The following is a 57,671-nucleotide window of genomic DNA, read 5'->3' as shown; positions in this document are numbered from 1 at the left end:
GCCGCCCCAATCATTGATGCCGGCAGCGACGATCTGCGGCAGCGCGCCCGGGCTCAGATTTGGCGGCGCCTGGATGTTCATCTCCGGCTCGAAGATCAGACGCGTGATGGCGATGGTCCAGAGGTGGTCTTCTTCAGACGGCGCCTCGACGTCAGCCATCTTGGTATCGGCCTTGGGCCGGAAATTCTGGACGATGATCTCCTGGATGTGGCCATGCGCATCGTTCAGCTCGCGCAGCGCCAGCAGCGCGTCGATGCGCTCGGCGCGCGTCTCGCCGATGCCGATCAGGATACCGGAGGTGAAGGGGACCGCCTGCTCGCCGGCGCGACGGATGGTGTCGAGACGCGCTGCCGGCAGCTTGTCGGGCGAGCCGTAATGGGCGCCGCCCTTGGCGCAAAGCCGCTCCGAGGTGCTCTCCAGCATGATGCCCTGCGATATCGAGACCCGGCGCAGCGCGACGAGGTCGGCATCGGTCAGCAATCCCGGATTGGCATGCGGCAGCAGGCCGGTCTCGCGGTAGACCATCTCGGCCATCTCGGCCAGATAGGACAAGGTCGTCTCGTGGCCGAGCGCGGCGAGTTCCTCGCGAGCGATCTTGTAGCGCAGCTCCGGCTTGTCGCCGAGCGTGAACAGCGCCTCCTTGCAGCCGGCCTTCTTGCCGGCCACGGCGATCGCCAGAACCTCCTCGCGCGTCAGGAAGGCGCGTTCGCCCTTCCGCGGCGGATGGGCGAAGGTGCAATAATGGCAAACGTCCCGGCAGAGCTGCGTCAGCGGAATGAAGACTTTTCGCGAATAGGAGACGAGGTCGCCATGGGCGAAGTCGCGCCGCGCCGAGGCAGCGGCCAACAGCGGCGACAGGTCATCCATATCGACCAGCCCGAGCGCCTCGTCGCGGGTCAGCCGGCGGTCGTGGGCAAAATCGGCGAGAAGCGTCTGGATGCTCATGGCAAAAATGCCTCCTTGGATGAACCCGCGGCAACCGGGAGAGAGACGCCGAGAAGACGGCCGAGACAGGCGCGCGTGTGGCTCGCCCGCCCTGCCCCGGCTTCGATGAAGAGATCAGCCGCGACGTCGATGTCGTGGCCGGCGCCCTCGAGCCGCAATGTCTGCGGCGTGATGCCGAGCGCATGCGCGGCGGCGACGTGCCGGGCGAAGCTGTCGGGACCGAAGGCGGGCGGCATCAGCAAGGGCGGCGCGACCGCCAGCATGTTGGTGCCGCCGTCGCGCGTGGCGGGAACCACGACGATCGGGCTCTCGCCCGTCGCGGCGAGCACCGCGTCCAGCTCCGCCACCGTGACGAAAGGAATGTCGCCGGGGACCACAACGGCGCCGGCATGATAGCGGTCATCGAGCCAGCGCATGCCGTGCAGCACCGCCTCGTTGAAGCCAGTTTCCGGCGGATCGGCGATCACGGCCGCGTCATGCTCGGTCGCCAGCGCCGCGACCTCGACGTCGCTGGTGACGACGAGGATACCGGCAAGGCCCTCGACCCGGACCAGCGTGCCGAGCACATCCGACAGCATCGCCCGGGCGAGCTGCTTGCGGTCGGCCGGATCCAGGATGTCGGCGAGACGCGACTTGGCCCGATCGAGCTTTTTGACGGGGACCAGCGCCCAGACGTCCGGACCGGCGAGGATCGGGGTCATCGCGCCACCGCCCGCGTCGGATTTGCCATGGCGGTCCGCAGACTGTCGGCGAAACGGAGCACCTCGCGCGCGAGATGCTCGCGGTCCTCGTCCGTCTTCATCAGCGTCGGCGTGACATGGACGGGGCCGTCGATCGTTCCCCGCTCGCCGGCATCAACGTCGTCGATGACGAGGCCGTCCAGCAGACCTTCATAGTGTTGCGCGATGGCGCGCGACGTCGCCGGCACGCCGAGTTCGGCCATGATCTTGGCCGTCGGCCCCTTTACCGCCGCACCGCCGATGATCGGAGAAACGGCGATCACCGGCGCTGCCGCCTGTTCCAGCAACGCGCGGATGCCAGGCGTCGCCAGGATGGGGTCAATGCTGAGGAACGGATTGGACGGGCAGAGGATGACGGCGCGCAGATCCGGCGCCTGCAGCGCCTCGACAACCGGAGCGGATGGTCGCGCGGAGCTGGCGCCCTCGAAGGCGATGCCATGCACCGTCGGTGCGCAGCGGCGTTCGACGAAATAGCGCTGGAACGGCAACTGCCCTTCCGACGTCGTCAGAGTGGTGCGGATCGGATCGTCGGACATCGGCAGGATCGAAGCCGTGATGCCATGGGCGCGCGCTGCGCCCGCCATGAAGTCCGTCAGCGACCGGCCAGCCCGCAGCTGGTGCGTGCGCTCGACATGCAGCGCCAGATCGCGGTCGCCGAGCTGGAACCAGGCTTCGCCGCCGAGATGGGCCAGCGCCTGCATGAAGTTCCAGCTCTCGTCGGCGCGGCCCCAGCCGAGCTCCTTGTTGGCGATGCCGCCGAGCGTATAGAGCACCGTATCGAGATCCGGCGAGATCGACAGGCCGAGATGCTCGAAATCGTCGCCCGTGTTGACGACGAGCGAAAGGTCGGCGCCGACGAGGCGCGACAGTCCCAGCGCGAGCTTGGCGCCCCCCACTCCGCCGCAAAGGGCGACGACACGGCCCTTCCCGGCCTCCGGCAAAAGCTCCGTCTTCATCGGAACATATCCCTCTCGCGGCTTCGGATCAGCGACTTGGCGGGGTTTTCGGGCGCGGTGAAGCGGACACCGCGGATTAGGACAACGGGGACGCCTTCATCGGCCTGCCCCATCAGCAGCGAGGCGGCGGAGGCCAGCTCATCGGCGACCGCGATCTCGGTGACTTTCAACTTGCGGCCGAACAGGTCCTGGCTGCCGATGCGATCGACCAGCGAGGGTACGCCGGCCGCGCCCAGCGCCACGCCGACGACGCCGTTGCGCCAGGGGCGGCCGAAGCTGTCATTGATGACGACGCCGATCGTGACTCCGGACGCCTCTTCCAGCCGGCGCTTCAGTTCCGCCGCCGACCCGTCCGGGTCGCGCGGGAGGAGCAGCACGCGGCCGCCGCCATCGCCATCGCCATGGCTGATGTTGGATTCGTCGATGCCGGCGTTCGCCATGACGAAGCCGAGCCGATGCGCCGCGACGATCACATGCGGCCCGACCTTGACGATCTCGTCGGACTCGGAGAGCACCACCTCGACATGGCGCGGATCCTTGCCGACCTTCTTCGCCAGCTCCAGCGCCCGCTCGGACGGCTCGACCGTGTCGAGCTCGACATAGAGCCCTTCCGCCTTGGAGACGATCTTCTGGGCGAGAACGAGGATGTCACCCTCGACCAGATCGAGACCATTGTCCCGCAGGGCATCCAGCAGGATGCCGGCCAGATCATCCCCGGGCTCGACGAGCGGAACGCCCCGGAGAGCAAAGAAGGAAACGGACGCGGGCGCCGACATTCATTTCAAGCCCGGACGGCGTCTTCAAGGCCGGTGATGGCGATGCCGGCGCCCGGAACCTTGTAGGTCCGGTTGATCCAGATCAGCACCGAGGTCAGCGCCTCGGCCGCGGCCGAATTGGCAAGGACGCCGCCGCCGACGCCGCGATTGGCGACAGCCCCGGCGAGCTCGATGACGGCGTTGCGGGCTTCCTTGTCGTCGCTGAAGACGAGCACGTCGCAATCGATCTTGCCGCCGGCGTGCAGCTTGGTGGCGCCGACATTGTGGAAGGCGGAGACGACGCGGACATTCTCGCCGAGCAACTGCTGGGCGATCTGCGCTGCGGAACCGGCGCTCGGCAGCTGGACGGTGGAGACTTTCGGCGGCACCAGCGGCACGGCGGCGTCGACGACGATCTTGCCCTGCACGACGTCCTTGATCTCGTTGATCGTCGCGTCGTGGCTGGCGAACGGCACGGCCAGGATAACGATGTCCGCCGCGCGCGCGGCGCCGACATTATCCTCGCCGGTGACGTCGGCGCCGAGTTCCGGCGCGAGGGCTTCGGCCTTCTCACGCGAGCGGGAGCCGATCACGACCTTGTAGCCCGCGGTTGCCCAGCACTTGGCCAGACCCGAACCCAGATCGCCGGTTCCTCCGATGATGCCAATGACCGGCTTCGACGTTTCAGACATAAAATTCCTGCCCTGTAGCTCGCGTGGGGCGCCCGGGACCGGATCGCGCGACAGGCCCCTCGCCTGCTCCGCGCAGCCTCGTGTCGACGGCCGCTACACAAGAGTCGTACTATCAATAGAAAGATAAGACAAGCTGGTTTTGAAGGCGCGGATCGGAGCGGAAAGAGCTCCCGAACCAGCCCCTTCGGAACGAGCGCTTGCGGGGGCAGATGGCCACGCTGCAGGCGGATCGGGCCGCCCAAACGAAAACGACCGGCGCGACACCATCCGTCACGGCCGGTCGTCATCATGCGCGGGCGATGCACGCATCGCCGCTCACGAACCGAATTACAGGCTCAGGCGTGGGCGAGGCCCGCGCCGAGATAGGCCTCGCGGACATGCGGATCGTTGATCAGCTTGTCGCCCGGCCCCGCCAGCGCCATCGTGCCCGCCTCGAGCAGATAGGCGTAGTTGCACATGTCGAGCGCGGCATAGGCGTTCTGCTCGACCATCAGCACGGTGGTGCCGGATTCCCGGATGCCCCGGATAATGCCGAAAGTCTGCTCGACGATATTGGGCGCGAGGCCCAGCGACGGCTCGTCGAACATGATCAGCTTGGGTCGCGACATCATCGCACGACCGATGGCGAGCATCTGCTGCTCGCCGCCCGACAGCGTGCCGGCGACCTGCTTGCGACGCTCGGCAAGGCGCGGGAACAGCCCGAAGATCTTGTCGAGATCGCTGGTGATGCCCTTGCTGTCGGTGCGCAGGTAGCAGCCCATCTCGAGATTTTCGAGAACCGACATCTGGCTGAACACCCGCCGCCCTTCCGGACAATGGGCGATGCCGAGCGACAGGATCTTTCCGGCCGACATACCGGTAATGTCCTGGCCGTTGAAGACGATCTTGCCGGACGCCGCCGGCACGAGGCCGGAGATCGCCCGCAGCGTCGTGCTCTTGCCGGCTCCGTTGGCGCCGACCAGCACGACCAGTTGGCCTGCCGGGACGGTCAGCGAGATGCCCTTGAGCGCGGTGACCTTGCCGTAGCGGCAGACCAGGTTCGAGATCTCAAGCATGTTTCACTCCCTGCCCCAGATAGGCTTGGATGACGTCCGGATCGTTCTGGATCTGCGACGGCGTGCCGTTGGCGATGATGCGGCCGTAGTTGAGAACGACGATGCGGTCGGAGATGCCCATCACCATGGGCATGTCGTGCTCGACCAGCAGGATGGTCTTGCCATTGGCGCGGAGCTTGTTGAGCAGGTCGATGAAACGACCGGTTTCCGACGCGTTCATGCCCGAAACCGGCTCGTCCAGAAGCAGCGCCGACGGATTGGCGGCGAGTGCCAGTGCGACACCGAGCAGACGCTGGTCGCCATAAGGCAGGCTGCCGCCCATCTCGTCGGCCTGGTGATCGATGCCGACGAGACGAAGGATCTCCCAGACCTCCTCCCGCAAGGCGGCCTCGGCCCGGCGCTCGCTTGGAAGCGCGAGAATGGTGCCAAGCAGGCTGGCCTTGGTGCGCCGGTGTAGGCCGATCAGCACGTTCTCGAAGACCGAGATCTTCTCGAACACGCTGGTGCGCTGGAACGTACGGACCAGTCCGAGCGACGTCACCTCATGCGGCTTCAAGCCGTTCAACGACTCGCCGCGGAACGTCACCCTCCCCTTGGTCGGCTTCAGGAAGCCGGTGATGACGTTGAAGGCGGTGGTCTTGCCGGCGCCGTTCGGGCCGATCAGGCTGACCAGTTCGCCCTCGCGGACGTCGAAGTTCATGTCCGAGATGGCGATCAGCCCGCCGAAATGAACCGCGACGTGCTCGACGGCGAGGATCGGCTTCGCCGCAACCGCTGCGCTGCTCATGAGCGTGCTCCCTTGCTGGACTCGAGGACCAGGGCCGACCGCTTGGCGGCCGAGTTGCCGGTCTTGCGGGTGAACCAGCGTTCGACCGCCGGGACGATGCCCTCGGGCAGGACGAAGACGATCAGGATCATCAGCAGGCCATAGAGGATCCACTGCACCTCGGGGCCGACATAGTCGCGCAGGATCACCGGCGCGATGCCGAAGATCAGCCCGCCGACCAGCGGCCCGGCCAGCGTGCCCTTGCCGCCGGTGATCACCATGATCACCATCGTCACCGTGTTCAGGAACATGAAGACCATCGGATCGATGATCTGGATGTAGTGGGCGTAGAGCCCGCCCGCCGTACCTGCCATCGCGCCGGAAATCACCGCGGCGAGAACCAGGTATTTCGTCACGCTGACGCCGACCGACGTCGCCAGGGTCTCGTTCTCGCGAAGCGCGATCATGGCCCGGCCGTAGGGCGAGTTGACGATGCGCTTGATCAGCACATAGGCGAGCACGATGGTGGCGAGGACGACGTAGTAGTTCTGGCCCTTGCCCCACAGCGTCGCGAAGCCGGTCCACTCGAAGCCAAGCGTCAACGGCGGAATGCCCGGCAATGCCAGCGGCCCGTTGGTCAGCTCGACCCAGTTCAGCGAGACGAGGCGCACGACCTCGGCGAAGCTGATGGTGACGATGACGAAATAGGCGCCACGCACCCGGAAGGCGAGCTTGCCGATCAGATAGCCGCAGAGACCGGCGATGATCGTGCCGAGGATCACGCCGACCACGGCGGGCCAGGGTTCATGCGTGATCTGGACGCCGAAGATCGACAGGCTGAAGCCGAGCGACGTCAGCGCGCTGACATAGGCGCCGATGCCGAAGAAGGCGACATGGCCGAGGCTGAGCTGGCCGGTATAGCCGAGCAGCAGGTTCAGGCTCATGGCGGCGATGATGAAGATGCCGGTGACCACCAGCGTGTGCAGGAAATACTGGTCCTGCAGCCACAGCGGCACCGAGGCGAAGAACGCAACGGCGAGATAGGGAAGAAAGCGTTTCATCCGATGCGCTCCGAACGTGCGAACAGGCCCGTGGGCTTGAAGAGGAGGACGACGATGATGATCAGGAAGCCCATGGCGTCGCGATAGCCGGACGAGATGTAGCCGGCACCGATCTCCTCGGCGAAGGCGAGCATGAAGCCGCCGATCGCAGCGCCAGTGATGTTGCCGAGGCCGCCAAGGATGACGATGGCGAAGGCCTTGAGCGAGGCGAGATCGCCCATGGTCGGCGTCACCACGAAGACCGGGCCGAGCAGCGCTCCGGCGGCGGCGCCGAGGCCGGAGCCGAGCGCGAAGGTCGTCGTGTAGATGGCGTTGACGTTGACGCCCATCAGGGCGGCGGTGCCGCCGTCCTGGAATGTCGCCCGCATCGCCTTGCCGAGCTTGGTACGATTGATCAGCACATAGGTCGCGGCGATCAGGAACAACGACACGCCGAGGACCATGACCCGAAGCCAGGAGATCGAGACCGGCCCGATCACCAGCGGCTGTTCTGGCAAGGGCGACGGGATCGACTTGGCGATGCCGCCCCAGGTCAGATGCTCGACATTCTGGAGCACGATCCAGGCACCGATCATCAGCAACATCGTTGTATCGATGTCGGCCCCTCGCTTGGGTCGGAGCAGCGTGAATTCGATCACCGATCCCACCGCCATGCCGGCGACGATGGCGAACGCAATGGAGACGAAGAAATTCAGCCCCAGGATGGTCGCGAAGAAGTACATCATATATGCGCCGAGCGCATATAGCTCTCCATGCGTAAAGTTAACGATACGCATGATCCCGAATATCAGGGTCAAGCCAATGCCGAGCAAAGCATAGGTTCCACCCATGATTAGCGCATTGACTATGTGCTGAGATAGCTGATCCAAGACTGTTCCTCACCCTAATGGCAGACAGACAACGACTTCCTGGCATGCGGATTGCGGGCTTCGACGACGCCAAGGCAGATCGGCGGCACGCGCGGGATACGAGCCGACTCCCGCGGAAAACACGGAGGCCGCCATCCATCACACGAACATGCTCGCAAGCCGGCTTGGCGCACGCGCAGCCTTCGCCCTACAATGAGTCAGTCATTCACCATCGCCCTCCACCGCTGTCAGCAGATCACTCGGACGACGCCCGAAGCAGTTTCTCCCCCCGCTCCAGGGCGACGACTTCCGGCCTCCCGGCGACGCTCGTCACCATAGAAGACTGATGAATCTTTCTATCATCTCATTGTTAGCATGACAATGAGACCATCTCTAAGGTGCCACCGACTTCCACCTGTCGGCAAGCCGATATTTCAGCCAGCCGGCGGCTCAAAAACGGGCAGTCGTCGAGCGTCGCCACTCCGCCCTCGGAGCAGCGCCGGTCCGAACGGCCTCAGGAGTCGGATCGGACTTTCGTTGGTGATTTGACCTTGTCGCGCCAAGGTTTTGGCCGCCCCGCGCCATTCAATCCCCCTGCCAAAAGACCTCGCCAAGGTCTTGTCCTCGATGCCCGTCCCGGGACCTCGCGAACCGGCGACCCACAAAATTCGTGGCAATCCCCCAGGACCCGCCTACGGTGGATACTTTCATCATTCCGGCATTTGATGAAACAGAATTGCATCTGACACCCTGAAATCGCGGAAATATCTCGGGGCCGATGCGATATTCTCTACATGACAGTCGAGAACTCGTCATTGCCTCAGCTTCGGGAGTAAACCAGCTTGCTCATTCTGAACGCGCATCCCGACCATCGAAAGCCGCTCGATCCCGTCGACGCCGAGACGCTGGGCGTCGCTGCCGCACAGGAAGTCGAGCGCTATCTGTCCTTCCGCGACAACCACCGGCCGACACCGCTGGTCGCCCTGCCGCAGCTCGCTCGCGAGCTCGGCGTCGGCGCCGTCCATATCAAGGACGAAGGACTGCGGCTCGGGCTCGGCAGCTTCAAGGCACTCGGCGGCTCCTATGCCGTGATCCGCCTCGTATTGGAGGAAGCCTCGCGCCAGGCCGGGCGGACGGTCGACGTCGCCGAACTCCATAGTCCGGAAGTGCGGGCGGTCGCCGCCGGCATGACGGTCGCCTGCGCCACAGACGGCAACCATGGCCGCTCGGTCGCGCAGGGCGCCCAGCTGGTCGGCGCCCGGGCCGCGATATTCGTCCACTCCGGCGTCAGCGACGAGCGCATCGCCGCCATCGCGCGCTACGGCGCCGAGATGATCCGGGTCGACGGCAATTACGACGACTCCGTAGCCGAGGCGTCGCGCATGGCCGCCGAAAAGGGCTGGACCGTGGTGTCCGATACGTCCTGGCCCGGCTATGAGCGCATTCCGGGGCTGGTCATGCAGGGCTATACCGCGCTGCTGCGCGAGGCCCTGAAGGCTCTGCCCGAACCACCGACCCATGTCTTCGTGCAGGCCGGCGTCGGCGGCGTCGCAGCGGCGGTGTCGGGCTATTTCTCCATCGTCTTCGGCGAAAGCCGGCCGTTCTTTGTCGTCGTCGACCCGGCGCGCGCCGCCTGTCTGTTCGAAAGCGCCCGCGCCGGCCATGCGGTCAAGGTGGACCATGGCGAGGCGACGGTGATGGCGATGCTCGAATGCTACGAGCCGTCCATGGTCGCCTGGCGCATCCTGTCGCGACTGGCGGACGCCTTCATGACCGTGGACGAGGAGGAGGCCGTCGCAGTGATGAACCGCCTCGCGCGTCCGGCCGGCAACGATCCGGCGATCGTCGCGGGCGAGAGCGGCGGTGCCGGGCTTGCCGGATTGGTCAAGGTGGCGGCCGATCCCGCACTGCGCGCCCAGATCGGGCTGGGTCCCGACGCGCGGATCTTCCTCATCAATACCGAGGGAGCCACCGATCCGGAGCTCTACGAGAAGCTGGTGGGCCTGTCGCCCGAGGCCGTTGCCGAGGCCAACGCCGTCCCTGCCTAGCCCGGCTTGCCGCCCATGGCGCCTCGGCGCCATCCGACAGCGCTATCCAGACACACGAAACCCCGGTCGTTTCCGACCGGGGTTTCGCACATCTTCAAGGATGATTGACGAAAAGGCGTCAGGCCTTGTCGACGATATTCTTCACGGCATCCTTCGCCTTACCGACGGCCTGCTGAGCTTCGCCCTTGATTTCCTGGGCCTTGCCCTCGGCGCGAAGACGATCATTGTCTGTCGCCTTGCCGATACCCTGCTTCACATTGCCAACTGCCTCGTTGGCGACGCCCTTGATCTTGTCAGTCGTGCTGCTCATCGTGAAATCCTTCATGTTGAACTTGCAAGGGTCAACCACTGGAAACCGAATTGGTTCCGCAGCAGAACCGATTTGCGGCTGCCGACCGGCCAGAGCTGCCAAGCCGCCCCGCGCGCCCTCCCACGCCACCACGGTTGGAATCGTCGCTGCTTTCTGATAATCGAGCACCGTCCAACTTGGAGTTCAATGCGCAGCGACCCGCATCACTAGAGCGTCTGCTTCGGCAGAACACAGCCCCCGCGGCTGATTGATGGCGCTTGCGCTTGAACCAACCCAAGTTTTCGGAACGATCCTCATGTCTCGATCCCCTGGCTGCGAGATCCGCGCCTATGACGGCGGCGACGCCGACGCCCTTGTCGATATCTGGCTAGCCGCTTCCCGTATCGGCCACCCCTTCTTCAGCGACGCGGAACTGACGACCCAGTCGGCACTCGTGCGCGACATCTACCTGCCGCAGGCAGAAAACTGGGTCGCCTGCTGCGACGGTCGCCCGGCCGGTTTCATCGGCCTGCTCGATCATTTCATCGGCGGGCTTTTCATCGATCCGGCCATGCAGGGGCGCGGCATCGGCAGAGCTCTGGTCGAGCACGCGCTGCGGCGGAAAGGCGAGCTGGAGCTCGACGTCTATGCCGCCAACCCGATGGCGCCCGCCTTCTATGCCCGTCTCGGCTTCCGCGAAACAAGCCGGCGGCCGAATGATGACGGCGGCCTGCCGCTCGAAGTCATCCGGATGCATCGACGCCGCGAGGTCTGACCACAAACTGCCCCCGCGCCGCCAGGCGCGGGGTGCCTCGTCCGCAGGCGACTTCCTTCAGTCCGACTGCAGCAGCTCGAGCTGCAATCTCCGGGAGAGGTTGGCCAACTCGACGCGGCTGGTGATGTCGAGCTTGCTGTAGATGCTGTGCAAGTGCAGCTTGACGGTGCCGGGCGAAATCCCGAGCTGGGAGCCGATTTCCCGGCTACGCAATCCGGAAGCGGCGAGGCGCGAGACTTCGATCTCGCGCGGCGTCAGCGCCTGCAGCACCCAGTCGCGTTCGACGTCGCGCTTGCGGAGCCGATCCATCGCCGCGTTGAGGTTCTGGTCGATGAAATAGGTGCCACCCGCGATCACCGTCCGGATGCAATCCAACAGCACGATCGGCGCCTGCTCCTTGAGAACCACGCCATTGACCCGGTAGCGCGACGTCTCGGCCAGGTCTTCGTCGCTGATGTCCGCAGTCAGGACGACCAGCGCCAGCTCCGGCCGATCCCGGCGAAGGCGCTGAATGAGTTCGAGGCCGCCCATCTCGGGCATCCGCAGGTCGAGCACGACCAGGTCGACCGGCTCCTGCGCGACAATCTCGATCGCCTGCGCGGCGCGCCGGCATGTCGCGACGACGTGCCAGCCCGGCTCGGTCTCGATCATGCGCTGCAGCCCGTCGAGAACAATCAGATGATCGTCGACGATGACGATGCGCAGGCTCACAGCTGCGTCGGAAACTGGATGATGATTCGTGTCCATTGCGCCACCTGATCGATCGTCAGAGTTCCACCGCGCGCCGCGGCGCGTTCCCGCAGGCTGCGCGGGCCGGCATTGCTGCTTTCCAATTCGGCATGTTCGAGCCGGCGGCCAAAGCCAAAGCCGGTTCCGTCGTCGTCGACCGTCAGCACGACCGTGCCCGCATCGAGCCGCAGGCGGGCGCGAACCGACCGCGCCGCGCCATGGCGCGCGGCATTGGCGGTCGCTTCCGAGATCATGCGGGACAGCTCATAAATGGCCGTCGCCGGCAGGCGAGGATCGGGGGGATCCAGATCGAAACGAAAGTCGATGGACCATTGCTGCCGCAGCCGCTCTACCAGGGCATCGAACTGCGCCTTGATCTGGAAGTCGTTGCCATTGCCGAGCGCGTCCCCCGGCTCGAGCGCCCGAATAAAGATCCGCAGATCGCGCTGCTCCTCGGTGAGCATGGCCTGGATGGCCGCCAGACGCTCGTCGAGGAGTTGGATCGCGTCGTTTGCATCGAGCGATCGCAGCGCCTGAAGCTGCAACGCCGTGCCGGCCAGAGACTGGAGCACGCCGTCATGCAGGTCGCGGCCGATCCGGATCCGCTCCTCGACGGCGGCGGCATCGCTCAGCTTGCGAACCAGCGTTGCCTGGTAGAACAGCGATTTCAGCCGATCGGCAATGATCTCCGCAATGGCGACGTCATCGAGCGTCAATGTCCGCGGATCGAGCAGAAACAGCCGGGCTTCGAGGTCGCCGACGGTGAAGGACACGGACACGGCCGATTCGATCTGGAAGTCCGCGATCAGCGCCGGCGATATCAGCGGCCCTTCCCCGCCCGCCTGGCTGAATCGTCCCTCCCCCCTGTGAATCAGCAGGCGGGACGCCGTCGCGTCGGAAATCAGAAGACTCGCATGTTGCAGGCGCTCGGCAGTCAGCGGCATGTAGCGCTGCGGTGGCAATTGCCGGATTTCCGAGACGCCCTGGTCCCAGACTGCCAGATAGGTCCAAGGCTCGTCGGCATCGCTCCAGATCAGGAGCGCGCGCGGCACCCGCATGACATGGGCAGCATAGTCGAGCGCCACCTTGGCCGGCCATTCGCGACCTACCGGAACCGCCGGCGTCTTCTCGACAAGGCGCAGCAGTTCCGTCCGCACCTCCTCCTGATGCGCGCCGAGCCAGACCAGCAGAATCCCCGAGACGACCATGAACAGGATGCGCGATACGTCGGTCGTCGCGCCGACATCGGGATCGACCGGCATGCCGGTATCCGTAGCGACCAGGAACAGGAGCACGCCGACGGAGACAATCGCCGTCCAGAAGGCGCCTTTCCAGCGCCAATGCAGGGTTGCCGCCAGCAGGGTGAACGGCATGAACATGAAGAAGGGGCTCGACGCGCCGTCGGTCAGGAACATGAAAACGGCAAAAGAGGCGACATCAATCACCTGGCGGATCAACGTGCCGCGAACCCGCGAAATCTCGGTCCGCCAGACCAGGACCGCCGCGATGACCGCATAGGACAGATAGGCGAGCAGCAGCACGAACACGAGTTCGGGCGAATCCGGTGGATGGGCTGAATCCAGCCACACGATATAGAAGCTGCCGAACGCCAGCAGAATCCTGCCGATGGCGATGACCCTGTCCGAGCGGGCGCGAAACGTATTGATCCAGGTCGTTCGACCCGTCACCGCATCCTGCTGACTTGCCAGGCGCCAGGTCGCCAGGTTGCCCGGCCAGATCTTGGCAGCGAGAAAGCGGCGCTTCGGCAGACGCCATCCGAGCCGCCTGGACGCCGGCACCTCGTCAGGCGACAAGGCGTCCTGTTGACCGGCGCTCTCGCGTTGCGTCAGCATGGAACCGTCCGGACGCAAGCGGACCCTGCGCGCCGCCCTGAACGCGGCGGGCCTTGACCCAGCGAGGTCCCTCTTGCGTTCAGATGCGTGCGCGTCGCAGGTCATCCTTGTCGGCAATCCCTACAGCCAGCGTACTCTCTGAGCGCTTTAGCCACAATGACGCCGACCGCCTATACATCGTCGGATATATATACCGATCGCTCCCCTCCGTCCTAAGCTCGAAGCCAATATCCTCTGTGATCGGCCGCATGAAAACATGTTGTCGGAATGGCCCTGTTTTCCAGCCGAAAGCATTTCACTCCAGTCCGGAGCGAAACAATGAATAACTGGGCTGTGATCGAGATTTCGCTGGCGACGGAGGGCAACCAACCGACGAAGTTGCTTCGCTATGCCTATCGGGCCAGCCAGACCGGACTGGTGACGCTGGTCCTGAACGGCATCGAGCCGAGCGCCGTCGACCGGATCCTGGACCCGATCGTCGCGCGAATGCCGTTGACGATCCCCGGGGTGGCGTATCTGCCGATCGACGACACCGAACGTGTCGGCGAGGCTGCCCGATCGGCCGGCATCGTGTTCTTCGCCACGCGGCGTTTTCGAAGCGCCGTGCTGGATCTGGGCGTCGATCGCGAACGGATCTGGCCGACGCGCTCGATCCTGACACGGTTGGGCCAGGGTCTTGACGCGCCATTCTACTGGCTGCGCCCGGGTAGCCACCATCAGCTTCATCGACATCTGCCAATCCGCCATGTCGGCCAGCTTCCGGAGACCCACAGAGCATGACCTCGATCGGAACGCAGACCGAAAACGACCAAGTACAGCTACCCCGCCAAAAATCCTATATCGGCAATACCTTGTTGTTTCTGGCGTCGATCATGCTGACCCTGGCCGGGGCGGAACTGGTGCTTCGTGCCCTCCCGCAACTCCAGGTCCAGACCGGCGAAGGCGAGTTCCTGTTCTGCTCCGCGATCAACACGCGCCATATTCCGAATGCGTCGTTCGGGTACACCGAGGCTCCCGGCAACAGCTATTTCGAACGGTACAGCGCGGTTGATCCCTGGGCCTATGTCCACATCAACAAGGAAGGCTTTCGGGACAATTACGACACCCATGGCAAGCCGGTCCTTGTGCTCGGGGATTCAATGACCCGCGGCAGCCTGGTCAACGAGAACGAGACCTTCACCGACCTGATGGACGCCTGGCATCCGGATTGGTCCTTCCGCAACTATGGCGTCGGCGGCTACGGACAGGCGAACTCGATCCGGGTCTACGAGGAGAAGGCGCCACACCTTCAGCACAACCTGGTCATCCAGCAATACTCGCTGAGCACCGACATCGACGACAATGTCGAGCGCGCCGCGCTCAACGGCGATACGGTCGAAATCAAGATCAAGCCGGCCGTCGGGACCGCCAAGAGTTCGGTGAAGCCGCTGGCTCGCATTCACCTGTTCTTCTGGAACCACAGCAAGATCTATCCCTGGGTCTACAACACACTGGTCAGGCCCTATTTCGGCAACTGGGACGCCCGTCGCAACATCGACGGCGCCATCGAAATCACCCGGCGGCTCCTGGCCAAGCTGGCGCAGGACGCGAAGGCCAACAACGCCGATCTGCTGCTGCTGGTTCTGCCGTCCTGGGCAGAAATGGCGGGACGCGACGACGGCATGAACCCGCAGCGTCAGCGCGCCATGCTCGAGGAATTCGCCGCAGCGACACCGGGCGTATACCTGCTCGACATGGCCCCCATCCTCGCGCCGGAGAACCCAGACCAGACCTACGGCATCGTCGACAAGCACCTCACGCCCTACGGACACTTCCTCGTCGCGCAATCGCTGGACCGCTGGTTCATGGCGGAATGGCCCCGCGGCCCGAAGACAGCTGTTTCCCAGCACACCTTCAAGGCGCCGGAACCGGTGATCCCCGACTGCAGCAACGCCGCCGCCTATCTCAAGCTCGTGCTGACGCCGCCCACGCAGTGAGCCTCGCTCGCGGCGCCCCGTACGATCAAAAGGACCTTTCGCATGAACCGCGACAACCAGGATCCCCGCCCGGCCACGACGCCCGAGCCGAAGAACTCGGTTCCGGTATCCGCGAAGCCGAAATCCTCGGTCCGGACCGCCCTGTTGTCCATCGCGGTCAGCGTCTTCGTTGGCGCGCTGTTGATCGAGGGCGCCGCTCGCTGGGTGCTGGACGACGGCATGGATTTCGATGTCGAGATGTGGAAATACGCCCGCGACATCAAGCGCGTCAGCAGCAATCCTCAGATTGGGCACGAGCATCGGCCCGGCACAAGCGGCATCTATATGGGCGTGCCGGTGCAGATCAACGCGCTCGGCCTCCGCGACCGCGAATTCGACGTAGCCCGGAAGCCGGACGGCCCTGTTCGCACGCTGATGCTGGGCGACTCGCTCACCTTCGGCTGGGGTGTCAAGGCGGAGGACACGCCGGCGAAGCTGATCGAGACACAGTTGAATGAAGGCCAGAAGGAGCCGCGCGACGAGGTCATCAACACCGGCGTCGGCAACTACAATACGACGATGGAGATCGCGTATTTCCTCGATCGCGGCAAGGAGATGAAGCCCGATGTCGTGGTCCTGAACTACTTCATCAACGACGCCGAACCGCAGCCGAAGCGCCAGACGTCGATCTGGCGGGAATATTCCTACGGCTATGTGTTCCTGGCCTCGGCAATCGACAAACTGTCCCGTCAGTATTTCGGCAAGGCAGACTGGAAGACCTATTACCGGGATCTCTATCGCGACGGCGCACCGGGCTGGGCCGCCGCGCAGCAGGCCATCGGTCAGTTGGCGGACTATTGCCGCGAGAACGACATCAAGCTGCTGGTCGTCAACTATCCCGAACTGCACGAGCTTCGCGACTATCCGTTTCCGGACGTGACGGCGGGGGTACAGACGGTCGCCAAGGCCCATGGCGCCGACTTCCTCGATCTGCTGCCGTCCGTTGCCGATCTCGAGCCAGCCAGCCTCTGGGTGTCGCCGACCGACGCCCATCCCAACCGGGTGGCCAATGTTCGGTTCGCGGACGCAATCGCGAAAAAGCTTACGCAAGACTTTCCGGAGGTATATCATCGGTCCGCGAGCCAAAATGACCAGTCGGCTTCCTATACCAGCACAACCAGCTCTCTGAACGCCGGCGAGAGTCACTAGCATTGCGCAGCAATCGCAGAATATGCCGCGATCCGCCAAGTTGAAATCTCGATTTTCAGACTGCCACCGACCTGACAAGAGGAATTCAAGCCCGGCAGGATGTAACCGTGTTAACATCTCGAAAAATCAGCATCGTTACGTGCACGCTTCTTGCGCTCTATCTGTTACTGAGCCCCGGCTATGCATTGCTGAACTTCAACGAGTTCGGCTCTGAGACGCCGCACTTCCTGCGCTATGTGCTGATCCCAAGCCTGATCGGGGTCGGGTTCCTCTTGGTCGGCTGGCTGGCGCGGCCGCAATGGGCTGCCATCGCGGGCCTGTCCGGCCTCGCAGCCCTGGTCGCCCTGTTCGCCTTCGAAGCCTTGCTTACCTTTCAATCTGTGCCAGTCCGCCTCGCAATGCTCGGCCAGCTGAGCGACGAGAGCCGCGAGACATTGGCCCGCAGTGGCAAGGTGGTTCGCGGCTTTACCCTTGCACGCCTCAACAATATTGCCGGTACCGACAGCCTGTCGAACGCAGTGCTTTCCGGCTTCCCGAATGCCAAGGTCATCCTGTGCACGCCCGGGGGAAAGTCCGTGACCTACACGGCCGACCGATACGGCTTCAACAATCCGAACCAGATCTACGACAGCCGCATGGAGCTGATGCTCCTGGGTGACTCCTTCGTCGAGGGCTTCTGCCTGCCCCCGGGCGACGACCTGGCATCTCGATTGCGGGACCGGGGGCTGGTCGCCGCCAGCATGGGCATCCGCGGCAACGGCCCCCTGCTGGAACTCGCGACACTCGGCCGTTTCGGGCAGATGTTCCGGCCTCGCCACGTCGCGATGGTCTTCTTCGAAGGCAATGACTGGGATAATTTCGAGAACGAGCTGAAGCAGCCCTGGCTGCGCTCGGCGCTGGCGCCGAATGCCGACTTCGGTTCTCAGGCTCAGGCAAGCAAGCCGCTGCAGCTGGCGCGGACGTCGCTGGAAGAGGCGAGCCAGGAACCGATCACCTTCATGGACCTGGTCACCAGAACCGAGATGCTGCGCAACTTCTTCGCGCTCCAGCTGACCCTTACCCGGCTCGGACTTGTATATCCGAAGATTGCCCGCACCATTCCTGAATTCCGGGATACCCTACGTCAGGCGAAAGCCATCACCCGGAGCTGGGGGGGAAGGTTCACCATCGTCTATGTGCCGAGGGTCGATCGCTTCATGAGCAGGATGTCGACCGATCAGGCCTTCGACCAGATCCGAACACTCGTGCTCGAAGCCGCGGCCGCGGAAGGGATCCAGGTGATCGACCTCTATGAGGCGTTCCGCGACGAGCATACGCCCATGCGCATGTACGCCCCCGATAGCCATTTCAGCCGCGACGGCGCCTCCGTCGCCGCGGACCTGATCGTGCAAAATCTGGCAACGGTGGATCACGCCTTCGCTGACAGGTTCTACCCAACAAACTGAACCGATAGTGGCCGTCGCACCGGAACGCGGATCTTTGCTTCGCCGTCCCGTGCTCGGGCGCCTTGCTGTTGACACGAGGGAGCGTCTGGATGAGATCCTCTGTGCGAGCGTCATCAATCCCGCCACGCCATGGACCGGGAGTGGTGATTTTGACCATCACAATCGGGCTGGCCAGCGCCGTCGCGCTTCCCGTCCGTGCGGACGCCGATCCTTCCCCACCCCCTTCCGACAAGGTCGCGGCCGTCGAACGCATGGCAGATTATTTTGCCAGCCATTTGGCGATGTCGGGCGGCTTCGTCTATGCGTATTCGGCCGATCTGGCCGTCCGCCGTGGCGAAGGTGGTCCTGCCAAGGACGGCGTCAACTGGAACCAGCCTCCCGGCACACCGGGTGTTGGCGCGGCCTTTGTCCGCCTCTACGAATTGACCAAGGATCCACGCTGGATCCGGGCTGCCGGCGCGGCAGCGAAGGCAACCGTCAACGGGCAACTGCTTTCGGGGGGCTGGTACAATTTCACCGAAACCTTGCCCGAGCGCCGCGCAGAATGGTGTTATCGGGTCGCCGTCGCGAACCTCGATGCCTGCGAAAAGATTGACGGCAACAAAGAGCGCAACAACGGCACGCTCGACGACAACATCACGCAGAGCAATCTCGGCTTCCTGATGTGGTACGACGCCGTTACCAAGGGCCAGGATCCTGCCGTGGGCCAGGCCACACAGTTCGGTCTCAATCAACTTCTCAAGGCGCAGTATCCCAATGGCGCGTGGCCCGTCTTTCTCGGTCGCGTCTTTCCGCACCGGCGATTCGCCGCCGCGTGGCGGGCGCGGCTTCCGGAAACCTGGTCGAAGGAGTGGGTGAAGCCGCCCAACTCTGCACTGGTCCTGAATGACCAGCTCGTGCGGGATGTCATGCGCCTGCTGCTCGCCGCCGATCAGCTTTTCCAACGAGAGGATCTTATCGCCGCGGCGCGGCGGACCGGTGACTTCCTGCTGGCGGCGCAATTGCCGGCGCCACAGCGCGGCTGGGCGCAGACCTACAATCTGGATCTCGAGCCGATCTGGGGACGGCCTTTCGAGCCGCCGGCCGTCGCCTCGCGCGAGACCGCCGGCGCGATCGAAGCGCTGCTGCAGCTCTACGTCAGAACGGGCGAGAAGCGCTATCTCGAAGGAGCGGTCGAAGCCGCCGACTGGCTCCGCAAGAGCCGGCGCCCATCCGGCGACTGGGCGCGCTTCTACGAGATGGGGACCAACCGGCCGCTCTATGTGAAGGGGGAAGGCGAACTCACCTATGACGACAAGGAGTTGCACAAGGGATACGGCCTGGTCGGCGAGTTCGGCATTGAGGCCGCACTCGACCTCGTCGATCAGGTCGCGGCAGGCAAGAAGCCGGCTGTCTTCGAGGGCTGGGACTGGGTCTTCGAGCCAACCCCCTATACCAGCAAGGAACCGAAACTGGCGCTTGGCAAGGTCGACAAGGAGGGGCGGCTCGTCGAGGACGGCTGGATCAGCAGCGGCACCTTCATCCGGGCTGTCCGGTCGCTGGGCCCGCAGCCGGGCGAGAAATAGCCCTGACGACCGGCGCCGAAGCGCGCTCAGTCGAGCTCGAATCGGTCCTTGTAGTCCTGCCGGAGCGCGGCGGGCTGATCTTCCTTGCGCAGCATGCAATTGCCCACCACGAGCCGCTCGATCTCGGTGCCCATGAAGCAGCGGAACGCATCTTCCGGCGTACAGACGATCGGCTCGCCGCGAACGTTGAAGCTGGTGTTGACCAGCACCGGGCAACCCGTCCGCTCCTTGAAGGCGCTCAGAAGCTCCCAATAGCGCGGATTGGTGTCGCGATGCACGGTCTGCACGCGGGCGGAATAGTCGACATGCGTCACTGCCGGGATCTCCGAGCGCGGCACATTCAGCCGATCGATGCCGAACAGCCCCTCGTCATCGCGGTTCGGCCGCAGCCGCCGGCGGTCCAGAACGTCGCCGACCAGAAGCATGTAGGGACTGTCCGTGTCGATATCGAACCAGTCCGCCACATCCTCGCGCCGGACCGACGGGGCGAACGGACGGAAGCTCTCGCGATACTTCACCTTGAGATTGAGGGTTTTCTGCATGGTCGGCGAACGCGGATCGCCCAATATCGAACGCCCACCAAGGGCGCGCGGTCCGAACTCCATCCGGCCCTGCATCCACCCGACCGCCTTTTCCTCGGCGAGCGAGTCGACCGTGCTGGTGATCAGAGCGCCGTCGTCCAGGACATTGTAGATGGCGCCAGCCGCGGCCAGGCGCTGCTCGATTTCATCCTGGCCGAATTTCGGGCCGAGATAGGCGCCGGACATGCTGTCGCCGCCGTTGACGGTGCGGGCACTGTCCAGATAGCCGTGCCAGACCGCCAGCGCGGCCCCGAGCGCGCCGCCTGCATCACCGGCGGCCGGCTGGATCCAGATCTCGTCGAAGACGCCCTCCTTGAGAAGCTTGCCATTGGCGACGCAGTTCAGCGCGACGCCACCGGCAAGGCAGAGATTGCGTTCGCCCGTCTCGCGCCGCGCATAGCGCGCCAGTCTCATCACCACCTCCTCCGTAACCACCTGGATCGAGGCCGCGAGATCCATCTCGCGCTGTGTCAGCGGCGATTCCGGCTTGCGCGGCCCGCCCCCGAACAACCGATGGAAGGCATCGGACGTCATGGTCAGGCCGGTGCAATAGTCGAAATAGCGCTGGTCGAGCCGGAAGGAGCCATCCTCCTTGAGGTCGATCAGATGATCCAGGATCGTCTGGACGAAGAGCGGCCGGCCATAGGGCGCCAGGCCCATCAACTTGTACTCGCCGGAATTCACCTTGAAGCCGGTATAGTAGGTGAAGGCTGAATACAGCAGGCCGAGCGAATGCGGGAAGTGGATTTCCTTCAGGATCTCGATGTCGTTGCCGCGACCATGGCCGAGCGACGTCGTGCACCACTCGCCCACCCCGTCCATGGTCAGCACCGCCGCGCTGGTAAAGGGCGACGGGAAGAAGGCGCTGGCCGCATGGGCCAGATGGTGCTCCGTAAACAGCAGCGAGCCGTCCCAGGACCTGGTCCCGGCGATCTTGCCCAGTTGCTTGCGCAGCACTCCCTTCTGGAAGAGCTTCTCCTTGATCCAGACCGGCATCGCCGTCTTGAACGAACGGAACCCTCGCGGGCTCGTCGCCAGATAGGTCTCCAGCAGCCGCTCGAACTTCAGGAACGGCTTGTCGTAGAAGACGACGTGGTCAATGTCCGCCATCCGGCATCCCGCCTCGGCCAGGCAATAATTGATGGCCTGGGTCGGGAACGCCGGATCATGCTTCTGGCGGGTGAACCTCTCCTCCTGCGCGGCGGCAACGATGCGCCCGTCCTCAATCAGCGCTGCGGCGCTGTCGTGGTAGAATGCCGATATGCCAAGGATCCGCATCGGGGGCCGCGATCAGAACAGCGTATAGATGAAGGGAGCCACGGCCGTGCCCTGCGTCAGGACAACCAAGGTGCCGAAAACGCCGACCATGACGAAGATCGGAAGCAGCCAGAACTTCTTGCGGCTGCCCATGTAGGACCACAGTTCACGCACCATTTCCATTTTGGATCTCCCGGTTCAACGAGGGCGGGGACCAGCCTCGCCCGAGTGACGTCAGAACTGATTGCGCATGGAAGACGGCTCCATATCGCCCGTCGACCGCGAAATCCAATAGGTATCCGCGTTGCGGTCGAACGAGGCGGCGAGCGGATCGTGGCCCCGCCACCTCAGGAACAGTCCGATCGGCACGAAGGTCGTGGCGTAGATCAGGAACATCACGATCGGATTGACGATCTTGAACAGGAGCAGGCCCAGCTTGCCCCAGAGCTGATTGGGAACCGTGAGGGTCGCCGGAGCCACCAGCGCCAATAGAACCAGCACCGCTCCGATCGCCCCTAGCCCGATCAAAAACGGCGTCATGTGGCCCGATATCAGCCATCGAAGCAGCACCAATCCGAGAAGGATGCCACCGACGGTATAGCCAAAGCTCCGGTTCGACGGTCCTTCGATCGTTTGCTCGACGAGTGGTTCGATCAGGGATTGCTTTGCGTGCGTCATGCAAAAAGACAACGATTTCCGGCGCTTTGAATCAATATGCCGATCGATATAGCTCCGCGGGATGCAACCTCCGCCGCTCAGGCGCTTGCATGGAGCAAGACGGGGTCGTGACGCGGAGGCGACGACTGTCCGGCACCGCGGATGGGGCGAAGCCAATGCTCCAATCCCCCGGCAGGGATCCTTGCGCCCCTTCCGAGGTTGCTGGCGGCGTCGGCAGGCAAACTCATGTGATGAGGAACAATCTCCGTTGAGTCACACAGGAGCCCACCCCTTCGGAACCACCGTGAGCATTGCTTTATGAGCGCCATTTTAAATCAGATTGCGCAATTTGTGAGCATCCAACAGAAAGATATCAGGACTGGCTTGACTGTTTGTGTACACATGAAATTATCCCTCCATCTGCTGCCGTCTTGCGAAGACAAGCGCAGCGAAACAGGGGGATGATCATGACGCGAGAGAAAAACTTCATTCTGGGCGGCCACCTGAGCCGTCGCTCCTTCCTGGGCGGCGCCGCGGCGCTGACCTTGCCGCTGGGCATGCCCAGCCTGGCGCGGGCACAGGCCGAGCCGTTCAAGCTCGGCGTCCTGCTGCCGTTCTCCGGTGGCCTGGAGCTCTTTGCCCAGCAGGGCATGCAGGGCGTCAAGATGGCCGTCGACGAGTTCAATGCCGATGGCGGCGTGCTCGGCCGGCAGATCGAGATCGTCCAGGCCGACGACAAGACCGATCCGCGCACCGCCGTCGAGCGCGCGACGCAGCTGATCCGCCGCGATGCCGTGAACGCCATCGTCGGCCCGGTGACCAGTGCCAACCGCGACGCCATCAAGTCTACCATCGAGCGCGGCAAGACCCCGCTGCTCTACGCGACGGACTATGAGGGTGGCGTCTGCAGCCCGTGGATGGCCTGCTACAGCGCCGTGCCGGCCCATTTCGTCGAGCCGCTGATCCCATTCCTGGCTGGCAAGGGCGCCAAGCGCTTCTATCTGTTCGGCGCCGACTACACCTGGCCGCAGAAGATGAACGCGGCGATCCGCGCCAAGATCGAATCGACCGGCGGCGCCGTCGCCGGCGAGGAATACACGCCGTTCGGCATGAAGGATTTCGCGCCGACGCTGCGCAAGATCGAGGAATCCGGCACCGACTTCGTCATCCTGACCCTGCCGGGCGCCGATGGCGTCACCTTCGTCAAGCAGTTCGCCGCCTCGGGCCTGAAGGGCAAGGTCGGTCTCTCGTTCCTCGGCTTCAACGAGAACTACCTGCCGGGCTTCAGCGGCAGCGAGGCCGAGGGCATCATCGCGCCGCTGCCGTTCATGCAGTCGCTCGACCGCCCCGAGGCGCAGGAATTCGTTGCCAAGCAGCGCAAGATGTTCGGCGATGACGTGGTCGTCACCTACTATGCCGATGCGCATTACGGGCTGACCAAGTTCTACCTGAACGCCGTGCGCAAGGCCGACACGGACGACAAGGCCGCGATCATGGCCGCGCTGCCCAACCAGACTCAGATGTCCGGCAATGGCGAGGTCACGCTGCGGCCGTCGGACCGCCATGTCGACCTCAACATCCTGATTGCCTCCGTCCAGGGCGGCAAGCTGGCGATGGAAGAGTATATCGGCAAGGTCGCTGCTCCGGATCAGTGCAGCGTCTGATGGGGCCGTCTGTGACCGTCGACTTCCTGAACATTGACGGATTGCGCAAGAGCTTCGGCGGCATCCATGCCCTGCAAGGGGTGAGCTTCTCGCTCGGTGCCGCCGGGATCAAGTGCATCGTCGGGCCGAACGGTTGCGGAAAGAGCACCCTGTTCAACGTGTTGACCGGGGTGCTGACCCCGGATGCCGGCACGGCGACGCTGGAAGGGAGCCGGATTTCCGGCCTCAGCGCACATCGTGTCAGCCGCATGGGCGTCGGGCGCAAATTCCAGGTGCCCGGCGTGCTCTCCGACCTGACTGTCATGGAGCACATGGAAGTCTCCCTTGCCGCCCGGGCGACCGGCGGCAAGGTCTGGGACACCTTGCGCTGGCGCGGCGATCGCGCCGGCGCCCTCGCCATGCTGGAAGAGGCGGGCCTCGCAGAGTATGGCGACAAGATCGCCTCGCAATTGCCGCACGGCATCAAGCAGCGCCTGGAAATCCTGATGCTGGTTGCGCGCGGCATGAAGCTGCTGCTGCTCGACGAGCCGACGGCCGGCATGACCGCGACCGAGACGCAGGCGACCATCGACCTGATCCACCGGATCAACCAGACCACCGGCGCCGCCATTCTCGTCATCGAGCATGACATGACCTTCGTTCGCAGCCTCGCCTGCCCGCTGATCGTCATGATGCGCGGCGAGGTGCTGCGCGAGGGCAGCTACGACGAGGTGCGCGCCGATCCGGAGGTGCGCGCAGCCTATCTGGGAGATCGTCATGCTTGAGATCCAGGGTGTCCGATCCGGCTATGCACGCGGCGCCGACGTCCTCAAGGGCATCGACCTGAAGGTCACTCCCGGCGAGCGGCTGGCGATCATGGGTCGCAACGGCATGGGCAAGACCCTGCTCGCCAAGACCATCATGGGGCTGGTGAAGCCGTCGGCCGGAGAGATCCGGCTGGAGGGCACGCCGATCGGCGGCATGCCGGCGCACCGGATCAGCAATATGGGCGTCGCCTATGTGCCGCAGGGTCGCGAGATCTTCGGCGATTTCACCATTCTCGAAAACCTGCGCATGGGCGTCATCGGCAAGCCCAAGCTGGGGCTCGAATATCTGGACCAGATCTACGACTGGTTCCCGATCCTGCGCGAGCGCCAGACGCAACGCGCCGGCACCATGTCGGGCGGCCAGATGCAGCAGCTCGCCATTGCGCGCGCGCTGATCGGGCGGCCGAAGCTGCTGCTGCTGGACGAACCGTCCGAGGGAATCCAGCCCAACATCGTCCACGAGATCGCCGAGAAGCTGAGCACGATCAGCGCCACCGAGGGGCTGACCGTGATCGTCATCGAGCAGAATTTCGAGATGGTCGAGATCCTCGCCGAACGGGTGGCCTTCCTCGAGAACGGATTGATTACGGGCGAGAGCCTCACTGCTCGATTGATCGCTGAGCCTGAGCTGATCACGCAGAACATGGGTCTTTGACGCGATGGCGACATTCTTCGGTCTGGGGCTCGACGCCCTGAACTACATCTCGGTCCTGCTGCTGGTCTGCATCGGGCTGGTGGTCATCTTCGGCCTGATGCAGGTGATCAACCTCGCCCATGGCGAATTCTTCCTGCTCGGCGCCTATACGGTGCTGGTGGCGCAGGGCGTCGGCGTGCCGTTCTTTCTGGCGGTGCCTATGGCCTTCGTCGCCGTCGCGATCGTCGGGTTGCTATGCGACGCCGCGATCCTGCGCTTCATCTATGACAGGCCCGTCGACACGATCCTCGCGACATGGGGCCTGTCGCTGGCGATCCGCCAGGCGATTGTCATCGTGTTTGGCGCGCAATCGCAGCAGGTGATCGCGCCGCTGACGGAGCCGGTCCAGTTTCTCGGCGTCTCCTACTCGTCCTACCGGCTGGTGGTGATGCTGATCGCCATCCTGGTCGCGCTCGCGGTGTTCCTGGTGCTGTACCGTACCTCCATCGGCCTCGCCGCCCGTGCGGCCATGGCCAACCGCCAGATGGCGCAGTGCCTCGGCATCAACATGCGCCGCCTCGATCGGACCACCTTCAGCGTCGGCGCGGGTCTCGCCGGCCTCTCCGGCGCGGTGATGGCGCCGCTGATGAGCGTCGATCCGCAGATGGGCATGGGCTTCGTCCTGCCCGCCTTCCTGTCGATCCTGGTCGGTGGCGTCGGAAGTCCGGTCGGCGCGATCTGGGGTTCCGTCGTCATCGGCGGCTCGACGACGCTGGTGTCCGCCTGGTGGACCCCCGTCGTGGCGCAGATCGTGGTGTTCCTGCTGGCGATCGTCACCATCCGCTTCCTTCCCACCGGTCTGTCGGGGCTTCGCCGCAAATGATGGTTCGTCTTCTTCCGACACTCGCGGTCTGGGCCGTACTTGCGCTGCTGCCGCTGCTTCTGGGTCATTGGGAGCTCGCCATGTTCGGCCAGCTCCTGATCTATGGCATTGCCGCGATCAGCCTCGCCTTCATCTGGGGACAGGGCGGCCTGGTGAGCTTCGGCCAGGCACTGTTCTTCGGCGCCGGCGCCTACGCCATGTCGCTGACCGCCAAGGGGATGCTGCCGGGCATCCCGGCCTCGCCCTGGCTCGGCCTGCTGCTGGCCATCGCCGCCGGTACCGCGTTCGGCGGACTGGTCGGCGCGGCGCTGTTCTTCGGCAAGGGACTGCGCACCGCCTATTTCGGCATCATCACCATCGCCGCCGCGGTCATCGCCGAGCGGGTGACGACCAACTGGCGCTTCATCGGCGGCTTCAACGGCATCCTCGACGTGCCGCCGCTGCCCCTGCCCGGCGGACTCGATAGCGCCGACCCGCTGGCCGGCTACCTTCTCGTGCTGGGCTTCGCGCTGCTTGCCTTCCTGTTCCTGCTCGCCGTCGAGCGCTCGCCCTATGGCACGGTGCTGCGCGGCATACGCTGCGACGAGCGCCGCATCATGAGCCTCGGCTATTTCGTACCGCTTTGGAAAATGGTGGCGCTGGCCCTCTCGGGCGGTGTCGCCGGGCTCGCCGGCGGACTGTTCGCCACGCAGTTCAACTTCGTCTCGCCGGCCGTGATCGGCCTGGCGCTGTCGACGGAGATCCTGATCTGGGCGGCGGTCGGCGGCAAGGGCGTGCTGATGGCGGCCTTCATCGGTGCCATCGGCGTCAAGTACATGGAAGGCTATCTCTCGGAGACCATCGGCAATTACTGGCTGCTGGTGACCGGCGTTGCCTTCATCGCCGTGGTCGTGCTTTTCCCGGAGGGCCTACTGGGCCGCTTCTTCAAGCTGCCGCCGCCCTATCGACTGCGCCGGGACTAGTCCCGGCGGACGGGCGACCGAACAGCTCGACCATCCGGATCGAGGGCGAGATCCGGGTGCCGGCCCAAGATGTCGGCATCCGGACCGAGCGCAGAGCTGCCAGCTATTGTCCATTGCCGGCGCCTCGTTCGAAATGTCGCGCGTGCCGATCGCCAAGCGCTGGAGGCTGGCCTCGACGTCTCGCTGAGGGCCAGCGCGCCGCTGGGCGCCGCCTGCTCCGGCCAGTTCGCCGACGAGGTTTCGGCACATTCAAGATCAACGGGAAACTCCAGGCGCCAGCCTGGCAGCGATGGCCGCTGGCGGGGGCCCTGGACGAACAAAAAGCCCCGGATCTTGCGATCCAGGGCTTTTCGTCATGCTGGTTGCGGGGACCAGATTTGAACTGATGACCTTCAGGTTATGAGCCTGACGAGCTACCGGGCTGCTCCACCCCGCGTCACGCGCTTCGTCTTTCGTCGTCGCGCAGTGGTGATATAGGAGGTCGAACCGCCGTTTGGAACCCCATGACCCAAATTAATCGCCGTTATACACGACGATCAGACCGGCGCCGCCTGTTGCGTAGCCAGACGGAATCCATACCACGACGCGGCTTCGGACGCCCACGCCGGCCGCATCTTGGCGGTTGCGTGGAAAAACAGGACGTGCACCCGCTCGCACAACCACTGGAACGAACAGGGCCGGTTGCGAAATGGACCAAAATCCCCGCTGTATTGATCACGCATCCGCCTGATCATCGTGCTGACGGACTTTCCCGATATTCAGCCTGCCGCCGCCTCATGATTGCCGCCCGCATGGCGAACCTGCGTCACATCCGGGTTCGACCCGAGACGGCCTGCCGAAACGTCACCACAACTTAGAAAATGCCCAAGGACATATAGCCACCGTTTTGTCTTGATTACCGTCAACTCAAGAAGAAAATTTGCTCCGATTGTCGAATGAGTCTTTGTTATTTGACATTGGAGTGTTTTGATATCCAGCTATAGGCCAACTTCGTTGGAGGTCGCGATGAACTGGATTCACGAGATTTTTCGACAGTCTCCGGAGATTGCGCTCTTTCTATCTCTGGCCGGCGGTTATGCCATCGGCAAGATCCAGTTCGGCAAATTCCAGCTGGGCGGCGTCGCCGGCTCGCTGCTGGTCGCCGTGCTGATCAGCCAGGTCGGCGTCACCATCGACAACGGCGTCAAGTCGGTCCTCTTCGCGCTCTTCATCTACGCGGTCGGCTTCGAGAGCGGGCCGCAGTTCTTCCGCTCGCTCGGCCGTCACTCGGTGCGCGAGATCGCCATGGCGGTCGTCCTCGCCGTCAGCGGGCTGATCACCGTCGTGGTACTGGCGCGGATGTTCGGCCTCGACAAGGGCCTCGCGGCCGGCATCGCCGCCGGCGGCCTCACGCAATCCGCGATCATCGGCACGGCCAGCTCGGCGATCGGCAAGCTTGGCCTCGCCGCCGAGGAAGTGCAGCGCCTGCAGGGCAACGTCGCCGTCGGCTATGCCGTCACCTACATCTTCGGTTCGTTTGGCGCGATCCTCGTCTGCGTCAACCTGCTGCCCTGGCTGATGGGGCGCAGCATCCGCGACGACGCGATCAAGGCAGAGGCGGAGATGCTCGCCGGCGTTCGCGTCTATGGCCCCGGCGAGGTCCCCGCCGCACCCGATCTGGTCGGCCGCATCTATCGGGTCGGCCGGGCCGCCGGCCAGACGGTCGCCGAAGTCGAGGCGACGGCACCGGGCGAGGCCCCATTCACGCTCGAGCGGATCAAGCGCAACGGCAAGCTGATCGGCGTAGAGCCCAATCTTCCCCTCGCCAATGGCGACATCGTTCTGCTGGTCGGCCGGCGCGCCGGCGTGGTCGCGGCCGCTCAGGCGATCGGCACCGAACTGCAATCGTCCGAAGGCATGGATGTCGTCGTGGCGATGCGCGACGTCACCATCAACAGCCCGGAATTCGTCGACAAGACGATCGCCGAGATCCGGGCCCTCGCCGGGGCGGATCTCCGCCACGGCATCTATGTCGTCGGCGTCAAGCGCGCCGACAAGCCGCTGGCGATGCAGCCGGAAACCAAGATCGAGGCCGGCGACGTCGTAACGCTCTACGGCACCGATCAGGACCTGCAGCGCGCGGCCAAGTCGATTGGCACGGTCATCCTGCCGAGCGACAAGACGGACTTCGTCTTCCATGGCCTCGGCCTGGTCGTCGGCCTTCTCGTCGGATTGGCCGTGGTTCGCATCGGTTCCATCCCGCTGACGCTCGGCAGCGGCGGCGGCGCCCTGCTGTCCGGCCTGCTGTTCGGCTGGTACCGCAGCCGAAACCTCGCCATCGGCAACATGCCGACGGCCGCCTCGACCTTGCTGCGCGATCTCGGCCTCGCCGGCTTCGTCGCCGTCGTCGGCCTACAGTCCGGCCAGCAGGCGGTTCAGACCGTCATGTCGCACGGGCTTTCCATCTTCCTGATCGGCGTCGTCGTCACCATCCTGCCGTTGGTCATCACGATGCTGTTCGGCCGCTACGTGCTGAAATACGACAACACCGCGATCTTCGCCGGTGCTCTGTCCGGCTCGCGCAGCGCCAATCCCGCCTTCGGCGAGGTGCTCGACAAGGCCGGAAACTCCATCCCGACCACGCCCTTCGCCATCACCTACGCGCTTGCCAACGTGTTCCTGACATTGCTCGGCCCTTTGGTCGTCGCATTCGCCTGAGGAGAACGTCATGTCCCGCAACGACTATAGCCAGTACGCCAAACTCAGCCCGTTCGAGCTCAAGGACGCGCTGATCAAAGTGGCGTCGAGCGACGAGAACCGCCTGATCCTGAATGCCGGCCGCGGCAATCCCAATTTCCTGGCGACGCTGCCGCGCCGGGCCTTCTTCCGGCTCGGCCTGTTCGCCGTGGCGGAGGCCGAGCTGTCCTTCTCCTATATGGAGAACGGCGTCGGCGGCCTGCCGAAGATCGAAGGAATCGAGGGGCGCTTCGAGCGCTACATCGCGGAGAATCGCGACCAGCCCGGCGTCGTGTTCCTAGGCCGGGCGCTCAGCTATGTCCGCGACCAGCTCGGCCTCTCCGCCTCGGACTTCCTGCATGAGGTGGTCGAAGGCATTCTCGGCTGCAACTATCCGGTGCCGCCGCGGATGCTCCGGATCAGCGAAGAGATCGTCAAGCACTACATCGTCAAGGAAATGGTCGGCGGCTTCCTCAGCTCCGGCGACATCGACCTGTTCGCGGTCGAGGGCGGCACCGCCGCCATGACCTATATCTTCGACACGCTGAAGCAGAACAAGCTGATCGCCGAGGGCGATACGGTCGCCATCGGCATGCCGGCCTTCACGCCCTATATCGAAATTCCCGAGCTCAACAACTACCGGCTGAAACAAATCCACATCAACGCCGATCCAGCGGCCGAGTGGCAGTATCCCGACAGCGAGATCGACAAGCTGCTCGACAAGGACGTTAAGATCTTCTTCTGCATCAATCCGAGCAATCCGCCCTCGGTGAAGATGGACGACCGCAGCCTGGAGCGGATCGCCAAGATCGTCGCCGAGAAGCGGCCGGACCTGATGATCCTGACCGACGACGTCTACGGCACCTTTGCCGACGACTTCAAATCGCTGTTCGCCTCCTGCCCCGCCAATACGCTGCTGGTCTATTCCTTCTCGAAATATTTCGGCGCGACGGGCTGGCGGCTCGGCGTGATCGCGATGCAGCGCGGCAATATCTACGACGACAAGCTCGCCGCCCTGCCTAAGGCCGCCAAGGCCGAGCTGGACGAGCGCTATTCGTCGCTCGTCCCGAAGGTCTCGGAGCTCAAATTCCTCGACCGTCTGGTCGCCGACAGCCGGACCGTGGCACTCAACCACACGGCGGGCCTGTCGACGCCGCAGCAGGTCCAGATGGTGCTGTTCTCGCTGTTCGCCCTGATGGACGAAAGCGACGGCTACAAGGCGGAGGTGAAGAAGCTGATCCGCCGGCGCGAGGCCGCGCTCTATCGCGAACTTGGCCTGGCGCCGGAATCGGGCGGCAACCAGGTGGACTACTATACGCTGCTGGATCTCGAGGACATTGCCCGCCGCCTGCATGGCGACGACTTCGCCAACTGGGTGAAGAAAAATGTCTCGCCGACCGAGCTGCTGTTCCGCATCGCCAGCGACACCGGCATCGTGCTGTTGCCCGGCAGCGGCTTCGGCACGAAGCAGCCCGCCGGACGCGCCTCGCTGGCAAACCTCAACGAGTATGAATACGCCAATATCGGCCGCTCGCTGCGCCAGATGGCCGAGCAGGTCTATGAGGTCTACGCCAAGGGAAAAGGCAAGAAGTCCGGCAAGAGCTGAGCCGAGGGCTAACGGCGCGATGAAACTTTCTGTCCGAACTCTCCTCAAGTCATGGCAGCGTGATCTATGATCGGCCTGCCGGGGGGATCCACGAATGAAAGAACAGGAATTCAGCGAATGGCTGGAGGCTGGTGGCGCGCAGACTAAAGCGGGCCGCCAATCGCGCAAATCCGCCGTCAAAGCAATCGAACGTAAGCTCGTTGAATTGGGCTCATCTTGTTCTGACCTTGATGCCGCTTGGGAGTTCGACCGCTTCGAACACTTGCGCGAGCGGTTGCGGGGGATGCGACAGAATGCGCGCGACGGCGGCCAAGACTACCGCATCCTGATGCCGGTATCGGAAAGCCCACTCAATCGCCTGTCCAATTGGAACACCTGGCTGGCAAGCTATGGGCGCTTTCTCGACGGAGAAAGCCCAAGAAGCAGCAAGGATGCCGACTGCATCCGGCAATATGTACTCGAGCGCTATATTGAGCCGGCTCGCGACGAAGGCCTCGAAATGATTGACGTTCTGGTTCGCGATGTGCACCAGGCGCTCGACCTCAATCAGGCCTGGGCGAACATCTGCCAGGCGCTGACTGGCCGCAAGATGCAGGAACTAGCCCAAGTTCCAGCCCCAGAGCGGATCGGCGCCGAGCAGAGCCCCGCCACCGTGTTTCGATTCCGGGTGGATGGCCATCCCGTCAATTCGACCATCGTGTCCGACGTCCCAGGAGACAGCACCATGGCCCGACCGACCAACCTCATCCTCTATGGACCGCCAGGCACCGGCAAGACCTTCGCCACGGCGGCAGAGGCCGTGCGCCTTTGCGGCGAGATCGTGCCGGAAGACCGCGACAGTCTGATGGCCAGCTACCAGCGGCTTTGCGACGCCAAGCGCATTGAGTTTGTCACCTTTCATCAGTCGATGTCCTACGAGGACTTCGTGGAGGGCAAGCAGCCGGTGACCGACACGGACGGAGACGGCAACGCCAGCACGGGCTTCCGGCTGGAAACCATTCCCGGGATTTTCCGCCGCATCGCCCGCCGCGCCGAGACAAGCCGGGGGCAATCGGCCGGGCCGAATGCAATCGCGATCGAAGGACGGCAGGTATTCAAGACGTCAATCGGCGAGGCCGCGAATCCCGAGGATGCCTACCTGTTTGAGGAGGCCATTACCGGCGGCTATACCCTTCTTGGTTTCGAAGACATCGACTGGAGTGACGAAAGATACGCCGGCCGCGAAGCGATGATCGAGGCCTGCCGCAAACTGGGTAACTGGCAAGGCGAACTCAACGCGCAGTCGGGACGCGTCCAGATGCCGTTCATATTCCGGAACTGGGTCAATCCAGGCGACATCGTGGTCGCGACAAAGGGCAATGGCCTCTTCAGGGCGATTGGCGAAGTGACAGGCGGCTATGAATTCCATCCTCGCCCGGAGGGCGGATATGCTCATCGGCGCGCTGTGCGCTGGCTTTGGGTTGATCGCGACGGCGTCCCCGTCAGCGAGATCTACAGGCGCAAGTTCAGCATGAGGACGATCTACCTCCTGGAAAAGGAGGAGCTGAATGTGCCCGCTCTCGAGCGTTACATGAACAGCCAACAACCACAGGCCGCCATCGATCCCGACCAGTTCGTTCTCATCATCGACGAAATCAATCGGGCCAACATCTCCAAAGTCTTCGGCGAACTGATAACCCTGCTCGAACCGGACAAGCGGCTCGGGCAGCCGAACCAGCTCAAGGTGCGCCTCCCCTATTCCCCGGACGAATTCGGCGTCCCGGCCAATCTCCACATCGTCGGGACCATGAACACGGCGGACCGCTCGATCGCTTTGCTCGACACGGCGCTGCGCCGTCGGTTCGAGTTTCGGGAACTCATGCCGGACCCAGCGGCACTGAAGAATGCCGCAAGGCGCACCGGCATCGATCTTGCGCAGCTGCTGGCCACGATCAACGAGCGAATTGAGTATTTGTTCGACCGCGAACATCAGATCGGCCACGCCTATTTCATGAATTGCGAGACACGAGGCGATGTCGATGCCGTCATGCGACACAAGATCATCCCGCTGCTCGCGGAATACTTCTACGAGGACTGGAGCAAGATCGCCGCGGTCGTCGGCGACGCGGAGGCGCACGAAGGGTCGATCCGCGGCGGCTTTCTCAACCGTACAGTCCTGAAGCCGCCGCCAGGTCTCGACAATGCCGTCGAGTCCGCCGGACGATTCCGCTGGTCGCTGCGCAGCCATGAGGATGGGTTCGACTACACACGACTGGTTTCAGCGTGATCCGGCGCACGCTCCTGGAGTGGGGGCGCCTCGCTTACGGGGATTGCGATAACACCATCCCCGAGCCCGCGGCCGCTCGCCTCGCAGCGGTGGCACAGGCATCGACCTTCGCCGCCAGCGGATCGGGCGTGCTCGACCATGGCCGTCAGTATCTGCGCGCTCGCGGGGTCGTCGGAGTCCTCGCCGCGCCCGGTTGTCAGCTTGAGATCCTGCCCAAGATCGAAGGGCTGGACGAGACGGGCGTCACGGATGCCCCCACGCTCCGGCATCGCCTGATACACATGCTCGCGGTGGCGCAGGACATTCGCGTCGATGTCAGCGAACTGGCGCATCTGGGCTGGCAACGCGACACGGTACTCGAAGTTCTGATCCGCCTGTTCTGCCGCAAGCTTACCGATGCGATACGCCAGGGTATGCCGCGGCGCTATGTTGCCGATGAGGAAGACCGCCCTTCCCTGCGTGGTCGGCTCAACCTGACGCGTCAGTTCTCGGTGCTTGCGGCAGCGCCCCAAAAACTCGCCTGCCGGTTCGACACGCTATCGCCCGACATTGCGCTCAATCAGGTGATGAAGGCGGCCGTCGCGCGACTGTCGCGCTTGGCCCAGGCGGCAGACAATCAACGCACCCTGCGGGAGCTTGCCTTCGCCTACACCGACATCACCGAGGTCACGCCAGCTGCATTGCCCTGGGACACAATCGTGCTCGATCGCACCAACGAGCGATGGCGGGAACTGCTCGCCCTTGCCCGACTTCTGCTGGCAAGCCGCCACCAGCAGACCAGTGGCGGCGCTATCGATGGGCACGCGCTGCTGTTCGAGATGAATGTGCTGTTCGAGGCATATATCGCACGCCTGCTGAGGCGCACACTGGCAGGCACCGACCTCAGCGTCACCACGCAGGGAGGTCACCGAGACTGCCTCTATGAAGGCGAAACCGGTCGCTTTCGCACGCAGCCCGATATCATCGTACGCAGTGGCAACGAAATGGTCCTCATCATCGACACCAAGTGGAAGCGAATGACGTCACGGATCGATGACCCCAAGCAGGGCGTCAGCCAGGCTGACGTGTACCAGCTCATGGCCTATGGGCAGCTCTATGACTGCTCGCGCACCATGCTCCTCTATCCGCACCACGGTGAACTCGGCGCGGCGGCGCAGCTTCAAAACTACGCGATTGCTGCGAAGTCTAGTGGCCGAACACTCACAATAGCCACCATGGACGTGGCATCCGGACCAATGAAGGTAAAAGAGGCGCTCGGGAAACTCGTCGCCACGTGCCTGACGCCCACCGCTTGATGAAGGCATAGGAACCGACCGCTTGAGGCTGTGTGCATCAAGTCCTGCGAATTCCGGGCGGATGCCGCCATAGAAAAAGCCCCGGATCTTGCGATCCGGGGCTTTTTTTTATAATGCTGGTTGCGGGGACCAGATTTGAACTGATGACCTTCAGGTTATGAGCCTGACGAGCTACCGGGCTGCTCCACCCCGCGTCACGCGCGACGCCTGTCGACGTCGCGCAGTGGTGATATAGACGGACACCCCTCGTTTGTGAACCCCGGCTAAAGAACTATTCGCCGTCGTCCACAGGCTGGCGCCCGCCTCCTGCCGATCAGCTCGGCAGGTTCAGGCGGATGTGCAACTCGCGCAGCGCCTTCGGTGTCGGATCGCTCGGTGCGCCCATCAGCAGGTCTTCCGCCTGCTGGTTCATCGGGAACAGCGTGATCTCGCGCAGGTTCTGCGCGCCGCAGAGCAGCATGACGATGCGGTCGACGCCGGCGGCCATGCCGCCATGCGGCGGCGCACCGTACTGGAACGCACGGTAGAGACCGCCGAAATCACGCTCGACGTCCTCCTTCGAACGGCCGACCAGCTCGAACGCCTTGACCATCGTCTCCGGCAGCTGGTTGCGGATCGAGCCTGAAGCGATCTCGAAACCATTGCAGACGGCGTCGTACTGATACGCCTTGATCGTCAACGGATCCTGGTTCGTCAGCGCCTCGATGCCGCCCTGCGGCATGGAGAACGGGTTGTGCGCAAAATCGAGCGTCTTCGTCTCCTCGTCCCATTCGTAGAACGGGAAGTCGACGATCCAGCAGAGCTCGAACCGGTCCTTGTCGACGAGGTTCAGGTCCGTGCCGACGCGGGTGCGCGCATCGCCGGCGAACTTGTAGAACTTCGTGGGATCGCCGGCGACGAAGAAGACGGCGTCGCCATCCTCCAGGCCGAGCTGGACGCGGATCGCCTCGGTGCGCTCCGGGCCGATGTTCTTGGCAACCGGACCGGCGCCCTCGAGAACGTCGTTCTCGGTGCGCCAGAAGATGTAGCCAAGGCCGGGCTGGCCCTGGCCCTGAGCCCAGGAGTTCATGCGGTCGCAGAAGGCTCTGGAGCCGCCGGTCTTGGCCGGGATCGCCCAGACCTCGGCCTTCGGGTCCGCCTCGATCATGCGGGCGAACACCTTGAAGCCGGAACCGGCGAAATGCTCGGTGACGGCCTGCATCTCGATCGGGTTGCGCAGGTCCGGCTTGTCCGAACCATAGGTGCGGATCGCCGTGTCATAGGGAATGCGGCGGAACTTCTGGCTGACCGGCTTGCCGTCGGCGAACTTCTCGAAGATGCCGCGCAGAACCGGCTCCATCGTGTTCCAGACGTCTTCCTGGGTGACGAAGCTCATCTCGAGGTCGAGCTGGTAGAATTCGCCCGGCAGGCGGTCGGCGCGCGGGTCCTCGTCGCGGAAGCAGGGCGCGATCTGGAAGTAGCGGTCGAAGCCGGCCATCATCAAGAGCTGCTTGAACTGCTGGGGCGCCTGCGGCAACGCGTAAAACTTGCCAGGATGGATGCGCGACGGCACCAGGAAGTCGCGCGCGCCTTCCGGCGACGACGCGGTCAGGATCGGCGTCGTGTACTCGTGGAAGCCGATCTCGGTCATGCGCTCGCGCATCGCGGCGATGATCTGCGTGCGCTTGACGATGTTGGCGTGCAGCGTTTCGCGACGCAGGTCGAGGAAGCGGTACTTGAGGCGGATGTCTTCCGGATATTCCGGCTCGCCGAACACCGGCAGCGGCAGCTCCCTGGCCGCGCCCAGAACCTCGATCTCGTTCGCAAAGAGCTCGATCTGGCCGGTGGCGAGGTTGGCGTTGACCGTCTCGGGCGTACGCTTTTTCACGACACCGTCGATCCGGATGCACCATTCGGAACGAACCGCCTCAGCCACCTTGAAGGCCGGCGAGTCGGGATCGCAGACAATCTGCGTCAGGCCGTAATGATCGCGCAGATCAATGAAAAGCAAGCCGCCGTGATCTCGCACACGATGGACCCAGCCCGAGAGACGGACGGTCTCGCCCGCATGGGTCTCGCGGAGTTGTCCGCAGGTATGGGTGCGATAGCGGTGCATGGTGCTGGGATCCGGTTTGGTCTGGCGTCAACAGGGCATGCGCATAGATCGGCTGACAAGATATATCCGCACGCGCGCGGAAGAACACACGAGGGTCCGGCTTTGTCAAGAACGGGGCGTGGAGACGCCCCCTTGCAATCCCGGAACGCCTCCCCATCTAGGTTTCATCCCAGCCACTCCATACGGGCCGCGCGCCGCAAGGCGCCGCAGTCCGAACGATCGGGTCAGGACGGATGTACTCCGGCCCTATCGGTTGGCTCGCGACTGACTAGTCGTCGCGCGCCATGGCGGGATTTGGATTGCCCAGGCCCGCAGTCGATGCATGAGGCGCTTTCTCCTGGCGCCCGGCGTCGCCGGAGCCTGGGCTCTCTCCATCTGTGATTCAGCCTCCCCCGCGACAAGCCGTTCCGGCTGCGCTATTAGAAGCTTCATGACCGATATTATTACGACAACAGAAGCCCTCGCCGCCGCCTGCGATCGCCTATCCCGGTACGAATTCGTCACTGTCGATACCGAGTTCATGCGCGAGACCACCTACTGGCCGAAGCTTTGCATCATCCAGATCGCAAGCACGGACGAAGCGGTGATCATCGACGCCGAAGCTCCCGGTCTCGACCTCGCGCCCTTCTTCGCGCTGATGGCCAACGACAAGGTGGTGAAGGTATTCCATGCCGCCCGGCAGGACATCGAGATCGTCTGGCATCTCGGCGGCATCCTCCCCCATCCGATCTTCGACACCCAGGTCGCGGCCATGGTGTGCGGCTTCGGCGAATCGATCAGCTATGATCAGCTCGTCGGGCGCATCACCGGCCACCCGATCGACAAGTCGTCGCGCTTCACCGACTGGAGCCGCCGTCCGCTGACGCCGCAGCAGGTCGAGTATGCCATCGCCGACGTCACCCACCTGCGCGACGTCTATCTGTCGCTAAAGCAGAAGCTCGACAAGCAGAACCGCAACGAGTGGGTCGCGGAAGAAATGAACGTCCTGACGTCGGTGGAGACCTATCAGGTCGATCCCGCCAATGTCTGGAAGCGTCTCAAGATGCGGATCAAGAAGCCGCTGCAACTGGCGGTCCTGATGGAGGTCGCTGCCTGGCGCGAGCGCGAGGCGCAGGCCCGCGATGTGCCGCGCGGCCGCATCCTGAAGGACGACGCCGTCTACGAGATCGCCGAGCAGCATCCGACCACCGCCGAGGCGCTGGCCCGGCTGCGCACGATTCCGCGCGGCTTCGAGCGGTCGCGCACCGCAGAGGATATCCTCGCCGCCGTCAAGCGCGCCGTCGACCTGCCGAAGGACAAACTGCCGAAAGTGCCGAAGGTAAAGCCGGCCTCGGACGGCAATGGCGCCGCGGTCGACCTGCTCAAGGTGTTGCTGAAGATGACCAGCGAGGAACACGGCGTCGCCGCCCGCGTGATCGCGACCGTCGATGACCTCGAGGCGATCGCCGGCGACAGCAATGCCGACGTTGCGCCGCTGCAGGGCTGGCGCCGCGAGCTGTTCGGCGAACAGGCGCTGAAGCTGAAGCGCGGCGACATTTCGCTGCGACTCGACGGCCGCAGGGTGACGATTGTCGGCGACGAGCCGAAGCCGGCCATCGAAGCAGCCTGATCCCGCGCTGACGCGAGCAGAATATCAAAGCGCCGACGGTCCGCCGTCGGCGCTTTCTTTTTGTCCGGCCGGGTTCAGTCGATATCTTCGACGACGATGGCGGGCTTCAGTGCGCCCAGCTTCGCCAATTGCGCGACGCGGCGCTGCAGGCGGCTGCCGGCGAGCATCGCCCGATCCGGCGGCAGGACCAATGTCAACTGATCGCCACGAACCTCGATCCGCGTGCGCGGAATGACACCCGCCATCGATCCCGAGACGAGATAGGCGACACGAAGCGCGGCGCCCAGCGCGCGAGCGCGCTCGATCAATCGCGTCGTCGCCAGTTCGCGGATGCGCGAGGAGAGGTGCTCGTCGACCAGGCCCTCGTGGCGATAGTAGTTGGCCAGCGCGAGATAGGCGCGGCCCGGATGGTCGATGCCGACGAACGAGCCATGGGCGATCAGATTGAGGCTCTGCTCGCCGCGATAGTCGGGATGGGCGCGCCAGCCGATGTCGGCGAGCAGGCAAGCAGCGGTGCGCAACCGCGCTTCCTCGGCCGTCTCGTCAATGCCGACGGCCGCCAGCGCCAGGCCGGTCCAAGGTCCGAGCTCGCGTACATGGCCGGGCGAACGTGAGCGCAGCAGCGCCAGCTCCTCGGCGGCGGAGATCAACGGATCGGTCGCCCGCGTCTCTTCATCGAGCAGGTCGTAGAGCAGCCCTTCGCGAACGCCCAGCGCCGACAGAATGATCACCGACGGCTTCATCACGCGGATGACCTGCTCCAGCACGATGGCGCCATAGGGCAGCAGCAGGCGACGGCTCTTCGAGACTGCCTCGATCGAATCGAGCGACTCCGCATCGCGGCGTGCCACCATCCGGCAGAAGTCGAGCGCCTCGTCCGCCGGTATCGCATATTCATGCATGATGTGGAGCGGATAGCCCTTCTGGCGCATGTGCAGGCGCGCCAGGGACCGCCAGGTGCCGCCGATCGCGTAGAAGGGCCTGCCCTCCCCCTTCGCCAGAACGGCGGAGTTGGCCAGCGCATCCGTGGCGATCTTCTCGGCCTTCTTCAGCGTCTTCTCGGACATTTCCTCCAGACGCAGACCACCCAGCGGGAAAGTCTCGCCAAGACCGATTTTCTTGCCCTGTATATCAACGACCTCAAGGCTGCCGCCGCCGAGATCGCCGGCGATGCCATCCGGGTCGTGAATGCCCGAGAGCACGCCCATGGCAGAGAGCCGCGCCTCCTCGGGTCCGCTGAGCAGGGATACGTCGGCGCCGGTGATTTCCTCGACCTGCGCCAGGAAAGCGGCGCCGTTCGAGGCCTCGCGCGCCGCCGCCGTCGCCAGGACATGGACGGACTGGACCTGCATCTGGTCGCAAAGGCCCATGAACCGGCGCATCGCGGCGAGCGCCGCTTCGACAGCCTGATCGTTGAGCTTACCGGTTCCGGCGATGCCACGACCGAGGCCGGCCAGTTCCTTTTCATTGAAGAGGGCCATCGGCGACCGGCTCAAGCGCTCATAGACGACGAGGCGAACCGAGTTCGAGCCGATATCGATGATCGCGACGGGACCGCTGCCCTTCAGCCGTCCCGGCGCATACTCATGTGCGACCGCATCCCCCTGGATTACGGTGTCGGACTCAAGGCTTGGCAGGTCGGCTCCCGATGGACCGAGGCGAGCTGGTTTTGAGCGATTTTCCACGGCCTGAGAGACTCGGGTTTGTCATGAAATAGGACTGGGCGTTGAAGACTTCATCGCCCTTGCGCGGCACGATCCTTTGCGACGTTCCGTCAGGCTGGATCTCCCAACTCTGCTGGTTGTCCTTCAGGTTAGCGACCATGATCTGATCGAGCACCTGTTCGTGCACGGTCGGATTCAGCATCGGGATCATCGCTTCCACGCGACGATCGAGGTTCCGCGGCATCATGTCTGCTGATCCGATATAAACGATCGCTTCCGGCGAGGGCAACCCGTGGCCATTGCCGAAACAGAGAATGCGGGCGTGCTCCAGGAACCGCCCGACGATCGAACGGGCCCGAATCCGATCCGAAAGCCCGGGCACGCCCGGCCGCAGACAACAGATGCCGCGGATGACGAGTTCGATGTCGACCCCGGCGCGGCTGGCGTCATAGAGCGCGTCGATGATCTGGGGATCGACGAGCGAATTCATCTTCATCCAGATCGCGCCGGGCCGTCCAGCCTTCACATGATCGATTTCGGCATAGATCAGATCGAGAATGCGCTTGCGCAGGAAATGCGGCGAGGTCGACAGCCGCTCGATCTCGACCGGCTCCGTATAGCCGGTGATGTAATTGAAGATGCGCGCGACATCGCGGGCGATGGCCGGATCGTCCGAGAAATAGGACAGATCCGTGTACACACGGGCGGTGATCGGGTGGTAGTTGCCCGTGCCGATATGCACGTAGCTGATGAGCTGGCCGTTCTCGCGACGGACGACGAGCGACAGCTTGGCATGGGTCTTCAGCTCGATGAAGCCGTAGACGACCTGGACGCCGGCGCGCTCGAGATCGCGCGCCCACTTGATGTTGGCCTCCTCGTCGAAGCGCGCCTTGAGCTCGACCAGCGCCGTCACCGACTTGCCGGCCTCGGCGGCTTCGGCCAGCGCACGGACGATCGGGCTGTCCTTCGAGGTGCGGTAGAGGGTCTGCTTGATCGCCACCACATCCGGATCGAGCGCCGCCTGGCGCAGATACTGCACCACGACGTCGAAGGATTCGTAAGGATGGTGGACGATCAGGTCCTTCTCGCGGATCGCGGCGAAGCAGTCGCCGCCATTCTCGCGGATCCGCTCGGGGAAACGCGCCTGATAGGGCGGGAACTTCAGGTTCGGCCGATCGATGCCGACCAGCTGCGACAGGTCGTTCAACGCCAGCATGCCGTCGACGAGGAAGATCTCGTCGGGCAGCACGGCGAGCGCGCCGGCGACGAAGTTCCGCAGCGCGTCCGGCGTCGCCGATTCGATCTCGAGCCGGATGACCGAGCCGCGCCGGCGACGCTTCAGCGCCGTCTCGTAGAAGCGGACAAGATCCTCGGCCTCTTCCTCAACCTCGATGTCGGAGTCGCGAATGATGCGGAAGGCGCCGACGCCCTCGATCGTGTAGCTCGGGAACAGGCGCTGCGTGAACAGCGAGACCGCGTTCTCGAGGCTGATGTAGCGATCGACGCCGGGCTCGGTGGACGGTAGCCGGATGAAGCGATCGAGCGTCATCGGCACGCGCAGCAGCGCGGTCATCCGGTTGCCCGTCGCCGGCCGCACCAACTGCATGACCAGCGAGAAGCCGAGATTGGGAATGAACGGGAACGGATGGGCCGGATCGATGGCGAGCGGCGTCAGGACCGGAAACACCGAGTCCATGAAATAGCCCTCGAGCCAGCTCCGCTCGCTGTCCTTCAGACCGGCCGGATCGGTGAGCATGATGCCGGAAATGGCCAGCTCGCCGCGAAGTTCGGCCCAGCGGGTCTGCTGATCGGAGGCGAGCGTCGACACGGCGTCGGCGATGCGAACCAGTTGCTCGCTCGGCGTCAGGCCGTCGTCGCTGGTCATGCTGACGCCTTCGCGCTGCTGGCCCCGGAGGCCGGCGACGCGCACCATGAAGAACTCGTCGAGATTGTTGGCCGAGATCGACAGGAAACGCAGCCGCTCGAGCAGCGGGTGATGGCTGTTGCCGGCCTCTTCGAGCACGCGGCGATTGAACTCCAGCCAGGAAAGCTCCCGGTTGATGAAGCGCTCCGGGCTGTGGCGCAGCCTGTCCGCCTCCTCGGCCTCGACCTTGATGGCAGCCAAGGCAACCTTGGCGTCGGGGTTCTTCTGGTCCATCACCGCTCTTCCACTCGCGTTTCCCGGCAGGATACACGCGAATTGTGACAATTGCGTCCTGCTCAGGCGGCAAAGCAGTCTTTAGTCGTCGAAGGGCAGTTCCGGCTCGTCTCCCGCCTCGCGCGACAGTACCGTCGCCGCCAGCTGGCGGGTGAGCGGACGCCCGGCTGCCAGCGCCTCATGGTCGAGCAGCTCCACCAGCCGGTTGGCCGCGCCCAGCGAGCGCTCCATGCGACGACTGATGAAATCGACCACAGTCGGGTCTACGGCAAGCTGCCGGTCGGAGAAAAGCTTGAAGATCACCCGCGCCAGCAGGTCATCGTCGGGCTCGTTCAGTTCCGCCGGCACGGTGGCGCGCAGGCGCGACGCAAGGTCCGGCAGTTTGAAATCCAGCCCCTGCAGCGGCAGCCGGCTGGTGAGGAGGGCCGACACACGGCGCTCGCGCACCATATTGAGCAGATGAAACAGGGCCGGCTGCGAGACGTCTTCGTCGTGCAGATCCTCGACGAGGACGGGGCCGGAGCCGACCAGTTCGTCGAGACCGGCCGTAGCGAGATCCCGCGCCGCGATTTCGGAGGCGCCGGCGACCGTCTTCCAGATCTGCCCGAGATGGGTCTTGCCCGAACCGACCGGGCCGACCAGCAAAGCGACCGGATTGGGCCAATCGGGATAGCGGTCGACCAGGGCAATCGCCGACTGGTTGGCCCTGCCGACGACGAAGTCCTCCCGGGTCATGGCCGCGCTGTGCGGCAGGGAGAGCGGCAGCTGCCGCAGGGAAGAATCACTCATGGTACAAAACGCTCGAACGCTGGACGCTCAACGAAGAGAAGCCGGCGGCTCGTCGCCATCGGTCTGCCCCCGGTAGATCGGGCTGGTCAGATAGCGCGCGATGGCGAAGCGCATCAGCACGGCGACGGCGGCGGCCGCCGGCACGGCGATGAGCAGGCCGACGAAGCCGAACAGGGCGCCGAAGGCGAACAGTGCGAACATCAGCCAGACCGGGTGCAGCCCGACGCTGCGGCCGACCAGGCGAGGCTGCAGGATGTTGCCCTCGATGAACTGGCCAACGGCGAAGACCAGAACGGTCGCGCCGATCCACTGCCATTCGGGCCAGAACTGCACCAGCGCCACGCTAACGCCGACGACGAAGCCGACCGTCGTCCCGACATAGGGGATGAAGGACAGCAGCCCCGCGCCGATGCCAATCAGGAGGCCGAAATTCAGGCCGACCAGCATCAGGCCGATAGCGTAGATGCTGCCGAGCAGCATGCAGACGAGGCCCTGCCCGCGCACGAAGCCGGCAATGGCGTGGTCGATGTCGCGGGCGATCGCCCGCACCGTCTCGACATGATCGCGCGGCACCCAGCTGTCGATGCGGGCGACCATCCGGTCCCAGTCGATCAGCATGTAGAACGCCACGACGGGCGTGACGACGAACAGCGCCGCCACGTCGACCAGCGCCGATCCGCCACTCCAGATCGACTTCAGGAGCGTCGACAGCCAGCCGGCCGCCTCCGCCATCAGCGAGCCCATCGAGCTGTTGAACTGGCCGGAGTCGACCTGGATCAGATGACCAAGACGGGTGTCGAGGAGCGCCTGTACCAGCGCCTGCAGCTGCAGGGCATAGCTCGGCATCTTGTCGATAAACGCGGCGAGCTGATTGACGAGCAGCGGCACCAGCAGAACGACGAGCAGAACGAGAAGAATGACGAAGCCGACGAGGATGACGAGCGAAGCCGCCAATCGGCCGAGGCCGAATCGTTCCAGCCGGTCAGCGATCGGGTCGAGCCCGTAGGCGACCGCCATGCCGGCCACGAAGGGCAACAGCACATTGCTGAACACAACCAGGAACACCACGAAGACAAGGAGTGCGCCCAGCCAAAATCCGATCTGACGTTGCAGATTCACGGCGATGCCGCCCCCTCTTTCATCGATCGGCCGGGCCATCCGGCACAGCCCGTTGCGTCCAGATAGGGCCTGCATGGCAAAGCGGTCAAGGACAGCCGGCCGCCGGATGCGGCAACTGGGGAAGGCGGGGATTGTTTGCCGATTGCGCGCCCGACCGCCCCAATTGCCGCTACGGGGCCGTTCGACGTCGCCAACAGGCCACAATTGAGCGCAACCGGTGATTCCGGGTTGACGGGGATGGCGCGGATGTGGTCCTCCCTGCCCAAAGCAACCGGGATCCTTCGATGACCGAAAAGACCGGCGCCAAAAACGCCCTGAGCTATGCCGACGCAGGCGTCGATATCGACGCCGGCAACCGTCTCGTCGAAATGATCAAGCCGCTCGTCAAGGCGACCCGGCGCCCCGGCGCCGACGCCGATATCGGCGGCTTCGGCGGCGTCTTCGATCCGAAGGCGGCCGGCTACACCGATCCGCTGCTCGTTGCCGCCAATGACGGCGTCGGCACAAAGCTGAAGGTCGCGATCGACACGGGCATCCATGACACCGTCGGCATCGACCTAGTCGCCATGTGCGTCAACGATCTGATCGTCCAGGGCGCCGAGCCGCTCTTCTTCCTCGACTATTTCGCCACCGGCAAGCTCGATCCGGCCGAGGCCGCGACCGTCGTCGCCGGCATCGCCGAGGGCTGCCGCATCGCCGGCGCCGCGCTGATCGGCGGCGAGACGGCCGAGATGCCCGGCCTCTATAAGGCGGGCGACTATGATCTCGCCGGCTTCTCTGTCGGCGCCGTCGAACGCACGGGCCTGCTGCCCCGCCCTGACGTCGCCGAGGGTGACGTGCTGCTCGGCCTCGCCTCCTCCGGCGTGCATTCGAACGGCTTCTCGCTGGTCCGCAAGATTGTCGAGTTGTCCGGCCTCGGCTTCGACGCACCTGCCCCGTTCGCACCGGAGCTTACGCTCGGCCGCGCCTTGCTGGCGCCGACGCGCATCTATGTGAAGCCGCTGCTCGCCGCGATCCGCGCCACCGGCGCGATCAAGGCGATGGCCCACATCACCGGCGGCGGCTTCGTCGACAACATTCCGCGCGTTTTGCCCGACGCGCTGGCAGCTTCCGTTGATCTCGACGCCGTTACTGTCCCGCCCGTGTTCGGCTGGCTGTCGAAGACCGGCGGCGTCGCCGAACATGAAATGCTGCGCACCTTCAACTGCGGCGTCGGCATGATCGTCGTCGTCGCTCCCGAGGCGGCCGATGCCGTGACGGCTGCGCTCGCCGCCGAAGGCGAGACGGTCATGCGCTTGGGCACGCTGGTGCCGCGCGAAGGCGAAGGCGTCGTCTTCTCCGGCGCCCTGGCGCTTTGACGATGGCGAGAAAGCGCGTCGCGATCCTGATCTCGGGCCGCGGCTCGAACATGACGGCCCTGATCGAGGCCGCCGCCGATCCGGATTTTCCGGCCGAGATCGCCCTCGTGCTTTCAAACCGCGCCGACGCGGGCGGGCTCGCCCGCGCCGCCGAGGCCGGCATCGCCACGGCGGTGATCGACCACAAGGGCTTTTCCAGCCGCGCCGAATTCGACGCGGCGATGGACGAGCGCCTACGCGCCGAGAACATCGATCTCGTCTGCCTCGCCGGCTTCATGCGCCTGCTGAGCGATAGCTTCGTCGAGGCCTGGCGCGACCGGATGATCAACATCCACCCGTCGCTGCTGCCGCTGTTCCCCGGTCTCGACACGCATGAGCGCGCCATCGCAGCCGGCATGCGCCTGCACGGATGCACGGTGCATTTCGTCCGGGCGCAGATGGATTCCGGCCCGATCATCGGCCAGGCGGCGGTGCCGGTGGCGCTCGACGATACGCCCGACACCCTGGCGAAGCGCGTGCTCGCGGCCGAGCACCAGATCTACCCGCTGGCGCTGGCACTCGTCGCCGGCGGCCTCGCCACGGTCGCGAATGAGCGCCTGGTGATCCAGGGCGAGCTTCCGACCGAACTAGGCGGAATGCTGGTAAGCCCGACCTTCTCCGCCTAGCGGCGGCGACAGAACGCCTGCCGGCGAAGGCTTACGCCAGCAGCAGCTTGGTCAGCCAATAGGCTGCGGCGCCGAACAGCAGCGCGCCGGCGGAAAGAATGGCGAAGCGGCTGCCATAGCGGCCTCCCCCCAAAACGAGCGCATAGAGGGCCTTGGCAACAGTGTTGGAGGCTACGGCCGCCGCGATCGCCAACGCCCCGACGCTGACTTCCAGCGTCGGCAGGCCAGCCACCGTCACCGCAGCGGCATCGACGTCACCAATGCCGGCGAGCGCGGAGGCGAACACGATGCCGGCCGAGCCGAAGGCGGCCGAAGCCGCGCGCACGATGAACCCGACGGCGGCAAGGAACAGCGCCATCTTGAGCACGCCGACGAGGTCGAACGGGTTGACCATCGCCGCCGCATCCCGCGACGTGTCGCTCTGCCCCCGGATCAGCCACGCGACGCCGGCCGCCATCGCCAGGGCTCCGGCGATGAAGGGCGGCAGCAACAGCCAGGCGAGTGACGGCGCCAGCCCGAGCACGAGGGCCGCGGTTCTCAGATAGGAGACCCCACCGGCCACCGCGGCACCCGCCGCGAGCCGGGCCGCATCGCCCCCGGCAGCCGCGCGGCGCGCATTATCGAGCGTCACGGCGGTCGACGACACCAGCCCCGCGGCCGCGCCGGCCGCCAGTTCCCCCCGCCCCGGGCCGAGCAGACGGACCGCGACGTAGCCGACATAGGAGATGGCGGCGAGCAGAATGGCGAGCGACCAGACGGCGCGCAGCGAGATGCCACCAAAGGGGCCATAGGGCGCGGACGGCAGCAGCGGCAGGATGACGAAGGTCATCGCCAGCAGGATGATCGCCGACCGCAGCTCGATCCAGCTCAGCCGCTCGATGAAATGATGCAGGGGCTGACGGCTCGCCAGGATCGCCGTCAGCGCGACGCCGCCAGCCGCCGCGAGCCTCACATCACCGAGGACGGCGAGCACGCCGAACAGGAAAGTCGCCATCGCCGCCACGACACTGGTGACGCTGAAATCGCGCTCGGCCTCCGCCTCCCGCCACTTGTAGAAGGCGAAGACGGCGGAGAAGGCCAGGAAGATGGTTCCGGTGACGATTCCGGGTTGGCCGCCGGCCGGCAAGGCTTGCTCGATCAAGCCGACAATGCCGCCCAGCATGCCGATCATGGCAAACGTGCGAATTCCGGCGGTGCGTAGGCCTGGCGCCGCCTCACGCTCGCGCCAGTGTCGCTCGACGCCAATGATGAGGCCGATCGCGATCGCAATGGCCAGGCGGTAGAAGGGTACGAACTCGCTCACATACAGCTCCGGCCGGGAATCGACCCCGCCATCATAGCGACTGGTTTCCCGGCCGGCATGCGACACGGTCTGTGATCGCCTCGACGGTCGGACTTTGACAAGACCTGCCGGATCCGCGGAATATGCTGGCAGTCCAGGAGCCCAGCATGAACACAACGGTCAACCCTCACAAGGCCACGGACACTACGCCGCCGAGCTTCGTCCGCGAGGGCGGATGTCGTTGTGGCGCGGTCCGGCTGAGGATCAGCGCGCCGCCGCTTATCACCATGGCCTGCCACTGCACCGGCTGCCAGAAGATGTCGGCCAGCGCCTATTCTCTCTCCGCCGCCATCCCGAGCGCCGCCTTCGAAGTGACAAAAGGCGAACCCGTCGTCGGCGGCCTGCGCGGGGCCTCAAAGCACTATTTCTGCGGCCAGTGCATGACGTGGATGTTCACGCGGCCCGGGGGCATCGATTTCTTCGTCAATCTCCGCCCCACCATGCTCGACGAGCCGAGCTGGTTCGTCCCCTATTTCGAGACGTGGACCCGCGAGAAGCTCGCCTGGGCGACGACGCCGGCCGCGCGCAGCTTCGAGGCGCTGCCGCCAGAGGATTCCTATGGCGAAATGATCGCCGGCTATGCCGAAAGCTGGCGCGACGGACCGCCCGGAGGGTGACACCCAGACACACGCAAAGCTGATCCGCCAGCCGCTGTTTCCAGTATCAGGAGCGCATCCGGCGCTCCATAATGGTGGAACCTCCCGTCGCGAGAGGCGTAGACCGGGTGAGCCGTGCCATGCCGGCACGGTGCAGGCCTGCCAGTAGGAGCGTCACCCATGCCCGATTTCTCCATCCACCATAACGCGCTCATCCTCGTCGGCGACGGGCAGAAGGCCCTCTTCCTGCGCAATCGCGGCACGCCGCAGAACCTCGATCTGGTCGTCGAGGAGATCCTCGGCAGCCCCTACAATCCAGCGACGCGGGAACAGGGCACCGACCGCCCCGGCCGGGTGATGCAGAGCGTGGGCATGGCCCGCAGCACCGTCGAGCAGACCGACTGGCACATGCTGGAAGAACAGAAATTCGCCGGCACCATCGCCGAGGCGCTCTATCGGGCTGCGCAGGAAAACGTCTTCTCCGAACTGGTGATCGTCGCTCCGCCGAGGATCCTCGGCATCCTCCGGCAAAACCTGCACAAGCTGGTCACCGACCGCATCGCCGGCGAATGGCCGAAGGAATTGACCAAGACCCCCATCAATGAGATCCAGCGCCTGCTCGCGGCCTGATCCCAAGCCCACGGGCCGTCGCTTGGCCTAGCGCCGGGGCGGAGGCGCGCCTTTTGCCGGAAGATCGGCTTCGGAAGCGCTTCCCATCGCCTCGGCCATCGCCCTCGGCGGCGCCGTCTTCACAGCCACTCGCGGCCGCAGCGGTGGTTGCCGCGCCGTGTCCGGATCGGCCACCGCATAACCATCGCGCCCTGCCCGCTTGACGGCATAGAGCGCCTGGTCGGCCGCTTCTCCGAGTTCGTCGCCCGTCAGGCGGCGATCGGGCGTGCTGGTGGCGACACCGATGCTGACCGTCAGCGGGATGGCAATGTCGCCCCGCTCGAGCCCGTTGGCCCGGAACGCCTCGACCAGACCGGCCGCGACACGGGCGGCCTCCTCGGCGCCGGTATCCGGCAATAGAATGCAGAACTCGTCGCCGCCCGGACGCGCCACAAGGTCGCGCGGACGCAACTCGGCCATCAGAATTGCGGCGACGTGGCAAAGGCAGGCGTCGCCGGCGGCATGGCCGTGTTCGTCATTGATCGACTTGAAGTTGTCGAGGTCGAGCAGCAGCAGCGAATGGGCGCGGCGCTTGCTCCGGGCCGTCGCCTCGACTGCCGCGAGCCGCTCCAGCATCAGGCGACGGTTGCCGAGCCCGGTCAGTTCGTCGCGATAGGTGAGGATGGCAAGTTCCGCGCGGAGATGGTCGATCGCCATGACGATCATGCCGAAGTTCCAGACGACGCCGCTGAAGATGACCAGCAGGATCACGACCGTCTCGATGATATCGTAGGAAAGCCGGGCCATGCCGCCGGTGCTGTAGACCAGATTGGCACCCGTCTCGATGGCATGAACGGCGATGCCGACCGCCATGGCGCCGGCGGCGAGCAGGCTTCCCGGCGTGCGTCGGCCCGGGCGGGTCAGGTCGAGGATCGCCAGCAACAACGGCACCGACTGGCCGACCGCGTAGACCGCATTGCGGGCGGCGTTGCTCGGGTAGAGCGTGGAAAACAGAACGAGGATCGCGAGCGAGCCGAAGGTTATGCCCAGGCTGGCGAGCCAGGGCAGCTTCTCGCCGTAAAACTTGCGCACGCCGATCCAGTAGAGGCAGAAGCCGAAGAAGACGAAGCCGTTGCCGATGACATTGGTCGGCACTTTGGCAACCGCTTCCAGCGACAGCACCAGCCCGCCCAGCGCCGTCGTCAGGCAAGCGATCATCCAGATCCGCGCGGCGCCGAAGCCGCGATAGGACCACCAGATCAGCCCCCAGATCATCGCCATCGTGAGCGCGTTTAGGAGGATGACGATGGAGAGCGTCAGAAAATCAAGGACCATGGGCTGACTTCAATTCCGGGAGCTTCGGGGGGCGGTCTCGACCGGTCGCAGGCAGGTATCCTCAGCACGAAATGCGGTGACATCCGTGCCGATCTTGGGCGGGTTATGCAGGCAAAGCCTGATCAAGGCATGAACATCGGCGGTCAATGCCGCATAAGTTGCATAAAATGCAAGGACAACTTTATGCGGCAGCAAGAAATGCCCCTTGCGCGGGCGACGCTTCGATGCCACCACCTCGACAATGAACTATCGTCACGCCTATCACGCCGGAAATTTCGCCGATGTCGTCAAGCACGCCATCCTCGCGCTCCTCATCGAGCATCTGAAGGTCAAGGACAAGGCCTTCCGGGTGATCGACACCCATGCCGGCATCGGCCTGTACGATCTCGATGCGGTCGAGGCCGGCAAGACGAACGAATGGCAGACCGGCATCGGCAAACTGCTGAAGGCCGACGGCACGCCGGCTGTCGAGCTGACGCGCAAGCTCGCCGACGCGCTGGCGCCCTATCTCGACACGGTCAAGGCGGCCAATCCGGACGGCGGGCTCCGGCATTATCCGGGCTCGCCCTGGCTGACCCGCCATCTGCTGCGCAAGTCCGACCGGATGACGGCCGTCGAAATGCATCCGGCCGACCATGCGACGCTGGCCGAACTGTTCGCCGGCGATTTCCAGGTCAAGGCGATCGAGCTGGATGGCTGGCTGGCGCTCGGTTCGTTCGTGCCGCCGAAGGAGCGGCGCGGCCTCGTGCTGATCGACCCGCCCTTCGAGCAGCCGGACGAATTCAAGACGATGTTCGACCGCTTCGAGAAGGCGTATCTGCGCTGGCCGACCGGTGTCTACGCGCTCTGGTATCCGATCAAGGACATCGGCGCGGTGACGAATTTCCACCGGCGCCTGGCGGAAAGCGGCATCACCAAGCTGCTGGCGGCCGAGCTCTGGGTGCGCGACCGCGCCACGCCCGACATGTTCAATGGCACCGGCCTGGTCATCTGCAACCCACCCTGGCAGCTCGACCGTACGCTCGACGCGCTGCTGACCGGCCTCGCCCCGATCCTGGGCGAGACCGACAAGGCCGGTCGCCGCGTCTGGTGGCTACGCGGCGAGAAATAGCCGCTACGCGTTGAAGGCCCGATCCGGCCGCTCGTCGAAATCGAGGATCGGGCCGAGCGGCACCACACCGGACGGATTGATCGTCTTGTGGCTCTCGTAATAGTGCCGCTTGATGTGGTCGAAATCGACGGTCTCGCGGATGCCGGCCATCTGGTAGAGTTCGCGCGTGTAGGACCACAGCGCCGGGTAGTCGATCAGCCGGCGCAGATTGCACTTGAAATGGCCGACATAGACGGGATCGAAGCGCAGCAGCGTGGTGAACAGCCGCCAGTCTGCCTCGGTCAGCCGGTCTCCCGCGAGGTAGGGCTGGTCCGACAGGATCCCTTCCAGCCAGTCCAGGCTGTCGAACAGCGGCCGCACCGCCTCCTCATAGGCGGCTTGGCTCGTCGCGAAGCCGGCCTTGTAGACGCCGTTGTTGACGGTGTCGTAGATGCGGGTGTTCAGCGCGTCGATCTCGGTCCGGAGTGCCTCCGGATAGTAGTCGCCCTTCCTGGCGCCGACGCCGTCGAAGGCCGAATTCAGCATGCGGATGATCTCGGACGATTCATTGCTGACGATCGTCTCCGTCTGCTTGTCCCAGAGCACCGGAACGGTGACCCGGCCCGAATATTCGGGATCCGCCTTGGTGTAGACCTGATAGAGATAGTCGAAGCCGTGCAGCTTGTCGGGGGTGACACGGGGGCCCGGCGCGAAGGTCCAGCCGTTCTCGCCCATCAGCCAGTGCACAACCGAATAGTCGATCATATCCTCAAGGCCCTTCAGAGCCCGGAAGATCATGACCCGATGCGCCCACGGACAGGCGCGGGCGATATAGAGGTGATAGCGTCCTGGCTCCGCCTTGAAGCCGCCCTTGCCGGTCGGTCCCGGGCTGCCGTCGGCCGTCACCCAGTTGCGGAAGCCGGCCGCGCTGCGCTGGAAACGGCCGCCCGTATTGCGCGTGTCATACCATTGGTCTTGCCAAATTCCGTCGACCAGAAGGCCCATGTCGCTGCTCCATATCTTGCTGGGTGGCATATTGGCTCAAACGGCAGCTGTTGCCAGCCGCCCACACGACGACGCTCTGTTCACCACCCGACCCGTTCGGAAGCGCAGAACGCTTGACCATACCGGCGGCAGTGACGCATCGTCGTTGAAAGCGTCCTTTGGGGAATCGCCGCCATGATCCGTACCCTCCTCGCAGCCATCGCCTTCGTGGCGCTCGCCGGTTCCGCGGCGCAGGCGGCCGACTATTCCGGCGGCTACGAGTCCGCACCCGAAGTGCGCCGGGGCTGGAATCGCGGCACCGTGCCGCCCTGCGACGCGCCGGCCGTGCTCTCCAACATGGCGGAGCGCTATCACTGGGCGAACACCCATACCTGGGGCAACGACCTCGCCTTCCGCGAAGTGGCCTCCGTTCAGGAATCGCAGTTCGTGCCCGGTGATCCCGGCCTGATCGATCGCCGCTTCTGCCGTGCCGATGTCTACATCGCCGACAATATCCGCCCGACCGCGGTCTACTATCTGATCGAGGAGCGCATGGGCTTCGCCTCGATCGGCTGGTATGTTGATTTCTGCGTGGCCGGACAGGACCCCTGGCGGGTCCATGATGGCCATTGCCGCACGGTGCGCCCGGGCCGGTATTACTAGGCGTGCGGCTGCCGTCGGCCCTGCGCGCCCTGATCGTCTCGCTCGTCGCCCTGGCCGCCCTCTGGATCACCCCGGCCTCGGCCTTGGCCGACACGCCGGGTGACTTCGACTTCTACGTGCTGTCGCTCTCGTGGTCGCCGACCTATTGCCAGGATCGCGGTCGTTCGGACCGCATCCAGTGCGGCGGGCCGCGCCCCTTCGCCTTCGTCGTGCACGGGCTCTGGCCGCAATATGAGCGGGGCTCGCCGCGCAATTGCGACGCCGGACCGCGCAGCGGCCTTCCGCGCCGTCTCGTCGACAGCATGCTTGACATCATGCCGAGCCCCTCGCTCGTCCGCCACGAATGGCGCACGCATGGCTCCTGCTCCGGCCTCGAGCCCGTCGACTATTTCGAGCTGACCCGCCAGGCGAACGAGGCGGTCCGCATTCCCGACAAGTTCGTCGACGTCACCGATTACCTGACGGTTTCGCCGAACGAGGTCGAGGCCGCCTTCATCGCCGCCAATCCCGGGCTCCGGCGCGACGCCATCGCCGTCAGCTGCGATTCCCGCCGCCTCAAGGAAGTCCGCATCTGCATGACGCGCGACCTCCGTTTCCGGGCCTGCGCCGAAGTCGACCGCAAGGCCTGCCGCAACAACCGGCTCACCATGCCACCCGTCCGATAGGCTTCCGACAAGGATCCCCGCTTTGCTCGTTCTGCGCAGTTCGCCCGCCTCCCCGTTCGGGCGCAAGGTCAAGATCGTCGCCCAAGAGCTTGATCTCATGGACCGCATCGAGATCGTCGTCGCCGACACCTCCGATCCGAACGAAGCGCTGCGGCAGCAAAATCCGCTCGGCAAGATCCCGGCGCTGATCCTCGAAGACGGGTTCGTGCTCTACGATTCACGCGTCATCGTCGACTATCTCGACCACCTCGCCGGCGGCGGCCGCGTGCTGCCGGCCGATCCGGCGCGACGCTATCCGGCGCTCGTGCTGCAATCGCTGGCTGACGGCATCGCCGATGCCGCCCTGCTCCAGGTCTATGAGGGACGCTGGCGCGACGAGGCGCAGCAGAGCGCTACCTGGAAAGCCCATCAGCAGGGCAAGGTCGAGCGCGGCCTCGCCGCTGCCGAGGCATGGCCGCTCGACGGATCGGTTCACGTCGGCACGATCGCCCTCGCCTGTGCCCTCGGCTATCTCGATCTCCGCTTCGGCGGCGCCTGGCGCAAGGATCATCCGAAGCTGGTGGCCTTCCTCGAGGATTTCGCTGCCCGCGTCCCCTCATTCGAGACGACCCGCGTCACAGCCTGACGCCCTGCCTGGAGATCACAATGAGCTTTTCAACCGCCGACGCCCGGACCGTCGCCGCGATCCTGCGCGATGCGGCCGAGGCAGAGATCCTGCCGCGCTTCCGTCACCTCGCCGACGGCGCGATCCGCCAGAAGACGTCGGCCGAGGATCTCGTCACCGATGCCGATGAAGCGGCCGAAAAGGTGATCACCGCCAGTCTCGTCAAGGCGTTTCCCGGCGCGGTGGTGATCGGCGAGGAAGCCGTCTCGGCCGACGAGACGCTGCTCGACCGGCTCGACGGCGCCGAGCTCGCCTTCGTGGTCGATCCCGTCGACGGCACCAAGAACTTCGCCTCGGGGCTGACCCTGTTTGGCGTCATGGCCGGCGTGGTGGTGCGGGGCGAGGCGGTCGGCGGCGTCATCCTCGATCCGATCGGAGGCGACTGGACCATCGCGGTGCGCGGCGAAGGCGCCTGGACCGAGGCTGCCGATGGTCGCCACAACGACCTCAAGGTCGCCACTGCGAAGCCCGTTGACGAGATGTCCGGCACCGCGTCCTGGTCGCTGCTATCCGAGCCGCTGCGCTCGCTCGTCTGCGCCAATCTGGCCGCGACCCGTTCGGCCGCGAGTTACCGCTGCGCAGCGCATGAGTATCGGATGCTGGCCGGCGGTCACAGCCACTTCGCGCTCTATGCCAAGCTGACGGTCTGGGACCATGTCGCAGGCTGGCTGATCCATCAGGAAGCCGGCGGCTACTCGGCCCGCTTCGACGCCAGCCCCTACCTGCCCGCTCATCGCGACGGCGGATTGCTGCTGGCACCGGACCAGGCCAGCTGGCGGGCGCTGCAAGCCGCGCTGTTTGCCGGCAGCGAATAGCCCGCGCCCGATCCGCGTCCGGGATCGGATGAACGAAAGAGCATCGGCCTTGCGCCGGTGCTTTTTTGCGATCAGGCCGCTCCGCACACCGGAACCCGAAAGCAACGCCCAAAAAAGAAAAACGCCGGCGGGTTGCCCCGCCGGCGTTTTATTTATTCGATCCGGGAAAATGGATCAGAACTTGACGCCAACACCAGCGCGGATCGTGTTGGTGCTGAAGTCGACGTCCGTGCCGCCCGGAGCGATGTTGTAGTTTTCCTTGCCGTAGTCGGCGTACTGGTACTCAAGGCGAGCCGTGACGTTGTTCCAGACCTGGGCTTCGACACCGGCGCCGACGGTCCAGCCCATGTGGGTCTTGGAGTCCGTGCCGTAGTCGAGACCGTTGGCGCTGGCGCCGGAGATGGCCGCGCCACCCGTGCCGTAGGCGAGGTAACGATCGAACGCATAACCGACGCGAGCGCGGGCGGTCGAATCCCAACGCTGACGGACGACACCGCGAGCGTTCGAACCGCTGACGTTGTCGAGGTTGGCGTCGATTTCGGCGCCGATCACCCACTGGTTGCCCAGGTCGAAGTTGTAGCCGGCGTAGAGGCCGCCCTTGAAGCCGTCGCCATTGAGGCTGCCGAAGGAATTCGCCGAGGACGCGTCATTCGACGACCAGCCGTAGCCGACCGTGGCGCCGACATACGGGCCGGTCCAGCTGAATGCCTGCACCGAGGTCTCGACCGGAGCCGGAGCCGGCTCGTAGGTGAGATCCGCAGCCAGAACCGGGGCAGCCGACAGAGCAAGCGCCATGGCGCTCAGGGAGAGGGTGCGGATACGCAGCATCTTGGTCTCCATGCGTACTAAACTGAAACTCGAAAGCTTGATCGAAGGGCCAAATTTCTCCCCCGATCCGATGGTCTGAATTAAGCGGTTGATTGCGGCGGAACCGGACAGGAAATGAGGCATGTTCGCGGCATTCGGCCAGCGTTGCAAAAAGCCCACATCCGCACGGTAACCCTATGGATTTATTTAAATTTTATCGATCCTGACAGGATCTGGGAATGGCGGCCGACACATTGCAAACGCAGGTGTTGACCACATTTAACCAAACCTAACGGAGGCTTACCGAAATTGCCGCGCGGCCTTATCTTCGCGGCTCCATGGATTCGGGATGAACGGCGGGACAATGGCAGACGAAAAGGGCATTGCGCTGGTGACTGGCGGCGCGCGGCGAATAGGCCGCGCCATCGTCGAGGACCTGGCGAGGAACGGCTTCGCCGTCGCGATCCATTGCCGCCAGTCGATCGGCGACGCCGGGGAACTCGCGGCCCGCATCAACCAGGAGGGCGGCCGCGCCGCCGTGGTGACGGCCGACCTCGCCGATCTCGAGGCCGCGCGCACCCTGCCCGCCCTCGCGGCGGCAGCCCTCGGCCCGCTGACGCTCCTCGTCAACAATGCCTCGATCTTCGAGGCGGACGGGATCGGCGATCTCGACCCCGAGCGGTTCCAGCGCCAGCTGGCCGTCAATCTCGCGGCGCCCGTCTTCCTGGCCGACGCGTTCGCAGCCCAGCTACCGGACGATCGCGAAGGACTCGTCGTCAACATGGTCGACCAGCGCGCCTGGAAAACGACGCCGCAATTCCTATCTTACCAATTGTCGAAGTCGGGCCTCCTGACCGCGACCCGGACGCTCGCCCAGGCACTCGCGCCGCGCATCCGCGTCAACGCGATCGGTCCGGGCCCCACCCTTCCCTCGCCGCGCCAGGATCCGGCCGACTTCCGGAAGCAGGCCGAGGCGGTCCTCCTGAAGCACGGGCCGGAACTTGGCGAATTCGGGCGAACGATCCGATATCTCTATGAGACGCGCTCCATCACCGGCCAGATGATCGCGCTTGATGGCGGGCAGCATCTTGCCTGGGAAACGCCCGATATCGTAGGCATCAACGAGTGAACACCGCACCACCCGAGAACGACAAGCCAGAGATCGAAAGCGACGTCACAACGACGCCGACGACGAGCGAGGCCGAGACGGAAACCGCCTTCGAGGCGGGCGGCGAACTCGTGCCACGCGGCCAGGGTGCGCTCGTCATCGCCGATTTCGTCAAGCGCCTTCCCAACGCGCCGGGCGTCTACCGGATGTTCGACCAGAACGGCAACGTTCTCTATGTCGGCAAGGCGCGCAATCTGAAGAAGCGCGTCACCAGCTATACGCGGATCGGCATGCAGTCGAACCGGATCATCCGGATGATCCAGCAGACGGCGACGATGGAATTCGTCACGACGCGGACCGAGACCGAAGCGCTGCTGCTGGAAGCGAACCTGATCAAGCGCCTGCGGCCGCGCTTCAATGTGCTGCTGCGCGACGACAAGTCGTTTCCCTACATCCTGATCACCGGCGACCACGAAGCGCCGCAGCTGGTCAAGCACCGCGGCGCCCGCACGCGCAAGGGCGAC

At 64.7% G+C, this 57,671-nt stretch carries 52 protein-coding genes and 2 tRNA genes (2 of these 54 only partly in view); 28 read left to right on the top strand and 26 right to left on the bottom strand.

Features of this window, described 5'->3' with window-relative positions; translation table 11 throughout:
* The 9 genes from cofH to G342_RS0116720 form a co-directional block, all read right to left on the bottom strand.
* A protein-coding gene (gene cofH / locus G342_RS0116760; RefSeq protein ID WP_018184324.1) for a 5-amino-6-(D-ribitylamino)uracil--L-tyrosine 4-hydroxyphenyl transferase CofH crosses the window boundary here: on the bottom strand, positions 1 to 945 show its start. 1,485 nt of this gene lie to the left of the window's left edge; the window shows 945 of its 2,430 coding nt (coding positions 1-945); the start codon lies at positions 943 to 945; its stop codon lies beyond the left edge, outside the window.
* Positions 942 to 1,646, bottom strand: a complete 705-nt coding sequence (gene cofC / locus G342_RS0116755; protein ID WP_018184323.1) for a 2-phospho-L-lactate guanylyltransferase — start codon at positions 1,644 to 1,646, stop codon at positions 942 to 944. The genes cofH and cofC overlap by 4 nt, the downstream gene beginning before the upstream one ends.
* On the bottom strand, positions 1,643 to 2,641 hold the full coding sequence (cofD, locus tag G342_RS0116750; protein WP_018184322.1) for a 2-phospho-L-lactate transferase: 999 nt from the start codon (positions 2,639 to 2,641) through the stop codon (positions 1,643 to 1,645). The genes cofC and cofD overlap by 4 nt, the downstream gene beginning before the upstream one ends.
* Positions 2,638 to 3,417: a coenzyme F420-0:L-glutamate ligase gene (cofE, locus tag G342_RS0116745; RefSeq protein ID WP_018184321.1), complete on the bottom strand. Its 780-nt coding sequence runs from the start codon at positions 3,415 to 3,417 to the stop codon at positions 2,638 to 2,640. Before cofE ends, cofD begins: the two co-directional genes overlap by 4 nt.
* A gap of 5 nt (positions 3,418 to 3,422) precedes the next feature.
* Positions 3,423 to 4,088, bottom strand: a complete 666-nt coding sequence (gene npdG / locus G342_RS0116740) for an NADPH-dependent F420 reductase (protein WP_018184320.1) — start codon at positions 4,086 to 4,088, stop codon at positions 3,423 to 3,425.
* A gap of 335 nt (positions 4,089 to 4,423) precedes the next feature.
* Positions 4,424 to 5,143, bottom strand: coding sequence for an ABC transporter ATP-binding protein (locus G342_RS0116735; RefSeq protein ID WP_018184319.1), 720 nt, complete (start codon positions 5,141 to 5,143; stop codon positions 4,424 to 4,426).
* Positions 5,136 to 5,930, bottom strand: coding sequence for an ABC transporter ATP-binding protein (locus tag G342_RS0116730; RefSeq protein WP_018184318.1), 795 nt, complete (start codon positions 5,928 to 5,930; stop codon positions 5,136 to 5,138). The genes G342_RS0116735 and G342_RS0116730 overlap by 8 nt, the downstream gene beginning before the upstream one ends.
* A complete protein-coding gene (locus G342_RS0116725; RefSeq protein ID WP_018184317.1) occupies positions 5,927 to 6,970 on the bottom strand; it encodes a branched-chain amino acid ABC transporter permease in 1,044 nt (347 codons plus the stop codon). Before G342_RS0116725 ends, G342_RS0116730 begins: the two co-directional genes overlap by 4 nt.
* Entirely contained in the window at positions 6,967 to 7,839 is an 873-nt protein-coding gene (locus G342_RS0116720) for a branched-chain amino acid ABC transporter permease (protein WP_026304530.1), read from the bottom strand. Before G342_RS0116720 ends, G342_RS0116725 begins: the two co-directional genes overlap by 4 nt.
* An 821-nt stretch (positions 7,840 to 8,660) precedes the next feature.
* Between G342_RS0116720 and G342_RS0116715 the strand changes: the two genes are divergently transcribed.
* Positions 8,661 to 9,866 (top strand): diaminopropionate ammonia-lyase, encoded by a 1,206-nt coding sequence (locus G342_RS0116715; protein ID WP_018184315.1) that lies wholly within the window; start codon positions 8,661 to 8,663, stop codon positions 9,864 to 9,866.
* A 118-nt stretch (positions 9,867 to 9,984) separates the two neighbouring features.
* Here G342_RS0116715 and G342_RS0116710 read toward each other — a convergent pair whose 3' ends face one another.
* Positions 9,985 to 10,176 carry a CsbD family protein gene (locus G342_RS0116710; protein WP_018184314.1) on the bottom strand — a complete coding sequence of 64 codons (192 nt, stop codon included), beginning with the start codon at positions 10,174 to 10,176 and terminating at the stop codon, positions 9,985 to 9,987.
* Between the two features lie 295 nt (positions 10,177 to 10,471).
* On the opposite strand from G342_RS0116710, the gene G342_RS0116705 reads away from it, so the two are divergent.
* Positions 10,472 to 10,930: a GNAT family N-acetyltransferase gene (locus G342_RS0116705; RefSeq protein WP_018184313.1), complete on the top strand. Its 459-nt coding sequence runs from the start codon at positions 10,472 to 10,474 to the stop codon at positions 10,928 to 10,930.
* A gap of 57 nt (positions 10,931 to 10,987) precedes the next feature.
* Here G342_RS0116705 and G342_RS0116700 read toward each other — a convergent pair whose 3' ends face one another.
* A complete protein-coding gene (locus G342_RS0116700) occupies positions 10,988 to 11,641 on the bottom strand; it encodes a response regulator (protein WP_018184312.1) in 654 nt (217 codons plus the stop codon).
* Positions 11,638 to 13,512, bottom strand: a complete 1,875-nt coding sequence (locus tag G342_RS0116695; protein ID WP_018184311.1) for a sensor histidine kinase — start codon at positions 13,510 to 13,512, stop codon at positions 11,638 to 11,640. The genes G342_RS0116700 and G342_RS0116695 overlap by 4 nt, the downstream gene beginning before the upstream one ends.
* 318 nt (positions 13,513 to 13,830) lie before the next feature.
* Here G342_RS0116695 and G342_RS25385 point away from each other — a divergent pair, with 318 nt between their 5' ends.
* From G342_RS25385 to G342_RS24435, 5 genes are all read left to right on the top strand, one after another.
* Positions 13,831 to 14,292 carry a hypothetical protein gene (locus G342_RS25385; RefSeq protein WP_018184309.1) on the top strand — a complete coding sequence of 154 codons (462 nt, stop codon included), beginning with the start codon at positions 13,831 to 13,833 and terminating at the stop codon, positions 14,290 to 14,292.
* Positions 14,289 to 15,488, top strand: coding sequence for an SGNH/GDSL hydrolase family protein (locus G342_RS0116680; protein WP_018184308.1), 1,200 nt, complete (start codon positions 14,289 to 14,291; stop codon positions 15,486 to 15,488). The genes G342_RS25385 and G342_RS0116680 overlap by 4 nt, the downstream gene beginning before the upstream one ends.
* Positions 15,489 to 15,692: 204 nt before the next feature.
* The gene (locus G342_RS0116675; RefSeq protein WP_198010811.1) at positions 15,693 to 16,676 is read left to right on the top strand and encodes an SGNH/GDSL hydrolase family protein; all 984 of its coding nucleotides are present in this window, start codon (positions 15,693 to 15,695) and stop codon (positions 16,674 to 16,676) included.
* 185 nt (positions 16,677 to 16,861) lie between these two features.
* Complete coding sequence (locus tag G342_RS0116670) at positions 16,862 to 18,121, top strand: GDSL-type esterase/lipase family protein (protein ID WP_018184306.1); 1,260 nt, start codon at positions 16,862 to 16,864, stop codon at positions 18,119 to 18,121.
* A gap of 149 nt (positions 18,122 to 18,270) precedes the next feature.
* Complete coding sequence (locus tag G342_RS24435) at positions 18,271 to 19,686, top strand: pectate lyase (RefSeq protein WP_018184305.1); 1,416 nt, start codon at positions 18,271 to 18,273, stop codon at positions 19,684 to 19,686.
* Positions 19,687 to 19,712: 26 nt separating this feature from the next.
* Here G342_RS24435 and G342_RS0116660 read toward each other — a convergent pair whose 3' ends face one another.
* Genes G342_RS0116660 through G342_RS0116650 form a run of 3 tightly spaced genes read right to left on the bottom strand, consistent with a single transcriptional unit; the run spans position 19,713 to position 22,358 of the window.
* Complete coding sequence (locus tag G342_RS0116660) at positions 19,713 to 21,545, bottom strand: carbamoyltransferase family protein (protein ID WP_018184304.1); 1,833 nt, start codon at positions 21,543 to 21,545, stop codon at positions 19,713 to 19,715.
* Positions 21,546 to 21,557: 12 nt separating this feature from the next.
* On the bottom strand, positions 21,558 to 21,707 hold the full coding sequence (locus G342_RS26075; protein ID WP_156830984.1) for a DUF5989 family protein: 150 nt from the start codon (positions 21,705 to 21,707) through the stop codon (positions 21,558 to 21,560).
* A gap of 51 nt (positions 21,708 to 21,758) precedes the next feature.
* Positions 21,759 to 22,358: a hypothetical protein gene (locus G342_RS0116650; protein ID WP_245557290.1), complete on the bottom strand. Its 600-nt coding sequence runs from the start codon at positions 22,356 to 22,358 to the stop codon at positions 21,759 to 21,761.
* A gap of 290 nt (positions 22,359 to 22,648) precedes the next feature.
* Between G342_RS0116650 and G342_RS0116645 the strand changes: the two genes are divergently transcribed.
* From G342_RS0116645 to G342_RS24430, 5 genes are read left to right on the top strand one after another with little or no spacing between them, the layout of a single operon-like run.
* Complete coding sequence (locus G342_RS0116645) at positions 22,649 to 23,845, top strand: substrate-binding protein (RefSeq protein WP_156830983.1); 1,197 nt, start codon at positions 22,649 to 22,651, stop codon at positions 23,843 to 23,845.
* Between the two features lie 11 nt (positions 23,846 to 23,856).
* Positions 23,857 to 24,609, top strand: a complete 753-nt coding sequence (locus tag G342_RS0116640; RefSeq protein WP_026304528.1) for an ABC transporter ATP-binding protein — start codon at positions 23,857 to 23,859, stop codon at positions 24,607 to 24,609.
* Positions 24,602 to 25,306, top strand: coding sequence for an ABC transporter ATP-binding protein (locus G342_RS0116635; protein WP_018184299.1), 705 nt, complete (start codon positions 24,602 to 24,604; stop codon positions 25,304 to 25,306). Before G342_RS0116640 ends, G342_RS0116635 begins: the two co-directional genes overlap by 8 nt.
* Positions 25,307 to 25,310: 4 nt before the next feature.
* Positions 25,311 to 26,168: a branched-chain amino acid ABC transporter permease gene (locus G342_RS0116630; protein ID WP_018184298.1), complete on the top strand. Its 858-nt coding sequence runs from the start codon at positions 25,311 to 25,313 to the stop codon at positions 26,166 to 26,168.
* Complete coding sequence (locus G342_RS24430; RefSeq protein WP_083931255.1) at positions 26,165 to 27,130, top strand: branched-chain amino acid ABC transporter permease; 966 nt, start codon at positions 26,165 to 26,167, stop codon at positions 27,128 to 27,130. The genes G342_RS0116630 and G342_RS24430 overlap by 4 nt, the downstream gene beginning before the upstream one ends.
* 359 nt (positions 27,131 to 27,489) lie before the next feature.
* Here G342_RS24430 and G342_RS0116620 read toward each other — a convergent pair.
* A tRNA-Met gene (locus G342_RS0116620) sits at positions 27,490 to 27,566 on the bottom strand.
* Positions 27,567 to 28,135: 569 nt separating this feature from the next.
* Between G342_RS0116620 and aspT the strand changes: the two genes are divergently transcribed.
* The 4 genes from aspT (at position 28,136) to G342_RS0116600 (ending at position 35,012) form a co-directional block, all read left to right on the top strand.
* Positions 28,136 to 29,827, top strand: a complete 1,692-nt coding sequence (gene aspT, locus G342_RS0116615; protein WP_018184296.1) for an aspartate-alanine antiporter — start codon at positions 28,136 to 28,138, stop codon at positions 29,825 to 29,827.
* Positions 29,828 to 29,837: 10 nt separating this feature from the next.
* Entirely contained in the window at positions 29,838 to 31,451 is a 1,614-nt protein-coding gene (locus G342_RS0116610; RefSeq protein ID WP_018184295.1) for a bifunctional aspartate transaminase/aspartate 4-decarboxylase, read from the top strand.
* Positions 31,452 to 31,545: 94 nt separating this feature from the next.
* Positions 31,546 to 33,717, top strand: a complete 2,172-nt coding sequence (locus tag G342_RS24420; RefSeq protein ID WP_051094280.1) for an AAA family ATPase — start codon at positions 31,546 to 31,548, stop codon at positions 33,715 to 33,717.
* On the top strand, positions 33,714 to 35,012 hold the full coding sequence (locus G342_RS0116600) for an McrC family protein (protein ID WP_018184293.1): 1,299 nt from the start codon (positions 33,714 to 33,716) through the stop codon (positions 35,010 to 35,012). The genes G342_RS24420 and G342_RS0116600 overlap by 4 nt, the downstream gene beginning before the upstream one ends.
* Positions 35,013 to 35,129: 117 nt before the next feature.
* Here G342_RS0116600 and G342_RS0116595 read toward each other — a convergent pair.
* Positions 35,130 to 35,206 (bottom strand) — tRNA-Met (locus G342_RS0116595).
* 119 nt (positions 35,207 to 35,325) lie between these two features.
* On the bottom strand, positions 35,326 to 37,107 hold the full coding sequence (gene aspS / locus G342_RS0116590) for an aspartate--tRNA ligase (RefSeq protein ID WP_018184292.1): 1,782 nt from the start codon (positions 37,105 to 37,107) through the stop codon (positions 35,326 to 35,328).
* Between the two features lie 430 nt (positions 37,108 to 37,537).
* On the opposite strand from aspS, the gene rnd reads away from it, so the two are divergent.
* Complete coding sequence (gene rnd / locus G342_RS0116585; RefSeq protein WP_018184291.1) at positions 37,538 to 38,716, top strand: ribonuclease D; 1,179 nt, start codon at positions 37,538 to 37,540, stop codon at positions 38,714 to 38,716.
* A 74-nt stretch (positions 38,717 to 38,790) separates the two neighbouring features.
* Here the strand turns inward: rnd and ppx are convergent, their stop codons facing one another.
* The 4 genes from ppx to G342_RS0116565 form a co-directional block, all read right to left on the bottom strand.
* Positions 38,791 to 40,257, bottom strand: a complete 1,467-nt coding sequence (gene ppx, locus G342_RS24415; protein ID WP_342665174.1) for an exopolyphosphatase — start codon at positions 40,255 to 40,257, stop codon at positions 38,791 to 38,793.
* An 82-nt stretch (positions 40,258 to 40,339) separates the two neighbouring features.
* Positions 40,340 to 42,538 carry an RNA degradosome polyphosphate kinase gene (locus tag G342_RS0116575; RefSeq protein WP_018184289.1) on the bottom strand — a complete coding sequence of 733 codons (2,199 nt, stop codon included), beginning with the start codon at positions 42,536 to 42,538 and terminating at the stop codon, positions 40,340 to 40,342.
* Between the two features lie 81 nt (positions 42,539 to 42,619).
* Positions 42,620 to 43,327, bottom strand: a complete 708-nt coding sequence (locus tag G342_RS0116570) for a P-loop NTPase family protein (RefSeq protein ID WP_018184288.1) — start codon at positions 43,325 to 43,327, stop codon at positions 42,620 to 42,622.
* Between the two features lie 27 nt (positions 43,328 to 43,354).
* On the bottom strand, positions 43,355 to 44,446 hold the full coding sequence (locus G342_RS0116565) for an AI-2E family transporter (protein WP_342665172.1): 1,092 nt from the start codon (positions 44,444 to 44,446) through the stop codon (positions 43,355 to 43,357).
* 284 nt (positions 44,447 to 44,730) lie between these two features.
* Here G342_RS0116565 and purM point away from each other — a divergent pair, with 284 nt between their 5' ends.
* Entirely contained in the window at positions 44,731 to 45,804 is a 1,074-nt protein-coding gene (gene purM, locus G342_RS0116560; RefSeq protein WP_018184286.1) for a phosphoribosylformylglycinamidine cyclo-ligase, read from the top strand.
* Entirely contained in the window at positions 45,801 to 46,469 is a 669-nt protein-coding gene (gene purN / locus G342_RS0116555; protein WP_018184285.1) for a phosphoribosylglycinamide formyltransferase, read from the top strand. The genes purM and purN overlap by 4 nt, the downstream gene beginning before the upstream one ends.
* A gap of 31 nt (positions 46,470 to 46,500) precedes the next feature.
* Here the strand turns inward: purN and G342_RS0116550 are convergent, their stop codons facing one another.
* A complete protein-coding gene (locus G342_RS0116550; RefSeq protein WP_040879091.1) occupies positions 46,501 to 47,772 on the bottom strand; it encodes an MgtC/SapB family protein in 1,272 nt (423 codons plus the stop codon).
* 146 nt (positions 47,773 to 47,918) lie between these two features.
* On the opposite strand from G342_RS0116550, the gene G342_RS24410 reads away from it, so the two are divergent.
* Both G342_RS24410 and G342_RS0116540 read left to right on the top strand, forming a co-directional pair.
* Positions 47,919 to 48,428 (top strand): GFA family protein, encoded by a 510-nt coding sequence (locus G342_RS24410; RefSeq protein WP_051094278.1) that lies wholly within the window; start codon positions 47,919 to 47,921, stop codon positions 48,426 to 48,428.
* Between the two features lie 159 nt (positions 48,429 to 48,587).
* Positions 48,588 to 49,037, top strand: a complete 450-nt coding sequence (locus G342_RS0116540; protein WP_018184282.1) for a baeRF12 domain-containing protein — start codon at positions 48,588 to 48,590, stop codon at positions 49,035 to 49,037.
* Between the two features lie 27 nt (positions 49,038 to 49,064).
* Here G342_RS0116540 and G342_RS24405 read toward each other — a convergent pair whose 3' ends face one another.
* Positions 49,065 to 50,351 carry a GGDEF domain-containing protein gene (locus tag G342_RS24405; RefSeq protein WP_018184281.1) on the bottom strand — a complete coding sequence of 429 codons (1,287 nt, stop codon included), beginning with the start codon at positions 50,349 to 50,351 and terminating at the stop codon, positions 49,065 to 49,067.
* Between the two features lie 241 nt (positions 50,352 to 50,592).
* Here G342_RS24405 and G342_RS0116530 point away from each other — a divergent pair, with 241 nt between their 5' ends.
* On the top strand, positions 50,593 to 51,462 hold the full coding sequence (locus G342_RS0116530) for a 23S rRNA (adenine(2030)-N(6))-methyltransferase RlmJ (RefSeq protein WP_018184280.1): 870 nt from the start codon (positions 50,593 to 50,595) through the stop codon (positions 51,460 to 51,462).
* Positions 51,463 to 51,465: 3 nt separating this feature from the next.
* Here the strand turns inward: G342_RS0116530 and G342_RS0116525 are convergent, their stop codons facing one another.
* Positions 51,466 to 52,446 carry a glutathione S-transferase family protein gene (locus G342_RS0116525; RefSeq protein WP_018184279.1) on the bottom strand — a complete coding sequence of 327 codons (981 nt, stop codon included), beginning with the start codon at positions 52,444 to 52,446 and terminating at the stop codon, positions 51,466 to 51,468.
* Positions 52,447 to 52,620: 174 nt separating this feature from the next.
* Here G342_RS0116525 and G342_RS25380 point away from each other — a divergent pair, with 174 nt between their 5' ends.
* From G342_RS25380 to G342_RS0116505, 4 genes are read left to right on the top strand one after another with little or no spacing between them, the layout of a single operon-like run.
* Entirely contained in the window at positions 52,621 to 53,088 is a 468-nt protein-coding gene (locus G342_RS25380; RefSeq protein WP_018184278.1) for a hypothetical protein, read from the top strand.
* Between the two features lie 2 nt (positions 53,089 to 53,090).
* On the top strand, positions 53,091 to 53,753 hold the full coding sequence (locus tag G342_RS0116515) for a ribonuclease T2 family protein (RefSeq protein WP_018184277.1): 663 nt from the start codon (positions 53,091 to 53,093) through the stop codon (positions 53,751 to 53,753).
* Positions 53,754 to 53,775: 22 nt separating this feature from the next.
* A complete protein-coding gene (locus G342_RS0116510) occupies positions 53,776 to 54,378 on the top strand; it encodes a glutathione S-transferase N-terminal domain-containing protein (protein ID WP_018184276.1) in 603 nt (200 codons plus the stop codon).
* Between the two features lie 20 nt (positions 54,379 to 54,398).
* Entirely contained in the window at positions 54,399 to 55,232 is an 834-nt protein-coding gene (locus G342_RS0116505; protein ID WP_018184275.1) for an inositol monophosphatase family protein, read from the top strand.
* Between the two features lie 174 nt (positions 55,233 to 55,406).
* On the opposite strand, the gene G342_RS0116500 is transcribed toward G342_RS0116505, so the two are convergent.
* Entirely contained in the window at positions 55,407 to 56,060 is a 654-nt protein-coding gene (locus G342_RS0116500) for an outer membrane protein (RefSeq protein WP_026304524.1), read from the bottom strand.
* Between the two features lie 343 nt (positions 56,061 to 56,403).
* Here G342_RS0116500 and G342_RS0116495 point away from each other — a divergent pair, with 343 nt between their 5' ends.
* Positions 56,404 to 57,168 carry an SDR family oxidoreductase gene (locus G342_RS0116495; RefSeq protein WP_018184273.1) on the top strand — a complete coding sequence of 255 codons (765 nt, stop codon included), beginning with the start codon at positions 56,404 to 56,406 and terminating at the stop codon, positions 57,166 to 57,168.
* Between the two features lie 110 nt (positions 57,169 to 57,278).
* On the top strand, positions 57,279 to 57,671 hold the start of the coding sequence (gene uvrC, locus G342_RS0116490) for an excinuclease ABC subunit UvrC (RefSeq protein WP_245557300.1). 1,488 nt of this gene lie beyond the right edge of the window; only the first 393 of its 1,881 coding nucleotides appear in the window; its start codon is at positions 57,279 to 57,281; the stop codon falls past the right edge of the window.

It is taken from the genome of Kaistia granuli DSM 23481 (assembly GCF_000380505.1).
Lineage (GTDB): Bacteria > Pseudomonadota > Alphaproteobacteria > Rhizobiales > Kaistiaceae > Kaistia > Kaistia granuli.
Note: the sequence above shows the minus strand (reverse complement) of the source record. Positions and strands in the feature narration are given on the sequence as shown.

Bases quoted from the DNA above. Each gene is read 5' to 3' on its own strand.
- G342_RS0116525 (WP_018184279.1), bottom strand. From the start codon at position 52,446: ATGGGCCTTCTGGTCGACGGAATTTGGCAAGACCAATGGTATGACACG.
- G342_RS0116725 (WP_018184317.1), bottom strand. From the start codon at position 6,970: ATGAAACGCTTTCTTCCCTATCTCGCCGTTGCGTTCTTCGCCTCGGTG.
- G342_RS0116710 (WP_018184314.1), bottom strand. From the start codon at position 10,176: ATGAGCAGCACGACTGACAAGATCAAGGGCGTCGCCAACGAGGCAGTT.
- G342_RS26075 (WP_156830984.1), bottom strand. From the start codon at position 21,707: ATGGAAATGGTGCGTGAACTGTGGTCCTACATGGGCAGCCGCAAGAAG.
- rnd (WP_018184291.1), top strand. From the start codon at position 37,538: ATGACCGATATTATTACGACAACAGAAGCCCTCGCCGCCGCCTGCGAT.
- G342_RS0116705 (WP_018184313.1), top strand. From the start codon at position 10,472: ATGTCTCGATCCCCTGGCTGCGAGATCCGCGCCTATGACGGCGGCGAC.
- G342_RS24420 (WP_051094280.1), top strand. From the start codon at position 31,546: ATGAAAGAACAGGAATTCAGCGAATGGCTGGAGGCTGGTGGCGCGCAG.
- G342_RS24410 (WP_051094278.1), top strand. From the start codon at position 47,919: ATGAACACAACGGTCAACCCTCACAAGGCCACGGACACTACGCCGCCG.
- cofD (WP_018184322.1), bottom strand. From the start codon at position 2,641: ATGAAGACGGAGCTTTTGCCGGAGGCCGGGAAGGGCCGTGTCGTCGCC.
- aspT (WP_018184296.1), top strand. From the start codon at position 28,136: ATGAACTGGATTCACGAGATTTTTCGACAGTCTCCGGAGATTGCGCTC.
- G342_RS0116645 (WP_156830983.1), top strand. From the start codon at position 22,649: ATGACGCGAGAGAAAAACTTCATTCTGGGCGGCCACCTGAGCCGTCGC.
- cofC (WP_018184323.1), bottom strand. From the start codon at position 1,646: ATGACCCCGATCCTCGCCGGTCCGGACGTCTGGGCGCTGGTCCCCGTC.
- cofE (WP_018184321.1), bottom strand. From the start codon at position 3,417: ATGTCGGCGCCCGCGTCCGTTTCCTTCTTTGCTCTCCGGGGCGTTCCG.
- G342_RS0116695 (WP_018184311.1), bottom strand. From the start codon at position 13,512: ATGCTGACGCAACGCGAGAGCGCCGGTCAACAGGACGCCTTGTCGCCT.
- G342_RS0116530 (WP_018184280.1), top strand. From the start codon at position 50,593: ATGAACTATCGTCACGCCTATCACGCCGGAAATTTCGCCGATGTCGTC.
- G342_RS0116500 (WP_026304524.1), bottom strand. From the start codon at position 56,060: ATGCTGCGTATCCGCACCCTCTCCCTGAGCGCCATGGCGCTTGCTCTG.
- G342_RS0116635 (WP_018184299.1), top strand. From the start codon at position 24,602: ATGCTTGAGATCCAGGGTGTCCGATCCGGCTATGCACGCGGCGCCGAC.
- purM (WP_018184286.1), top strand. From the start codon at position 44,731: ATGACCGAAAAGACCGGCGCCAAAAACGCCCTGAGCTATGCCGACGCA.
- G342_RS0116575 (WP_018184289.1), bottom strand. From the start codon at position 42,538: ATGGACCAGAAGAACCCCGACGCCAAGGTTGCCTTGGCTGCCATCAAG.
- G342_RS0116540 (WP_018184282.1), top strand. From the start codon at position 48,588: ATGCCCGATTTCTCCATCCACCATAACGCGCTCATCCTCGTCGGCGAC.
- G342_RS0116505 (WP_018184275.1), top strand. From the start codon at position 54,399: ATGAGCTTTTCAACCGCCGACGCCCGGACCGTCGCCGCGATCCTGCGC.
- G342_RS0116660 (WP_018184304.1), bottom strand. From the start codon at position 21,545: ATGCGGATCCTTGGCATATCGGCATTCTACCACGACAGCGCCGCAGCG.
- G342_RS24405 (WP_018184281.1), bottom strand. From the start codon at position 50,351: ATGGTCCTTGATTTTCTGACGCTCTCCATCGTCATCCTCCTAAACGCG.
- G342_RS0116495 (WP_018184273.1), top strand. From the start codon at position 56,404: ATGGCAGACGAAAAGGGCATTGCGCTGGTGACTGGCGGCGCGCGGCGA.
- G342_RS0116735 (WP_018184319.1), bottom strand. From the start codon at position 5,143: ATGCTTGAGATCTCGAACCTGGTCTGCCGCTACGGCAAGGTCACCGCG.
- G342_RS0116570 (WP_018184288.1), bottom strand. From the start codon at position 43,327: ATGAGTGATTCTTCCCTGCGGCAGCTGCCGCTCTCCCTGCCGCACAGC.
- G342_RS0116610 (WP_018184295.1), top strand. From the start codon at position 29,838: ATGTCCCGCAACGACTATAGCCAGTACGCCAAACTCAGCCCGTTCGAG.
- G342_RS25385 (WP_018184309.1), top strand. From the start codon at position 13,831: ATGAATAACTGGGCTGTGATCGAGATTTCGCTGGCGACGGAGGGCAAC.
- G342_RS25380 (WP_018184278.1), top strand. From the start codon at position 52,621: ATGATCCGTACCCTCCTCGCAGCCATCGCCTTCGTGGCGCTCGCCGGT.
- G342_RS0116730 (WP_018184318.1), bottom strand. From the start codon at position 5,930: ATGAGCAGCGCAGCGGTTGCGGCGAAGCCGATCCTCGCCGTCGAGCAC.
- G342_RS0116680 (WP_018184308.1), top strand. From the start codon at position 14,289: ATGACCTCGATCGGAACGCAGACCGAAAACGACCAAGTACAGCTACCC.
- aspS (WP_018184292.1), bottom strand. From the start codon at position 37,107: ATGCACCGCTATCGCACCCATACCTGCGGACAACTCCGCGAGACCCAT.
- G342_RS24430 (WP_083931255.1), top strand. From the start codon at position 26,165: ATGATGGTTCGTCTTCTTCCGACACTCGCGGTCTGGGCCGTACTTGCG.
- npdG (WP_018184320.1), bottom strand. From the start codon at position 4,088: ATGTCTGAAACGTCGAAGCCGGTCATTGGCATCATCGGAGGAACCGGC.
- G342_RS0116630 (WP_018184298.1), top strand. From the start codon at position 25,311: ATGGCGACATTCTTCGGTCTGGGGCTCGACGCCCTGAACTACATCTCG.